The sequence below is a fragment of the Mycobacterium sp. Root135 genome, from assembly GCF_001426545.1.
Classification (GTDB): domain Bacteria; phylum Actinomycetota; class Actinomycetes; order Mycobacteriales; family Mycobacteriaceae; genus Mycobacterium.
Map to the genome: position 1 here is coordinate 115,029 of NZ_LMEZ01000009.1, position 54,876 is coordinate 169,904.

Below are 54,876 nucleotides of genomic sequence, written 5' to 3' on the forward strand. Positions count from 1 at the left end.
GTGGCGGCCTTCGGTCAACGTACCCGAGCGCGACGAGGTTATCGGCGCCCCGAACGGGGAACCGCCTCACGGTGAGCCACCCACCGCAGGACGCATTCGCCACAGACGTCAACCACTGGTCGGACATCCCCGGCTGGTTCCACTGGCGCGAAGGTCAACAGGAAGCCGTCGAGGTGTTCGAAGAGGGCAGCATCTTCGTCGAGGTCGGCTCCTATCTCGGCCGCAGCCTGTGTTCGCTCGCCGACGTGGTGCGCACCTCGGAGCGCGACTTCACGGTCGTCGGCGTCGACACCTGCCGCGGCAGCGGGGAGGAGGGCCTCGCCAGCGAGAACGCCCACGGCCCGGCGGTCGAATACGGTGGTGGGACGTTCGCAGGTCTGTTGCATCGCAACGTGATCGCCTGCGGGTTCGCCGACGACGTCCACGTCTTCATCAGCTCGTCGCCCAAGGCCGCCGACTTCTTCGTCGACGGTTCGCTGGCCTGGGTGCACCTCGACGCCCGACACGACTACGACAGCGTCGCCGCCGACATCGACGCGTGGTTGCCGAAGGTGAAGGCCGGCGGCTGGCTGTCGGGTGACGACTACGACGACCTGCTATGGCCGGGCGTCGTCGCCGCGGTGCGCGACCGGCTTCCCGGTGCGCAGGGCTGGTTGACGGCGCAGTGGCGGTGGCTCAAGCCCTGACGCACGACGACGCCCTCGGGTGAGCCGACGGCGTTCTCCATCCGTTCTCCACGTTCTCTTCAAGTAGCACGGCTCTTGGCCGGACATGCTGGGTTCATGCGATTCGGTCACCAGGAAGCGTTGCACGACAACGACTTGCGGTCGACGGATCGCACCCCGCCGGATGGCCGACTCTGTGAGTCGGCTGGGCGGGGCCTCGTTGCAACGTCGAAGGAGAACGCAGCATGAAACTGGCGAAGATCACCGCACGAGTAGCGATCGCAGGCGCACTGAGCGCGGGTGCCCTCGGACTGGGGGCAGGTGCTGGAACCGCACTGGCCGACAGCGGCGGATTTCATCAGGACCGGTGCTTCGGGCACTTCTGCCAGGGCCGAGGTGGCGACGGCCGCCACGACGGGCGGGGTGGGTTCAGGTTCGACGACCGGCGTTGGGATCAGCGCGGATTCGACGACGGACGTCGCGATCACCGTCCCTTCAGTTACCGCGGCTCACGCGTGGAACCGTTCTTCGATCGCGGGCGTGGCATCTGGGGATTCTGGCTCTTTGGCGACTTCATTCCACTGTGACGGAAGTTGCTGCGCCACAAGATGATCAGCACTCACCCCCCGCTAGCCACACCCCGAAAGGTCCTGTCATGAGCGTTCACACCTCCGCCGACGTGCATCCCGCCGCGACGTCCGAAGAATTGGTGGCACGGGCGGTCGCCTTGCAGCCGCTACTGCGCAAGCACGCCGGATACGGCGACCTGCATCGTCGCCAGCCCGACGAGGTCATCGCGGCGTTGACCGAGGCGGGACTCTTCGGTCTGCTGGTGCCCAGACGGTTCGGTGGCCAGCAGGCGAATCTGCGAACCCTGCTGACCGTGACCGAAACGCTCGCCGAGGTCGACGGCTCGGCTGCCTGGGTCGTCAGCCTCGGTGCGGTGGCGGGGTGGCTGGTCGGGCTCGCCTCCGAACAAGCTCGACAGGACGTCTTCGGCGAGGACCCCGACGCACGGATCGCCGGCAGCATCACTCCGACACCTGCCCAGCGCGTCGACGGTGGATTGCTCGTCACCGGACGCTGGCCCTACGTATCCGGCTCGCCGCATGCCACGTGGGCGGCGGTCGGCGCGTTGGTCCCCGACGACGCCGGCACACCAGAGGTGCTGCTGTGCCTGATCCCCATGTCGCAGCTCACCGTGGAGGACACCTGGCACACCGTCGGCATGCGGGGCACGGGTTCACATCACATAGCCGCCGAGGACGTGTTCGTCCCCGCCCACCGCACGATCCGACTGTCCGACATCGCCGACGGCGGGGCCACCGACGGCGCCGACGAGGTGGACGACCGGCCGCACACGGGATCGGTTCTCTCCCTGTCGATCCTGTCCCCACTGCTGGGCTTGGCCAGGGCCGCACTGGCCCTCGCCACCGAGAAGGCCGACGCCAAGCCGCTGCACCACACCGTCTACCACCGGCAAGCCGACTCGGTGGGCGTGCAGATTCAGCTCGCCCGCGCCACCCTCGCATTGCAGACCGCCCGCCTGCACGCGGAGCACGTCGTCGACGAGCTCGACGCCGCGGCGGCGCGGGGACTTCGGCCCGATTACGCTGCGCGGGCTCACATCCGGGCCCAGTGCGGCTACGCCATGACCCACGCGCTGGAGGCGGTCAACGTCGCCGCCGACCTGTACGGCGCAGGGGGATTCGCCGGGTCCAGCCCGATGCAGAAGGTGTGGCGCGATGCGAACGTCATCGCCCGCCACGCTGGACAGAACGCCACCGTGGGTTACGAGGTCCTCGGCAAGGCGCTACTGGGGCTTCCCGAGCGAATCAGCCCCACGGTCTGAGTCTTGCGCGATGGGCGGCACCCCTCCGGTGACTGCCGGAGGGGTGCCCTTCTTCAGCCGCCGTCTGAGGCTGGCGCTCTTGACCATTCGCAGAAACAGGTTGGTCGAGGTGAACATCGGAATCACCCCGAGGAACGTCCGCTCCGACGGGGTGGCACCGTGCAGGTGCTCGAGGCTCCCGAAGACGTAGAAGCACCCGATGCTGAAGATGGTCGCCGGGATGCAGAGCGCCAGGAACGAGCCACGGTCCGACGTCGTCTGCCTGGCCAGGGCCACCTCCTCGTCGGTCATCGGCTCGCGCTTGCGGAGCTTCGTCAACGCCGTTTGCGTCGCGCCGATGTGCTCGCTCAACGGCATCGTCGGTCGACGCACCAGACGTGCGACGCCCACCGACGCGAGGGCAGCGAACACCACGACGGCCACGAAGGCGATCGTCGCCAGCAGGGCCCACGGAACCGAAGTCATTGCCGCACTCCGAAATCCGATGCCTGCCGCAGCGGGCGTCTGCGTACCAGCGTCGGCCACCAGAACCACGGCCCGAAGAGTCTCAGCAGACACGGCACGATGAACGAACGCACGATCAACGTGTCCAGCAGCAGACCGATGCACACCGTCGTGCCCACCTGGCCGATGGTCCGCAGGTCACTGGTCAGCATCGCAAGCATGGTGAACGCGAAGACCAGGCCGGCAGACGTCACCACCCCGCCCGTGCTTCCCAGCGCCCTGATCAACCCGGTGTCCAGCCCGGCCCCCAACTCCTCCTTGACGCGGGCGATCAACAGCAGGTTGTAGTCCGACCCGACGGCCACCAGGATGATGAACGTGATCGGCAGCACCAGCCAGTGCAGGTGCAGGCCGATCAGGTGCTGCCAGACCAGCACGGACAGCCCGAACGCGCCGGCGAACGAGAACGCGACCGTACCGGGAATCACCAACGCGGCCATCAGACTTCGCGTGATGAACAGCATGATGAGGAAGATCAGGATGAACGCGGCGATCGCCACGATGAGCAGATCCGACGCGGCGTAGGTCTTGATGTCCAAGTTGTTCGACCCCGCACCGCCGATGTAGATCTTGGCGCCGGCCAACGAGGTTTCCTTGAGAGCGATCTGGATGGCCTCGGGGAACTTCTCCACGTGTTCGACCCCTTCGGGGCCCATGGCGTTCCCTTCGTGAGTGACGATGAAGCGGGCGGCCTTGCCGTCCGGCGACATCATCAACTGCATGCCGGCCTTGACGTCGTCGTTGTCGAAGGCCTCTCTGGGCATGTAGAAGAACGAATCGCTTCGGGAGGCGTCGAAGTCGTTGCCCACGTTGATCAGATCGTCGAACGTCTGACCGGTCTGGGTGGACTGCAGGTGCGCCGGGCCGTAGGACTGCACGATGACGGACTGCAGCATCTGCGTCTGGTCGCGCTGAATCTTCAACTGGGCCACCAGTTGCGGCATCAGGGCGTCGACGGCCTGAAAGTCGGTGACGGCGTTGCCGATCTGTTCGCGGAGACTGTCGATGCCGTCCAAGCCGTCGAACAGCGACCGGAAGGCGTAACACAGCGGGATGTCGAAACAGTGTGGCTCGTAGTAGAAGTAGCTCTTGAGCGGCCGGAACGTGTCGTCGAGATTGGAGATGTCGGCGTTGATCTCTTCGGTGACGGCCTGCAGGTTCTCGAAGGTGAGCACCGTGGCGTGCAGGTCGTCGGCCAGCTTCTGGTTGAGGTCGATGGTCTTGCTCAACGTCGCGACGGTGTCCGCCTGGATTCTGGCCTGCTCGTCGGTGTCGGCGTTGGACCGTTGGTTGAAGGGCAGCTGTTGCCCGCTGGCCCCGCCCTGGGTGGTGAACAGGTAGGGCAGGGTGGCGCGGTCGAGCGGCCGGCCGAGCGGTCGGGTGATGCTCTGCACCATGGCGACGCCGGGAACGCGGATGAGTGCGCCCGCCACCCGGTCCAGTGAGATGAAGTCGGCTGAGTTGCGCATGTCGTGGTCGGACTCGACCATCAGCATTTCGCTGAACAGCTTGCTCTGGGGAAAGTGCCGGTCCGAGGCCGCGAAGCCCTGATTGGCGGCCGCGTCGGTCGGTTGGTACGCGCGGTCGTCGTAGCTGACGCGGTAGGTCGGAACGAACAGCGCCCCGATCATGACCACGGCGCAACTGGCCGCCAGGATGGGCACCGGCCACCGCACCACACTGGCCGCGATCCGCCGGTAGAAGTGCCCGCGTACCAACCGCTTTGGGTCGAAGAGCCCGAACAGGCTGCCGACGGTCAGGATCGCCGGGCCGAGCGTCAGCGCCGCGGAGATGGTGACCAGCATGGCGATGGCGACGGCCGGGCCCATGGTGTGGAAGTAGTCGAGGCGGGCGAAGCTCAGGCAGAATCCGGCGCCGGCGATGGTCAGCCCCGAACCGACGATGATGGGTGTCACGCTGCGGTAGGCGGTGAAGTACGCCTCCTCCCTGGTCTCGCCGAGTTGGCGGGCTTCCTGGTAGCGGCCCATCAGGAAGATCCCGTAGTCGGTCCCGGCGCCCAGCGTCAGGGCCACCACGATGTTCACCGCGAACGACGACAGCGGGATGACGCCGAAATGGCCGAGGGTGGAGACGATCCCCTTGGCGATGAGCATCTCGAACAGCACGGTGGCCAGCGGCATCAGCACCGTGCTGGGGGAGCGGTAGACCAACAGCAGCATCGCGATGATCAGGAAGATCGTGACGATGGTGATGTTGTTGAGGCTGGAGTTGGCGATGGCCAGTGTGTCGGAGGCCAGCGGTGCCGCGCCGCTGACGTAAGCCTTGAGACCCGGCGGCGGGGTGTCGTTGGCGACGATCGCGCGGACCGCGTCGACGGACTGGTTGGCCTCGATCTGGCCGATGTCGCCGGCAAGCCGCAGCAGCACGAACGTGGACTTGCCGTCGACGCTCTGCGCGCCTGCGGCTGAGAACGGCTTCCCCCACAGATCCATGACGTACTGCACGTGCTTGGGGTCGTTCTTCAGTCGCAGCATCAGGTCGTCGTAGTACCGATGGTCGGCATCGTTGAGCGGGTGGTCCGCTTCGAGCACCACCATCGTCAGGCTGGTGGACGTCGACTCCTGGAACTTTTCGCCGATGTGCAGCATCGCCGCCTGCGACGGTGCGTAGGTCGGGATCATCGGGCCTGCGAGTTCGGTCGCGACGTCTTCAACCTTCGGGATGAAGGTGTTCGTCGTGACGGCGATCAGACCCCAAAACACGATGATCGGAATGGCAAGGAGCCGAACGGTTCTCGCGACGAACGGACGTTTCGCCCGGTGCGCGCTCACGCGGACTTCACCCGGCAGGTGACGTCGGCGTCCTCACGGTTGGCGAATTGTTCGTCGCGGACGACGCCGTTGACCAACATTCGGCAGTGCACGTCGCCGCCGTGGACCTGGGCCGAGATGCTGCCCGAGACGACGGTGAGCGTGGTGGTCTCGGTGTGCGACCAGGGCAGAGTGTCGAGGTTGACCGTGTGGGGATGGCCGTCGACGTCGAGGTAGGAGAGCATGCCGCTGCCGCCGAGTGAGCCGTCCAGTTCGTAGGTGAGCTGTTTGGGGACGAACTCCGGCGGGGCCTGCGGGCCGTTGACGGTGATCACCGGTCCGGGCGCCGAGGCCTGGTGCACCTTCCACATGCTCACCCCGCCGACGGTGACCGCGATGACGGCGACCAGCGGTAGCCAGGCTCTCTCCAGGAAGGTCCTGGCCCTTGATCGTTGGCTCATTCGTTCACCCCTCGGCCCATTGGCACCGACGATTTATATCCTATGAACGATCAATTGATCAATCCTGACGGCAGGCCCCACAGCATTCGTACAGAAACCAACGTGACTGGTGGGGCACATCGTAGCTACCGGAATAATCCCGCGGCTGGTTTCGTTGCAACCCGCTCATTGCATCATTCGGGTGATATAAATCGATCATGAAGAATGCCGGTGAGGTCGACGTGATCTCCGAGATGGTCGAGATGGGGGCGGACACGATGTGGCGATACCTGGCCGACCGCGACGAGTTGAGTGCCAGCGCCACCCTGGCGCTGAATCGGCTGAATCGTGAAGGACCGATGCGGTTGACGACACTCGCCGAGGCCGAGGGCGCCAGTCAGTCGGCGATGACGCAGTTGGTCCAGCGCCTGGAGCGCCAGGGCTTGGTGGAGAGGCGCGCCGACCCCGCGGATGGTCGGGCGTCGTTGGTGGTGATCGGCGAGGCGGGCAGGCGGATGTGGGACGGCCGGGCCGACGTCCGCCGCCAGCGGATCGCCGACATGTTGGACGACGTCGGTCCCGACGATCGGGTGGCGCTGTGGTTGGCCGCTCAGGTGGTCGTGCGGGTTCTCGGTCAGATGCGGCAGGCCGCCGGCTTGCACATGCACGCCGACGGCGACGTCACGGGCTGACCCACCGCCCCTCGTTGCGCTCGCGGCGAGCGATTTCGGCGTCGCGGTCCCTCGTCCAGGAGTCCTCGAACCGTTCGTCGGAGCGGACCCGGGGAACGCGATTCATCATGCCGCTCAACCACTTCGGCGCCTCCCGTGGCTCCCATTGCGGCAGTGCGATGCTCAGTGCGGCCAGGGTCTTGAGGGCGACGAAGATGCCGAACAACGCGTCGGCGGCATCGGTCAGGGCGATCCCGATCAGCCCGAAGACGAGCGTGAGGTGGACGACGACCACCCGGCTCAGTCCTCGGTGGGCGAGCTGTTCGAGCCGCCAGAACGACCACCGCCGCAGGCTGAGCACATCCATCGCGAAGTCTGCGGTCAGAAACCCGAGGACGACGAGGCCGCCGAAACCCGCTGTGCGCCAGTCGACGTGGGCGAGTTCGCGATTGTCCTCCCTGCCGAGCAGGAACAGGATGGCGCAGAGGAACACGGCGTGGACGCCGCAGAAGCCGAAACTGGTCACCGCGAAGCCCGCGAGGAAGGACGACCGCTGCGCGCCGCGCCGAGTCGTCCCGCCCGCCTGATACCTGAAGTGCCCCTGACGGGGTGTCCAGCGACGGTGCAGGAGGATCCGGGCGCAGACGAACACAGACGCGGCCACCGTCTCGAACCAGTAGACGACGAGCGTCGTACCGCCCGCCCAGCCGCCGACGAACCACCCGACGACCGGGACGGCGATGACCGCCAGGAGGATCAGCGGCGACACGAAGCGAGTCACGGTGGAGCTATCGGGCTTTCGCGTCGTGCAGGCGTCCGAGCACTCCGGCGGTGGTGGTGAAGTCCATGCACGCGTCGGTGACCGACTGGCCGTAGACGAGGTGCCCGCTGACGGGCTGGGCGCCGGCCACCAGGAAGCTCTCCAGCATCAACCCGCTGATGCCCTGCTCCCCGTCGGCGATCCGGGCGGCGATCTCGTCGGCGACGAGGGCTTGGCGCACGTGGTCCTTGCCCGAATTGGCGTGCGAGCAGTCGATCATGACGTTGCCGGGCAGCCCAGCGGCGACCACGCCCTCGATCGCCGCGGCGACGGAGCGGGCGTCGTAGTTGGGGCCCGAGGATCCGCCGCGCAAGATCAGGTGGCAGTCGGGATTGCCCGCGGTCTCGACGATGGCGCCGCGGCCGAGATCGTCGATTCCGAAGAAGACGTGCTGTGCCGCAGCGGCTCTCACACCGTCGACGGCCGGCTGAACGCTACCGTCGGTGCCGTTCTTGAACCCGACGGGCATCGACAGCCCGGAGGCCAACTGGCGGTGAATCTGGGACTCGGTGGTCCTGGCCCCTATCGCGCCCCACGCCACGGTGTCGGCGATGTACTGCGGGCTCGTCGGCTCCAGGAATTCACAGCCCACGGCGAGTCCTATCGCACCGATGTCGAGCAGCAGTCCGCGGGCCGTGCGCAACCCTCGCTCGACGTCGTAGGTGCCGTCCATGCCGGGGTCGTTGATCAGGCCCTTCCAACCGACGGTGGTGCGGGGCTTCTCGAAGTAGACCCGCATGACGATCTTCAGCCGATCGGCGTAGGCGTCGGCCAGGGGCGCCAGGCGGTGCGCGTAGTCCAGCGCGGCCACCGGGTCGTGGACCGAGCAGGGACCGACGACGACGAGCAGTCGGTCGTCACGGCCGGCGAGGATTTCGGTGATCTCGTCGCGGTGGCGTTGAACCGCCGCGGCGCCGTCGCGGTCGAGGGGGAGTTCGGCCAGGATCTGCGCGGGTGGCGGCACGGGACGGAAGGACACGATCCGCCGGTCGGAGGTGGTCTGCGCGTCTGCGACGTCTGCGGCGGGGCTGGTGATGGTCACGATGTTCGGGCTTCCTGTGAGTGGTTCTCAGGGCTCACCCGTGGAGGATTCGGAGCCCTGAAATGACGAAAGCAGCGACCATGTGGTCACTGCTGGGGCTCCGGGTGGCGTATCGCGCGTCGAGTCTAAAGCGCCTTATCGCAGGCTCCACCCGGAGCCGAGATAAAGCGCCAATAGCTGCGCGTGCCGATGTTCACGGCAGGAACCATACCGCGTCAATCACCTGGCCGTCGACCGGCCTGCCTGCCTCGACTCTGCGGTCACTGCGAAGAAGTGCGAGAAGCGGTCGCAGCACGCGCAGAGTCGGGACGGCAAAGTGGCGGCTAGGCCGTCAGATCGTCGTCGTCCCACTCGTCGGCGTTCCTCAGCGACGTGAGCTCGGGGTTCACGGTGGTCTCGGTGCGCTGGCCGCCGCTACGGCGGGCGAAGTACACGTTAGAGGTGGCGATCGTGATGAGTTCCTCGACGACGTCGTGCGGCGGGTGTCCGACGAGGTCGTCCAGTGGCGTGACCACGGTGCCGATGCTTGCGGTGAGTCGGTAGGGGGCGGTGCGCACGGTGTGCTGCAGTCGGTCGGTGAGCACCGAGGCGTCGGTGCTGAGGAACGTGTCGGCGACGAGGTACTCGGACTCGCCGACGTGCGCGAGGATCGCGTCGCGCCGCAGCGTCTCGCGCAGTCGCTGCCCGATCGCCACCCTGGCCTGATTCCCCCCTGCGTCCCCACCCATCGCGGTCAGCAGTGAGAAGCTGTCGAGGCTGACGACCACGATGGCCAGGAAGCGGTCGTCGTCCCTGTCGCGGGCGACGATGGTCGCGATGCGGTCCGAGAAGGCGTCACGTGTCAGCAGCCCGGTCAACGGTTCGAGCTCGCCGTAGTGAACGTCGTTGTCCACCAACCGGACAACGCTCCGACAGCAGAACACTACGAAGGCGTTGACGAGAGCGAACAAGGCCACCACCGCCACGGTGACCTCGGGCGTCACGCCGGCGAAGCGCACCGACTGCACCACGAGTGTCGCGACTCCGGCGATCCAGGTGTAGGCCAACAGCCACCCTGCATGGAAGACGGCGGCGAACGCAGACACGGCGATGAACGCGGTGGCCCCCATCATGCCGATGGCGGGATCGCGCTCGATGAGACAGGCGACGCCGACCAGGACGCTGACGGCCAGAGTGGACAGCTGGGACAGCCTGCGCGTCGGCCAACTCGACCTCAACCAGATCGTGGACAAGGCGACGCAGCACGCGAACACCGCGACGGCGATCGAACGGTCGCGTGCACCCGTCGGGCCGTGATCCCCGAGCATCAGCAGCAGTGGCAGGGCGCCGCAGCCGAAGATGTTGAGGGCGGTCAGCCGGCAGGTGGCGCGCTGATGGCCCCTCGCCGCCAGCATCGAGGTGATCCAGTAGTAGCGATCCTCGGAGTGAAGCCGACGCAGCACCGCGGACAGCACGGTCAGCCTCGCGCGGACGGGCCGAGGCGCAGACCGCGATCGGCACACTCACGGGAACGGCCAGTTAGCACGCGGGAAACAGTAATCGAACTTCAAGATCAGTGGTTAGTCTTCGGCGCCTGGCATAGCGTGGAGGGGTGACGGACACTTCGACCGAACGTGGCTTCGCCGCCCCCTTCCTGGACCCTTCCGCCTTCGAGCCGGACATCGCCGATCCCGCCGAACTCCGGGACCACCGCAAGCGCCGTCTTGCCCTGGCGTACCGCGTGATTGGTGCGATGGGGTGGGGGTCACTGGGCGACGGGCACATCTCGGCGCGTGATCCCGAGCGGCCGGATTGCTTCTGGCTGGCCCGGTACGGCGTCCCGTTCCGCGTCATGACCACCGACGACCTCGTATTGGTCCGCCCCGACGGCACGATCGAGGGCGGCGGGCACATCAACGTGGCCGCGTTCCACATTCACGCCCCCGTGCACGAGGCGCGTCCGGAAGTCGTCTCGGCGGCGCACTTCCACACGCCGTACGGCACGCCGTTCTCGGCGACGGTCACCAAGCTGGCGCCGATCTCCCAGGAGGCGTGCGCGTTCTTCGGCGACCACGAGATGTTCGACGACGAGGAAGTCAGCATCGCGTCGCTCGACGGCGGCAAGCGCATCGCGGCCGCTCTCGACGAGGCGCGCGGAGTGATCCTGCGCAACCACGGGCTGCTGACGGTCGGGGCCACGGTCGACTCGGCGGTGGGCTTCTTCATGTTGATGGAGCGCTGCGCCGAGGTTCAGGTGAAGGCTCGCGATGCCGTCCCGATCAGCGCCGACATGGCCGAGCGCGTCCACGACGAGTTCGACGAGGTCGCCGGCTGGCAAGCGTTCCAGTGGGCGCAGCGGACGTACCTGCCCGCCGGCTGACCTACGGTACGAGCGTCACCTCTCCGGTGGGCCTCGCGACCAGGCCGGCGTCGGTGGCGGAGTTGAGGGCGCGCTGCCAGTTCAGCTCCACGAGGACCATGACGCCGAGTCCGACGGCGACGGCGAGCAAGGAAGCGATCATGGCTCCAGCGTGCTGGCGCAAGGTAATGAGCGCCGAAGCGCCGCCTGTGAACTCCCTTTGAAACAGACGATTCGGGCGCGGAAACGTTCGCTCAGCGACAGTTTCCGCGCCCAAATCGCGGGGAGCGCGGGGAGTCAGTCCTCCTTGCGAACCAACCGCATCAGCGCCTCGCGGTCCGGCGCCAACAACTCGTCGATGCGCGGCTGGTTGACGTCGGCGACGACGATCTCGCCGACGTCCTCGTGAACGCCTGCGAAGATGCCGTGCGACTTCATCTTCTCGGTTTGGTAGACGTTGTCCTCCGTCGGCGTCACGTAGTAGACCGCGTCGGCCTTGAACCGGTTGATCAGCCAGAGGTGCACCAGGGTCATGAGCCGCTTCTGGCGCAGGTGCTCGGCGAAGGTGTTCTGGTCGCGGACCGTCAGGATGCTGCGTCCGTTGCGATCCTTGATGGGGTCGACGAGCACGTTGGCCAGCTTCTCGTCGCCGTCGCCGTAGATGCCCAACTCGAGCACCTCGCCACCTGCGCGTAGCGGGCGGAACTGCACGCGCAGCGTCTCGTCGAGCTGGTAGTGCTCGCCCCACAGCGCCAGCCAGTCCTCCAGCAGCTTCTTCGGCACCTCGGTCTGCACCAGGTGCTGATGCTGCGTGGAGCCCTTGCCCATCGACTTGGTGGTCGCGGTGCGCCCCGACGACGCGGCCAGCGCGGCGTCGCTTCGCGGGCCGCCGACCAGGGTCTGCGGTGTGCGGTACGGCGACTCGACCAGGCGCATCTTGCGTTGCAGGCGCGCCAGCGCCAGCATGCCGTCCTGCCGCAGCGCGGTGGCGAACTCCTCGGCGGCGACGCCGTCGATCTGGTGGCCGCCGTAGGTCATGAAGTTGAAGACGAAGCCCATCTTCCCGATCTCCTCCGGGAAGGCGCGCATCTCGTCGTCGGTCATGCCGGTGGTGTCCCAGTTGAACGAGGGGGACAGGTTGTAGGCCATCATCTTGTCGGGGTAGACGGCGCGGATCGCCCTGGCGAACTCCCTGGCGTCGGCCAGGTCGGCGGTCTTGGTCTCCATCCACAGGATGTCGGCGAACGGCGCGGCGGCCAGCGACTTCGCGATCGCGTACGGGATGCCGCCGCGCACCTGGTAGTAGCCCTCGGGGGTCTTGGCCCGTTCGCAGTCCCACGGCACGTCGACGCCCAGTTCCCTGGCCTTCTCGCGCGCCGCGTAGAGCGACGCGGTCTTGGCGAACTCGCGCCACTGCGCGGGGGTCAGCGCCACCGGCTCGCCCTCGCGCTCGCGGAAGGCCACCATCTCGGCCACTGCCTCGCCGTAGGTCTCGAGGCCCGCGTCGGCTTGCCACGCGTCGACGAACTGCGACTCGACGGTGTCGAAGAGGTCGTCGACCGAGGTCTCCTTGCCGTCCTTCCAGCTCGCCGCCGCCTCGGTGACGAGTTTGGCGACGCCGTGGCGTTCCAGCCAGGCGTCGGCGGCCGCGTACTCCCCGTCGGGTAGTGCGTAGAGCAGATGACCGCGCAGGTCGGTGACGCCCTGGGCGTGGAAGCTGCGCATGAGGGCCAGGAAGCAGGCCTTGTACGGCGGGACCTTGAGGTTGGTCGCGCCGAGCAGGAACGGTTGGTCGCGCTCGTCGGCGCGGCTGTCGATGAGGTTCGCCGCCTCGGCGTCGGTCCGCGCCACGATGATGCCGGGCACCCGCATGATGTCGAGTTGGAAGCGTGCGGTGTTGAGGCGCTTGATCTGCTCGTCGGACGGCACCAGGACCTTGCCGCCCTGATGGCCGCACTTCTTGGTCCCCGGTCGCTGGTCTTCGATGTGGTAGCCGGGAACGCCGGACTCGACGAAGCGACGAATCAGATTGCGCACGTGCGGGTCTCCGCCGTGGCCGGTGTCGGCGTCGGCGATGATGAACGGCCGGTAGTCGACCGCCGGCGTGGCGGCCCGCTGTTGGGGGGTCATCTTGAGGCGCAGGTACTGCTGGTTGCGGTCCGCGGTGAGCAGCGCTCGCACCAGGCCGGCGGCTTCGTCGGGCACCTGGCTCAGGGGATAGCTGGCGAGGTCGGGCCCGGGGTCCTCGCTGATGGAGCCCTTCGCCGACGTCGCCCAACCGCCGAGGTAGATGCCCTCGATGCCCATCCGCTTGATCGTCACGGCCTGCCCAGGCGAGTAGGGGCCGAAGGTGGTGATGCTCTTCTGCTGGGCGCCGAGTTCGCGGAGGCGGGCGTAGAACGCGCCGGCCGCCTCGCGGGCCACCGGATAGTCCGTCGGGATGGTGCCGCGCTGCTCGGCGACCTGCCGTGCGGTGTACAGACGGACGATCCCCTCGAAGCGTGGACTGTCGAAGTACCGCTGCGTCGCGGCGAGGTCGTCGTCGAAGGATGTGCTGGCCTGGACGTCCGGTTCGGTCATCGTCATGCGTTCAAGCTCCTCGTCGAGCATGTTTCCTGGTGATGGTGCGAGTGTATGGCGGTTGCCACGCGGGAAGTTTCGATTCACCCATCTCAGCGATTTCGGGTGGACCTCACAGGCTCACCGACGGTCAGCCTGTCTAACTGTCAGTGTGACAACGACATTGGAATTGCCCGTCCCGGCGAGTGACGAATGGCCAGGAGCGGTGCCGCCGCGGGAACGCCGGGACCGTGTCGGCTTCGCCCTTCTGCTGGTGTTCACCGCCGTCACCTACCTGTGGAACATCACCGTCAACGGGATGGGCAACCAGTTCTACGCCGCCGCCGCGCAAGCCGGTTCGAAGAACTGGGAGGCGTTGCTGTTCGGGTCTCTGGACAGCCAGAACTTCATCACCGTCGACAAGCCGCCGGTGTCGCAGTGGGTGATGGGCCTGGCCGGGCAGATCTTCGGCTTCAGCAGCGCCAGCATGTTGATCCCCGAGGCGCTGATGGCCGTTGCCACGGTGGCCCTGCTGTACGCGACGGTCCGGCGCGTCGGCGGGCCGAACGCGGCACTGCTCGCCGGGTTCGCCTTCGCCCTGACTCCCGTCGCGGCGCTGATGTTCCGGTTCAACAACCCCGATGCGGTGATGGTGTTGCTGATGACGGCCGCGGTCTACTGCGCGGTGCGGGCGCTCGAGCGCGCAAGTGCGACGTGGATCGCGTTGGCCGGTGTCGCCCTCGGATTCGCGTTCCTCGCCAAGATGCTCGAAGGCATCATGGTGATGCCTGCGATCGGCCTGATGTACCTGGTCGCCGCGCCGACGACCTTCGGCAGGCGGGTGCTGCACCTCCTTGGCTCGCTCGTGGCCTTCTTGGTCTCGGCGGGGTGGTTCGTCATCCTCACCCTGCTGTGGCCCGCGTCGTCACGGCCCTATATCGCCGGGTCCACCGACGACAACTTCATGAACCTGGTCCTTGGCTACAACGGCTTCGCACGGGTTCTCGGCAAGGGCAACAACGGCTTTCACCTCAACCCGGTGGTGGGCGCCGCGGCGGACACCCCGTTCGAGGTCAACAACGGCCATCACGGCGGCTTTGGCGGGATGGGCGCCAACTCCCCGGGGCTGACCCGGCTGTTCACCGGGGAGTTCGGCTTCGAGATCGGCTGGCTGCTGCCCGCGGCGCTGGTGGCGCTGGTGCTGGTACTCGTCTCGCGGGGCCGCGCCCCGCGCACCGACCTCACCCGGGCCGGCGCCGTCGTGTTCGGGGTCTGGATGCTGGTCGACGGGCTGGTGCTCAGCTACATGAAGAGCATGGTCCACCCGTACTACTGCCTGTCCTTCGTGCCCGCGGTCTGCGGCATGGTGGCGCTCGGCGTCGGTGAGGCGTGGGGCCGACGTGCCTCCTGGCTCGGCCGCGGCGGACTGGTCGCGATGATCCTGGGCACCGGGGTTTGGAGTTGGTGGCTTCTCGGGCGCAACGCCGAGTGGCTCCCCGCGCTGCGGTGGACGATCCTCTCGGTGAGCGCGATCGGGGCCGTCGGGCTCGTCGTCTCGCTAAGGCCTCGGATGGGACGACACGTCGCCGTGGCCGCGCTGGCCGTCGGGTTGGTCGGCGCCGTGCTGGGGACCGGCGCCTATACGCTCGCCACCCTCGGCCAGCCGCACACCGGGGGCATGCCCATGGTCGGACCCGCCGGAGGGCAACGTCACGGGGGGTGGGATCAGGACGACGACGACGCGCAACTGGACGCCATGCTGCGCGCGACCCACACCGACTTCTCGGCGGCCGTCGACCGCTCCTCCGCCGCGGCGAGCCTCGAACTGGCCACAGACACCGCGGTGATGGCGATCGGCGGCTTCGGCGGCAGCGACCCGACGCCGACGCTGGGTCAGTTCGAGCAGGACGTCGCCAATCACCGGATCGGCTACTACGTCGCCCACCCGGCCGACCACCGGCCCGGTGGTTTCGGCGGTCGGTCGGCGCACGCCGACATCGCCACGTGGGTGGCCGCCAACTTCGCCCCGACGACCGTCGGGACCGTCACGGTGTACGACCTCTCCGTCCCCAACGGCTGAGGCAGGCCGGTTTGCGGTAGCCGGGCGGGGCCGCCTCAGTAGGATGCCTCGCATGCCACTCGCCGACGGGTCGACGTTCGCCGGTTACGTCATCGTGCGACTGCTCGGTGCCGGCGCCATGGGCGAGGTCTACCTGGCACAACACCCCCGGTTGCCGCGTCAGGATGCGTTGAAGGTGATGGCGCAGGCCGTCTCCAGCGACGACGAGTACCGCGAACGGTTCAACCGCGAGGCCCAGAACGTCGCCGCCCTGTGGCACCAGAACGTCGTCGCCGTCCACGATCGCGGCGAGGACGAGGGCCGGCTGTGGATCGCGATGGACTACGTGGAGGGCACCGACGCCGGGCAGCTGCTGAGGGAGAAGGACTACCGCAGCGGGTTGCCGCCTGCCGACGTGGTGCGCATCGTCGGCGCGGTCGCCGACGCGCTGGACTACGCGCACCAACGCCAACTGCTGCACCGTGACGTCAAGCCCGCGAACATCCTCCTTGCCAACATGGACTCCGACCGCTGGCGGGCACTGCTGGCGGACTTCGGCATTGCGCGCCGCGTGGACGACGCGAGCGGCCTGACCGAGACGAACATGGCGGTCGGCACGGTGGCCTACGCCGCGCCGGAGCAGTTGATGGGCCAGACGCTCGACGGTCGCGCCGACCAATATTCACTCGCCGCAACGGCATTCGAGTTGCTGACGGGTTCGCACATGTACCAGGACCGCAATCCCGCGGTCGTCATCAGCAGACACGTGAGCGCGCCGCCGCCGGCGATCGCCGAACGCAAGCCCGAGCTCTCCGAGCTGGGGCCGGTGCTGTCCAAGGCGCTGGCGAAGTCGCCAGCCGACCGCTACGACAGCTGCACCGAGTTCGCCGATGCGTTGGCTCGGCACCTCGCCGGATGCGGTGACGCGTCCGGCGTCGAGGACACGGTGCTGGCCAGCCGGCTCGGCTCGTCGGGTTCCCCCGCGAAGAGCGCGCGTGGCCGGACGTGGTGGCTTGGCGTCGCCGCGGTGGTGGCCGTCGCAGTGCTGCTGATCGGGGGTGTCGTCGCAGGCATCTTCATCGCGCGCGACCAGAGCTCGAAGGTCGCGCAGCCGACTGCGTCCTCGCCAGCGATGCCGGTGGTCCTCGTCGGCGCGGACTGCCAAGTGCTCGGTGCCGCAGGCATTTCCGACACCGGCCAGAAGGCCTACTGCGCCAAGCTGCCGCCGGCGAACACCATCATGTGGTCATTGGTCTCGGGCGTCGTGCCGTCCCCGACCGTCACCCCGGGACCCAATGACGAGGTCTATCCCGACGGCATCGAGGAGCAGGTGCGCGTCTGCGTCCAACAGACCGGCCAGTCGCGCGTCGAGTGCCGCGACGACATCCGGCGCGGCAACCTGTACGGGCCGGCCTGAGCGGTATCAGGCCAGGGGTCCGATTACGCCTTCGGCGGCGCGGACCAGGGCGCCGGATCGGGCCAGCCCGACGGCGGCGGCGATCTCCGGTGCGAGGAAGCGATCAGGACCGGGTCCTTCGACGCGCTCCCGCAATGCGGCGATCACCGCGCCCGTGGCCGGTGACGGCGTCAACGGTCGGCGCATGTCCAGACCCCTTGCAGCGGTGAGCACTTCGATCGCGAGCACGGTGGTGAGGCCGTCGACGGCGCGGCGCAACTTGCGGGCGGCCGACCAGCCCATGGAGACGTGGTCTTCCTGCATGGCCGACGACGGGATCGAGTCGGCGCTGGCGGGGTTGGCCAGTCGCTTGAGTTCGGAGACGATCCCGGCCTGGGTGTACTGCGCGATCATGTGGCCGCTGTCGACGCCCGGATCGTGGGCGAGGAACGGGTTGAGGCCGTGGCTGCGGTTGACGTCGAGGAAGCGGTCGGTGCGTCGCTCGCTGATGCTGGCGACGTCGGCCACCACGATCGCAAGGAAGTCGAGCACGTAGGCCACTGGCGCACCGTGGAAGTTGCCGTTGGACTCCACCCGACCGTCGAGCGTGACGACGGGATTGTCGATGACGCTGGCGAGTTCGCGTTCGGCGACCGTGCGGGCGTGCGCGGCGGTGTCGCGGGCCGCGCCGGCCACCTGGGGTGCGCAGCGCAGCGAATAGGCGTCCTGGACCCGCGTGCAGTCGGGGGTCTGGTGGCTGGCGACGACCCCGGAGCCCTCCAGCAGGCGGGTCATGTTGGCCGCGGCCGCCCCCTGTCCCGGGTGGGGCCGCAGCTGCTGAAGGTCGGCGGCGAATACGCGGTCGGTGCCTAGCTGACCCTCGACGCTCATGGCGGCCGCGACGTCGGCCAGCCGCAGCAGGTGCTCGAGGTCGGCCAGCGCCAAGACCAGTTGACCGAGCATTCCGTCGGTGCCGTTGATGAGGGCGAGGCCCTCCTTCTCCGCCAGCGTGACGGGGGATAGGCCATGCTCGGCCAGAGCGTGTGCCGACGGCTTGATCTCGCCGGATCGGGTGCGCACGTAACCCTCGCCCATCACCGAAAGTGCCACGTGCGCAAGGGGTGCCAGGTCACCGGAACAGCCGAGACTGCCGTACTCGTGCACCACCGGCGTCAGCCCGGCCGAGATCAGGTCCGCATAGGCCTGGGCGGTCTCGCGGCGGACTCCGGTGCGTCCCGAGGCCAGCGTCGACAGCCGCAGCAGCATCATGGCGCGGATGACCTCGCGCTCGACCTCGGGGCCCGATCCCGCGGCGTGCGAGCGAATCAGACTGCGCTGCAGCTGGGTACGGCTCTCCTTGGGAATGTGTCGCGTCGCCAACGCGCCGAAGCCGGTCGAGACGCCGTACACCGGGGTCGGGTCGTTGGCCAGCGCCTCGATCGTCTCGCGGCTGGCGTCGACGGCGGCGGCCGACTCCGCTGAGAGCACCACCTGGGCGTCCTCGCGGGCGACTGCCACCACGTCGTCGAAGCTGACCGGTCCTATCCCGACGGTCACGGTCATGGGTGGCGACTCTCCTTCTGCGGGGGACACGGGGTCTGGCTAGCCCACCGTAGTCTCACCCGCTGAGGGGTCGGACACGATCGGTAAGCGACGCTCGCGATCAGGACGTGACGTCGGCCGGGCTCGCCTGACAGTGCTCGCACAAGCCCCAGAAGGTGACTTCGGCTTCGCGCACCAGGAATCCGTCGTTGCCGCTGGGGGTGAGGCATGGGGCCTGGCCGACCACGCAGTCGACGTCCTGCACCGCGCCGCACGAGTCGCAGACCAGGTGGTGATGGTTGTCGCCGATCCGCCGCTCGTACAGCGCGGCCGAGCCCGCCGGTTCGAACCGGCGGATCAAGCCAGCTCGCGTCAGGTCGTTGAGCACCATGTAGACCGCCTGCGGGGACGTACCGGGCAGGTCGCCGGAGATGAGCGCGAACACCTTCTCCGCGGTGGCATGGGGGGAGGCTTCCAGGGCGCGGAGCACGGCCATGCGGCCCGAGGTGGCCCGCAGTGACGACCCGCGCAGTTCCTGTTTGTACCGGGTGTTCGCGTCTATGGCATCCACGAGGTCAGCTTAGCATGACCTAACCAATGTGATGACTGAGTCGTTGTATTGACTCATTAAAAACAAGGCGTAGTCTTGTGACAGCTCGACCACCTAGGAGGAACGATGACCATCACCAACCACGACGTTCTCGCCGGCGAATTCGTCGCCTCGCCGACACTGGCCGCCGATCTGCAGACCGTGCTCGTCGGACTCCTGGAGTTGCAGAACCAGGCCAAGCAGGCGCACTGGACGCTCGTCGGCCCCAACTTCCGGTCCACCCATCTGGAACTCGACGAGCTCGTCGACGCCGCCCGCGAGTACGCCGATTCGGTCGCCGAGAGGATGCGCGCCCTCGAGTCCGTTCCCGACGGACGCACGGGCACCGTCGCCACGACCACCTCGCTGGAGGCCTTTCCCGCCGGTGAGGTCGGCGTCGAACGGGCGGTCGCCGTCATCGCCGACCGAATCCTAGGAGTGGTCAACGTCATTCGTGCACTCCACGACGAGGTCGACGCTCAGGACCCGACGAGTGCGGACATCCTGCACACCATCCTCGAGGGGCTGGAGAAGCAGCGGTGGATGTTCACCGCCCAACTGCGCCACGTCTCCTAGTCAGGTGACGGTCGCCGCCTGGACCAGCGACCAGTAGGCGCGTTCGCGTTCGGTGTCGTCGTTCGAGGTGATGGCGCCGAACGCGGCGGCGTCGCGCGCGAACCGCTCCGCGGCGTCGGGCAGGGCGTCGGGGCCCTGCAGCCGGAACTGGCTCGGGGCGAGCGGGCCGAACAGCAGTGCGCGGCGCAGCTCCGGCCAGTCGTCCACGCGTGGCTCGACCCCAGCAGCCCTCGCAAAACCCAACGCAGCCACGTTCATTCGGCTCTTCTGAGACAGGCCGCGCCTCGACTGGTAGAGCTGAACCGCGCGACGCTGATCGGCGTCCGTCGCCGCCGGGATCACGCCACCCCAGGTGTATGCGATCCACCTGGCCTGCAACTCCAACGGCACGAAGTATCCGCCCGATTGGTCCCACATTCCCAGGAACGCCAACCCGGGAAGATCGGGATGGAAGGTGTGCCGGTCGGCGTCGAGGTGTACCGCGTCGAGGCCGACGAGCTTCTGAATCTCCTCGCTCAAATACGGCAGGCTGAGGTCGAACCCGGTACCGAACACGATCCCGTCGAAGTCTTCGGCGTGCCCGTCGGCGAAGGTGACCGTGGTACCCGCGACGGACGTCATCCAGGGCCGCACCGTGATTCGACTCTCGGCGACCAGTGGCAGGTACTGCTGACTGAGCGTCACCCCGGCGGTGAAGAGCGACGGGTCGGGGGCGGGAGCACCGTACTGCTCGGGGCTGCCACCCGCTTCGACGACGATCTCCCTGAGCTGGCGGTCGACCTCGGAGGCGGGCAGTGTCTCGCTGGCGAGCACGCCGTACCGGGTGAAGATCCGATGGTCCGACGGTACGCCTGCCGCGTACTTCGGCAGGACGTATCGCTGACGCCGCTGGGTGACGACCACCTTGTCCGCGCCCTGTTGGGCGAGCTCGGCGGCCACCTCGAGTGCGCTGACCGCGCAACCGGCGATCAGGATGCGCTTGCCGCGCAAGGGTTTCGACCCTCGGTATCGATACGTGGTCGAGGTGCCCGCGACGCCGGTGAAGGTGTCGAGCCCCGGCACGGCCGGGACCGCGGTGGCGTGGAACCGCCCGCTGGCCACCACTACGCGGTCGAATCGACTCTCGTCCCCGCCGTGGCGCAACATCCAGCCGTCGCCGTCCCGACCGAGGTGGTCGACCGCGGTGTCGAACCGGATCCGCGGTAACAGGCCGAACACCTGCGCATACCGCTGCAGGTAGTCGAGGATCTCGGTGCCGGACGGGAAGACGTCGCGGCTGTGCGGCTCCAGATCGCTGAATGCGGTCAGGATGCGGCTGGTGTTGGTGTGCATGCCGGGCCACACCCCGCTCGCACCCGCCAAGCCGGCCCATTGGCCGCCGAGTTCGGCGCTCCGTTCGAAGATCGTCGGCTCGAATCCCTGCGACGCGAGCCACCGCGCCGCGACGAGGCCGCCGGGGCCCGCTCCAATTACGGCCACGTCTCCGGTCATCGGTACACCATCGCACTTTCGCAGGTCGGTCACGAGCTTCGGGGCGTAAGAAGGAACGATGCGCGTCATCACCGTCGAAGAGCACTTCCACCACCCGCAGTCGGTGGCGCGGGTCCTCGAGTTGTCGGGGGCGGGTCCGATCACCCCAGACGCCGGGTTCGGCGAGTTCCTCGGCACGTTCATGCCCGACCGCGAGTCCGCCGAACGCCTCGCAGGCAAACGCCTGGCCCACATGGACGGCGCCGGCATCGACGTCCAGGTGGTCTCCCACGGCGCGAACAGCCCGGGCAACCTGGCGCATCCCGATGCCGTCGAGCTGTGCCGCACGGTGAACGACGCCCTGGCTCAGCAGATCTCGGAGCACCCGACCCGATTTCGCGGTTTCGCGACGCTGCCGCTCTACGATCCCGCCACGGCGGCCGACGAGCTGCGGCGGTGCGTCGAGGAGCTGGGCTTCGTTGGGGCACTCACCCACGGCAGCATTGAGGGAGCGTTCCTCGACGACCCGAGGTTCGAGCCGGTCCTCGCGACGGCCGAGGCCGTCAACCGGCCGATCTACGTTCACCCCGGCATGCCGGAGAAGGCGGTCTCGACGCCGTACTACGCAGGCGCCTGGCCCGCTGCGGTGCACTTCCTGTTCGCCGGCCCGGCGTTTGGCTGGCACGCCGAGGCGGGCATCCACGTCATCCGGCTCATTCTCTCCGGCGCGCTGGACAGGCACCCCAATCTCAAGCTGTTGAGCGGACATTGGGGTGAGTTGGTCGCGGGCTGGCTCGACCGCCTCGACGAGGTGGTCGGGTGGGCCGACCACCTGGACCGCGCACCCAGCGCCTACTACCGCGAGCAGGTGTGGGCGACGCCGTCGGGGATGTTCAGCCAGAACCAGCTGAACTTCATCGTCGCCGAGATCGGTGCCGACCGGATCATCCACTCCGAGGACTATCCGTACGTGGTGCGGGACAACGTCTCCGCGTTCCTGGAGGAGGCCGATCTCACTGACGAGCAGCGCGGCGCGATCGCCCACGGCAACGCGGAGGCGCTGCTGGGGATATCAGGGGAGTAGCAGGAAGACGTCGTCGAGCACCCGCGGCCTCCCGGCCCGCTCGGCCGTTCGGCGGGACACCTCGTTGAGCCGGTCGACGGTGCCGACCAACATCCGGTCGCCGTGATTGGCAGGACGGCTCGCCCAGGCGCGTTGAGCCGACGCGGCATAGCCGTGGCCGGCGTAGTCGGCGTCGACCACCTCTTCGTTGATCTCGTCGGCGTCGATCCAGCCGACCCGGCCGGGTGCCGCGGCGAAGACTCCGATGGCCTCGATCGCACTGTCGCACAGCATGATCGCCTGCAGCTGCCCGGCCGAATGCCACTCGCGCACGTCGTCCGGATCGGCCGGTGAGACGTTGCGCGCCAGGTCGGGATCGTCGACGGCCAACCGCTCGTAGCGGCGGCGGAGCATTGCGATCGCGTCGTCGACGTCCTCGAACGGCGCCAGCGACACTCGTCCGTCCGGTGCGGGCATGTCGCGGTATCGGGCGAGGTGAACACCGCAGTCCAGCAGCACCCGCGGGCCGCACAGGGTGCCGGGCCGCGCCCGCAGTCGCGCGAATCGTGCCGCGAACGGCGACCATTCACGGTGGACGCAGTCCCGAAGGGCGTCGAGGTCGTCGAAGTCGTGCCCGACCACCTCGACGAAGGGCCTGCCGACGTCGCGCCCGTAGAAGCGAATCCCGCCGAGAAGGGCGCCGCGTGACGTCTCGACGACGCGGTGCGCGTAGTCGTCCGGCTCGACGCCAGGCAAGCTCACGTGATCGGTGAACACGCTGACATAGGCGGGATCGTCGACCTTCGCGAACTCGCCATCCAGCCAGTCGGCCACCAGAAGCGCGCCGCGCCGACCGAACAGGGTGAGCGCAAGCTCGCGCTGCTCTCGTAGCGAGCCGTCGAGAAGCCGCTGGTAGACCCGGGATTGCTGCATCGGGGACGAGAGTGCCACGGACCGCGGCGGGTGGCCATCGAATTTTTCACCAGCGCGGATCGCGCGCGATGGGGCAGTTGGGCTTTATCGTGTCGCTGTGCCGGAGATGGATCGTCGAAACCTTCTTTTCATGTCGGGGCTGGGCCTGTTGGCCGCAGCGATCCCGCTACCCACCGCGGGCGCCGCACCGCCGGCACCCGGCCCGGTACCAGGACCGCCGGAGACGGCCACCCCCGCGTTCCTGTTCCACGACGAGTTCGACGGACCGGCCGGTTCGGCACCCGACCCGTCGAAGTGGACGGTCGCCACCGCCCGCGAGACCATCAAGAATCCGGTGTTCTGGGACCGCCCCGAGAACATGGGGCAGTACCGCAACGACCGCCGCAACGTCTTCCTGGACGGCAACTCCAACCTCGTCATTCGCGCGACGAAGGAGAACGGAAAGTACTTCAGCGGCAAGCTCACCGGGACGTGGCGCGGCGGCATCGGCCTGACGTGGGAGGCCCGGGTGAAGTTCGACTGCCTGACGCTGGGCTGCTGGCCCGCGTGGTGGCTGCTCAACAACGATCCGGCCCGCGGCGGTGAGATCGACGTCGTCGAGTGGTACGGCAACGACAGCTGGCCGTCGGGGTCGACGGTTCACGCCCGGCTGGACGGGACGTCGTTCGCCACCCAGCCATTCGAGGTGGACAGCGCGTGGCACGTCTGGCGCTGCACCTGGACCGACGCCGGGATGTACTTCTGGCGCGACTACGCCCCGGGTATGGAGCCGTATTTCACCGTTCCGGCGAACTCGCTCGACGATTGGCCGTTCAACGACCCGGGCTACCAGCTGTCCCCGATGCTCAACCTGGCGGTGGCCGGCTCAGGAGGCGGAGATCCCGCCGGCGGCACGTATCCGGCGGACATGCTCGTCGACTGGGTCCGCGTCTGGTGACGTGCCGGCAGCGCGTCTCACAAGCACTGCCTCGTGAGCACCGTCACGCCGGCTAGTTCGGCTCGTGGTGGAATAAAAACCCGCTTCCATTCGTCCGTTACTACGAAGGACTAATGAACGTTTGGAAGAAGGAGCAACCCCATGAGTTCCAGTAGCACAAGGACGTTCGCGGCGATCGCCGGTGGCGCCATGGTCACCCTCGGCATCGTCGGCGCGACCATCGCCCAAGCCGCGCCGGGCGCCGTAGCCGACTCCGAGATGTCCACGGGGACCACCAGCACGGTCACCACCGCGCCGGGAACGCCACCGATCCCGATGGCCCAGCCCGGCATCAAGGGACCGGCACCCCTGCCCGTCGAAGAGCAGGGTCTGCCCGGCTGAGTCTCAGCACTCGAGGTAGGTCGACGGCCCTGGCAGTGGTACGCCGGGGCCGTCGTCATGTCGGGCACCGTCGTAAATTTCGGGCTAAGCGCCGGGCGGCGAGGCCTTCGAATCAGCTGGTGACGACGGTGCCTTACCGGGATGGCCAGTCGAACGCCTTCTTGCGGAACCTTTGGTAGGCATTGCCGCGAGCAATGCCGAGCGCCGCGCCGATCTGGCCCCATCCGGCGCCCAGCGCACGGGCCGCGTCCACTGCGCTCTGCAGCTCGCTCTGGATCCGTTCGAGACTGCCCAGGGCCCCGGACTGCTTGGCTGCGGCGAGTTCCCGGCCGGCGGCGGCGACGTCTTCCAGCGCTGCAGCCACCACGGCAGGATCTGGATCGATGGTCGTGTCGGCAGGGGTCATGTGATCATCTCCCTTCGCTTGGCAAACCGTATCGCGTCGAACACGGCACTGTCGAGTGACGACATTGTGACATACCTGCAGGTGATAGCCGTGTTGCTCAGATGAGCAGTCGACCTCGTGGTGTATCTGGCAATCGGCGGGAGTGTCATCCAACGAGGTCGTGGGGCGCGGTGAGACGGCCAATCCCATCCCCGTGTCAGACCCCGGGACGAGGGACGGGAGAATCGACTCGACACTCGAAGAGAGGCTCCCATGCTGCGCGACTTTCCCGACGTGGTCGTCACCGGATTCGCGACGACCAACGCCCTCGCGGTGGACGCCGAAGCGACCTGGGCCGCCCTGTTGGACGGCGGCAGCGGAATTCGCCGGCTGTCCGGTGCCTTCGTCGAGGACCTGGATCTCCCGGTGAAGATCGGCGGTCAACTCCTCGAAGACTTCGACACCGAACTCAGCAGGGTGGAGCTGCGCCGGCTGTCGTACCAGCAGAAGATGGCTCTGGTCCTCGGGCGGCGCGCGTGGGCCCACAGCGGCTCGCCCGACATGGATCCGACCAGGCTCTCGGTGTCGGTCGGCACCGGCTTTGGCAACGCCGAGGAAGTCATCCTCGCCTACATCGCCATGCGCAAGCGAGGCATGAAGGCGGTGTCTCCGCTGGCCGTTCAGATGTTCATGCCCAACGGAGCCGCCGCGGCGGTTGGACTCGACCGTGCGGCGCGCGCGGGCGTATCGGCGCCGATGATGGCCGACGCGTCGGGAGCGGGTGCCATCGCGCAGGCCTGGCAACAAATCGTCTTCGGTGACGCCGACGTCGTGATCTGTGGCGCCGTGGAGTCGCCGATCGAGGGAGTGCCCATTGCGGCCTACTCCCAGTTCGACGGCATGATGGCCGCCGGCGACGACCCCGCGGGCGCGTGCCGACCGTTCGACGAGGACCGTCGCGGCATGGTTCTCGGCGAAGGCGGCGCCCTGCTGGTCATCGAGACCGAGGAGCACGCGAAGGCCAGGGGCGCGAACATCCATGCTCGGCTACTCGGAGCGGCGACCACCTCCGACGGATACGACGCAGTGCGTTCCGATCCCAGTGCGGAACAAGAAGCCCAGGCCCTGATGCGAGCCATCCAACTGGCGGGCCTCACCGCCGACGACGTGGACTTCGTCAACGCTCACGCCGCGGGCACCGTCGACGGCGACCTCGTCGAGGCCACCGCGTTGGAGAAGGTGTTCGGCGCCGGTCGTCCCGCCGTGTACGCGCCAAAGGCCGCCTTGGGCAACACCTTTGGTTCTGCCGGAGCCATCGAGGCGGTGTTGACGGTGCAGGCCCTACGCGACGGCGTGGTGCCGCCGACCCTGAACCTCACTCGGCTCGACGAGCGAATCGACCTGGACGTCGTCACCGGCGAACCCCGTCGGTCCGACTACCGCTACGCCGTGAGCAACACGTTCGCCTTCGGCGGCCACAACGTGGTGCTGGCCTTCGGCAAGTACTAGTCGGCTCAGGCGCCGACGGCCTGCTCGAGCTCGGCCAGCGAGTTCTCCAGGTGCATCAGCAGCCGCTGCAGGTGCGGCACGCTGCGTCGGCAGCCGACCAAGCCGAAGTCGAGGTTGTCGCCGTTGTTGGTCATGGTGATGTTGAGCGCCTGACCGTCGAGCGCGATGGAGAACGGATAGTTGCCGTCGAGGCGGGCGCCGTTCCAGTACAACGGTTCCGACGCACCGGGGACGTTGGAGATGACGATGTTGAACGGCGGCGGCGCCGACGAGACGAAGCCGGGGAGCAGCCCCATCGCCAGGCCCGACATCAGCACGGCCGAGAGGGCCAGGGCCTGTGTCCGCGGCAGCTCGGCGAACACCTTCTTGTTGTCGGTCATCGACGTGCTGATCGCGTCGAGCCGCTTGGCCGGGTCGACGACGTCGGTGGCCAGGTTGCACAGGATGGTGCCCACCATGTTGCCGCCGGCGTCCTGTTCGTCCTTGGTGCGCAGGCTCACCGGCACCATCGCGACCAGCGGAGCGTCGGGAAGGGCCGCGCGTTCGACGAGATATGCCCGCAGGGCTCCCGCGCACATCGCCAGCACGACGTCGTTGACGGTGACGCCTGCGGCGGACTTGACGGCCTTGATCCGCGCCATCGGCCACGACTGTGCGGCGACGCGCCGTGCTCCACCGATCGGGACGTTGAACATCGTCTTCGGAGCGCGGAACGGCAACGTAAGTTGCTGTTCCAGTAGCGCGGCCCTGGCGATCGACAGGGTCGAAGGAGCCAGCGACGCGATCGAGCCGACGGTCCCGGTGAGGGACTGCAGGGCAGACCGGCCTTCGGTGGCGCGCTCGGTCCGCTGCTTGGGGCCGAGCGTCCAGGGCACCCGCATCTCGGTGTCCGTTGGATCGGTCGTCATCGACCGGATGGTCAACCGCTGGGCGCTGACGCCGTCGAGCAGTGAGTGGTGGATCTTGGTGTAGACCGCGAAGCGGCCGTCTCCCAGGCCCTCGATCAGGCTCGCCTCCCATAGCGGTCGGTGCCGGTCGAGGAGGGTGCCGTGCAACCGCGACACCAACTCCAGGAGATCGCGGACGCGGCCCGGTCGGGGCAACCCCGAGCGGCGCAGGTGGTAGTCGATGTCGACGTCGTCGTCGATTGCCCAGGCCAAGTTGGAGATGCCGCCGAGCACCCGGCCCGGGTGCTTCCGGAACGTCTGCTGAAAGTCGTCGTTCTTGACGATGGTCTCGTACATGTCCCGGATGAAGTCCGGTCCGGCGCCCTCGGGTGGTTCGAACAGCTGCAGACCGGCGACGTGCATGGGGTGTTCGCGCGATTCACCGAGCAGGAACATCGAATCGGTCGGCGACATCAGCTTCATGGGTGTGACGGTACCCACAGTCCCTGGTATTCACGCCCTCGAGTCACGTGTTCAGCCCTGGGGTAGTCGAACCACCTGGACGAAGAACTCGTCGATCTGGCGGACCGCGTTCATGAACTGGTCCAAATCCACCGGCTTGGTGACGTAGGCGTTGGCGTGCAGCTTGTAACTACGCAGGATGTCCTCTTCTGCCGAAGACGTGGTGAGCACGACGACCGGGATGTGGTTCAGATTCGGATCGGACTTGATCTTCTCCAGCAGCTGGCGGCCGTCGTACTTCGGCAGGTTCAGGTCGAGCAGGATCAGGTCGGGCGTCGGGGCGTTTTCGAAGGCGCCGCGCCGATACAGGAAGTCCAGGCCCTCCTCGCCGTCGTGTGCCACGTGCAGATTGTTCTTGATCTTGTTGTGCTCAAAGGCTTCCCGGGTGATGAGTTCGTCACCGGGGTCGTCCTCCACCAGCAGGACGTCGATCGGTTTCGCGGCTGATGTCATGGGGTCGTTCCTTCCAGGGATGATGCAGGGACGAGCGTCGGGGTGGGTACGGGCAGGGTGAAGCGGAACCGGGTGCCGTCGGTGTACGCGGTGTCGATCCAGATGGCGCCGCCGTGGTGTTCGACGATCTTCTTGCACAGGGCCAGGCCGATGCCCGTTCCACCGTAGGAGTCGCGGCCGTGTAGGCGCTGAAAGATGATGAACACCTTGTCGACGAACTCCGGGGCGATGCCAATCCCGTTGTCCGACAACGTAAACGAGTAAAGGTCGGCATCGTCTGCTCGCTGCCATTCGATCGTCATGCGCGGCGCGACGCCGTCCTTGCTGAACTTCATCGCGTTGCCGATCAGGTTCTGCCACAGCATGGCAAGGAGCGTCGGGTCGCCGACGACGTGGGGAAGCGGCTCGGCGGGGCGGACGATGTCAGCCTCGGATTCCTCTATCGCGACGGAGAGGTTGGCGAGTCCGTCGTCCAGGGCGGCGTCGAGGTCGACGTCGGTCTGGGCGGCGTTGAGCCGGCCGACGCGCGAGAAGGTCAGCAGGTCGTTGATCAGCACCTGCATGCGCTTGGCGCCGTCGACTGCGAAGTCGATGTACTCGACGCCGCGGTCGTCGAGTTTGTCGCGATACCGCTTCTCGAGCAGCTGGCAGAACGAGGTGACCTTGCGGAGCGGTTCCTGGAGATCGTGGGAGGCGACGTAGGCGAACTGTTCGAGTTCGGCGTTCGACCGGCGCAACTCGACGGTCTGCTCGTCCAGTTGGGCTTCTGCCGAACGGGAGGCGTCGAGCTCGTCGACGATCCGCTGCCGCATGTTCTCGACGTCGACGGCGATGGCGCGGATGTCCTTGGGCCCCTGGGGGACGATCTGCTTGGCGAAGTCGCCCTCGGTGATGCGCCGGCATGACGCCGCGAGTGACGCCAGCGGTCGGGTGACCGCCGTCTGCATCACGATGGCCAGCGCGGCCGCGGTCACCAGCAGCGCCACCACGATCGCGCCGAGAAAGGCGTTGCGCCACCAGCGAATCCGATCCAGGTCTTCGATTCCCGCCGACCTCGCCGCGCTGAGGTGCTCGTTCTGGGTGTCGAAAAGCGCTCGGATGCGGTCGAACTCGGTCTTTCCGCGGTCGGCGACGCCCGAGTCGACCACGGTGCGGGTACCGGGCTGGATGGTGGCGATCAGCGGTTCGGCGAACGAGGACCGCCAGGCAGCGGCCGCCTGATCGATCGCGTCGACGTCGGCGAGCAGCTCCTTGCGGCCTCCCGCCCGTTGGCGGAGCTCTTCGGCGGCCGCCGCCTGGGCCTGCTGCCCGGCGTAGTACGGGTCGAGGAATTGGCGGTCGGCCGAGATGGCGTATCCCCGGGTGGCGGTCTCCTGGTCGCGCAGCGCCGCCTGCATTTGGTATGCCGCCGAGCGCGACGGCTGGATCTCGTCGACCATCTGGTGGGCCACTGCGTCGTACCTGCTGAGCAGCAGGCCTCCGGCGATTCCGGCGCCGAGGACGAGCAGGCCCATGATGGTCAGCACCAGGGTCTGCCAGCCCTGCACGGTGAGTGGCGACGACCGTCTCGGCATCGTGGCGGGGTCAGTTTCGGCCGTGGTCGTCATCAGTCCGTCCGCTCCACCCGTACGACGGCGATGTCGTCGGACAGGCCGCCGTGCAGCCCGGCGATCTTTTCAGCGCCCCCGATGAGTGCCTCCACGAACGCCGTGCCGGTCAGTGCCGCCTGCGATCTGGCCACTTCGAGCAGGCCGTCCTCGCCGAGTCGTTCGTTCCCGACGCCGGAGTGCCCTTCGAACAGCCCGTCGGTGAGCAGCAGCAGGCCGTGGCCGGCAGGCAACTCCATCTCGACGACCGGCCAGTCCGTCGCACCGATGCCGAGGGCGGGTCCGGCGGCCGGCTCCAACCATTCCACCGTGTCGGGTCCGTGCAGCAGCATGCCGGGATGTCCCGCCCGGACCGCGGTGAAGCTGCGGTCGTGCGGGGACAGCGCAAGGCTCAGCACCGTCGCAAAGATCCGCGGTCCCGGGCTCTCCGCACGCAGGATCCGCTCCAGCTGACGCATGCGTTCGTTGCCGCGAAGGCCGGCAAAGGTCAACGCCCGCCAGCCAATTCGCAAGGCGACCCCGAGGGCGGCCTCGTCGGGGCCGTGCCCCGCCACGTCGCCGACCATCACGTGGACGGTCCGGTCGGGGGTTTGGACGAAGTCGTAGAAGTCACCGCCGAGCAGCGCGTTCGCGCGGCTGGGGCGGTACTTGGCCACGATGTCGACGCCAGGGTTGTCGAGGAGCAGCGGCGACGGCAGCAGGCCGCGCTCGAGGCGGGAGTTCTCCTGCGCCCGAAGCTGGCTGGACCGCAGATCCGCCGAGGTGATCTCGGCGCGCTTGCGTTCGATCGCGTAGAGCAGGGCGCGCCGCAGCATCTCGGCTTCGACGCGCCCCTTGACGAGGTAGTCCTGCGCGCCGGATGCGAGCGCCGACACGCCGAAGTGCTCGTCGTTGAGCCCGGTGAGCACCACGATCGGGATGGTGGGGTCGCACTTGGTGACGCGGTCGAGCGCGGCAATGCCGTTCGCGTCGGGAAGGTTCAGATCGAGCAGAATGCAGTCCGGCCGCAGCTTGGCCAGTTCCACCTCGGCGACGGCCATCGTCGGTGCCCAGGCCAACCGGATGTCGATGTCGGCGTCCAAGACGAGTTCCTCGACCAGCAGTGCGTCTCCACGGTCGTCCTCAACCAGCAGGACCGACAGGGGGCGGGTCTGGGCGCCTACGCCGGCCCCAGCCGTTGGGTCAGAGTCGGGTGCAGCCCCCACCGGAACCACATCCTTCGAACGTCGCATCACGGGGCTGCCGCTGCTTGACAGTCATCCGACAGTACCGTCGTGCCAGTTCTGAGGTCCTACGGCTGGGTTCCCAGGGCGGCGAGCGCCTCGTCGGCAGTCTGATAGAGCGCCAGGAATTCGTCGAGCTTGGTCAGCTGGATGGGTCGCGCCGTCGCCGGACCGCTGGCCACCACGGCGAATTTGCCGGTCCCTCCCGCTCTTTCGTGGGTCTCCGCGAGAATTCGCAGGCCAACGGAGGCGAGAAAGGACACCGCGGTCAGGTCGATGATCAGGGCGCCGGGGCGCTCCTCGATCAGCTCGGCGAGGAGCTCCTCCAACGCGGGTGAGGTGGCAAGATCCACCACTCCGTCCACCTTCAACACGGTGGCCCCGTCCCGCCGCTCGACCGAGGTCGAGATCGCATCGGCTGTCGACAACGGCCATCCCTCCCTAGAGAACTTCGTCGATCTTAGTATCCGCACCCCGTTCCGCTGGACTTTAAACCAGTGGGCGGCGAGCGCGTCATGCTTAAGGTTAATGTCAAGATCGGCGACTCGCCGAGAGGGGTGCGGCGCGAGAAGATGGACCCGCCGGATCACCAGCCCACATCCCTAGGCAAGGGGTCTTCGTCATACCCACGGTGGCGATTGCAAATCGCGTTTTGGGGGAACACACGCGCGTGACGGACCGCGCGACGGGCAAGGCCCCGGGAGTCGTTGCCCATGATGTTCCCGACGACGGAGTCGCGAGCTGATGGCGGACGTCCCCTTTCACCAGCGCTATCCCGCGGCGCTTCGACGTCATCTGGACACCGGTGGCGAGGCCGGCCTCGCCGCGGCCAGCGAGATCGGCCGCCAAGCGTTGGACGACCGCGTCGGCATCGTCGAGATCGTCGAGTGTCACTTCGAACTCACCGAAGAACTGCCCGCGGCGTCCCGTCCGGCCGCCGTGAACTTCCTCAAGAAGACCCTCGCCGCCTTCGACGTCGCCTCCCGCGGGTTCGCCGACGGCGTCGAGCGATACGAGGAGCAACGGGCCAGGGCCGACGACCTCGAGGACCGCGACGCGTTTCGCACCGCGCTGGTGAACTCCCTGCAGGAGGGGTTCTTCGTCGTGGACCCCGACGGCACCATCGTCGGGGTCAACGAGGCCTTCGCCGACATCACCGGCTGCGGGGCAGAGGGGCTGCCCTATCGCTGGCCGTACCCCTGGCTGGCCGACCAGGACGAGGCGGCCAAGCGGCTCGCCCTTCTTGTGGAGCAGGGCAGCATTCAGGCCGAGACGCAGATCCGGCATCGTGACGGCCGCCTCACCTGGGCCGAGGTGAGCATCAACTCGGTCACCGCGGGGGGTGCCGACGGTGACGCCTACGTCGGCACCATCCGCGACGTCACGGCGGCCAAGGCGTCGGCCGCCCGCGAGAGCGCCGTCGTGCGATTGGCCACGGCCGTCGGGATCGCGACCAGCGTCGCCGAGGTGCTCGACATCGTGCTCGAGGAGTTGCGGGCCGCGATCGACCTCAGCCGGGTCGTCGCCGTGATGTGGACGAAGTCGGGCGACCCCGAGGTGCAGGTCGCCGGATCGCCGGAGCCGATCTCCTGGGGCGACCTCGATCCGTTCCTGCAGGCGAGGTTCACCGAGACGCGGGACTGGCCGCCGCTGTCGGTACAGGCGATTGGGACGGCAGGTCCGGCGGGCCCGTGGCTGGGCATCATGGCGGTGCTCTCGGGTGTCGGACCGTCCGCGCTGTGGCTGGAGAATGCGGAGCCCCGCGTCATCGGTGCCGACGACCGACTGCTCGTCACGACTCTGGTCGGTCATCTGAGCCTGGCCGTGCAGCACGTTCGCCAGTTCGAGATCGCCAGGGAGGCGTCGTCGACCCTGCAGAGGACGATGATGCCGACGACGAAACCGCCGGTCGGGTTCGCGGTCCGATACGAGCCCGCGGCGTCGCCGCTCGAGATCGGCGGCGACTGGTACGACGTGCTCGCGGTCGGCGACCGTCAGATCGGCATCGTCGTCGGTGACTGCGTTGGCAGCGGGTTGTCGGCGGCGGCGGTGATGGGTCAACTCAGAAGCTCGGCACGGGTCCTTCTCGTCAACGGCGCCAGTCCCGGGCGACTGCTCGACGAGCTGGATTCCGCGGCGGCCCTCATCGCGGGCGCGTACTGCACGACCGTCTTCGTCGGGATCGTCGACGTGGAGACCGGGCAGATGGCCTATAGCAGTGCGGGCCATATTCCGGCCCTGCTCGCCGTGCCGGGTGGGGCACCGGAGAGTCTGACTGGCGCCACCTCGGTGCCGCTGGCGGTTCAGAAGGCGGGTCCGCGGCCGGAGGCGACGACGTTCCTCTCGCCGGGATCCACCCTGATGCTCTACACCGACGGACTGGTGGAGCGCCGAGAAGAGCTGGTCGACAACGGCATTCGGCGGGCAGGTCAGGTGCTGGCCGAGACGATCGAATCGCCGGCGGACGTCGTCGCGGACGCGGTGCTGCAACGGATGGTTCCGAAGGACGGCTTCGACGACGACGTCGCGATCGTGGTGTATCGCAGGCCGCCGGCGCCGCTGCTGATCGACGTGCTGGCGACGCCCGACCAACTGAGCGGAATCAGGGCTCAGATCGCCGGTTGGCTGCGGGCCACCGGCATTCCCGACGACCTCGGCGGCGACATCGTGCTCGTCGTGAACGAGGCGTGCACCAACAGCATCGAACACGCCTACCGCGGGGCCACGCCGGGCCGCATGGTGGTGTGTGCCGAGGCCAAGGGCCGGGGGATCTCGATCCGCATCACCGACTTCGGCTCGTGGAAGCTGCCCGACGCCAACCCGCGGACCCGTGGCCGCGGGGTGCCGCTGATGCGTGCGGTCAGCGGCGACGTCTTCCTCGACGGCACCTCGACCGGCACCACGGTGACGATGAACTTCGAACTGTCCTAACGCTTCTCGGGGACGCTGAGCGCAAGCGTGGCGGCGTCGTCCTCCACCCCGGTGCTCAGATCTTCGATCAGGGTCCGCATGGCAGCCACGATTCCACCCGCGTCGTTGGGGGAGTGCGCCGCGGCGAAGCGCAGAAGTTCACCGTCGTCGTCGTACCGCGATCCGGCTCCGTTGCGCGCCTCGGTGAAGCCGTCGGAGTAGGCGAGAAGGGTGTCGCCGGGTGACAGCGCTATCCGCGTCGACGAGAACGTCGGCGTGGCGAACAGCCCAACGGCCTGACCTCCGTTGGTCGCCACGTACTCGGCGCTGCCGTCGCCGCGAAGGAGTAGCGGAGGTGGATGGCCACCGGTGGCCAACTCAACGTCGAAACCGACTGCGCCCCTGGTGATCACGCCGAACAGCACGGTGCAGAACCAGCCGCGGCCGGCGTGGGAGTCCTGTTTCAAGACGCTGTCGAGGGTGTGTAGCACCCCGACCGGATGGTCGTCGCCGACGGCGGCGGCACGCAGGGTGTACCGGGTCAACGACGTCAACGTGGCTGCGGCAACGCCCTTTCCGCACACGTCGCCCAGGAAGAAGCCGTACCTCTCCCTGGACAGCGGGAACAGGTCGTAGAAGTCGCCGCCGACCTCGCCGGCCGACGGGCTGTAGTAGTGGGCGGCCGCCTCGAGGCCGGGAGGCGGGGACAGCGACGGCGGCAGCAGCGAGCGTTGGAGCGTCTCGGCGAAACTCACGGCGCGACCACGTTCCTCCTCGGCGCGTCTGCGCTCGGCCAGGAGTTCGCGTTCGTAGGAGCGGCGGTCGGCGGCGTCGTCGGCGACGATGCGGACCAGTTGGGGGCGTCCTTCGTCGTCGGACTTGACGTTCGCGGTGAGCAGGACGGGAAGCCGCCGGCCGCCTGCGGCGACGAGGTCGACCGCGACGCCGCTGAGCACCCCCGATGCCAACAGCATTGGCGCGAAGTGGGTTTCGTAGTGGATGCGGCCACCGGCGGTGAGCAACCTGGTGAAGGGCGTGCCGATCAGCGCACCGTGGTCCCGTCCGAGCCACGACGCAAGCGTCTCGTTGACGGCCAGGATCTCCCCGTCGGGCGTGGTGATGACGTATCCGCATGGCGCGTTGTCGAACGCATCGCGTAGCGCGTCGGGGTCTGCCGTCACGCCGGTTCCGCGAACGCGGCGATGGCCGCCGCCGTCTCGTCGGGAGCACTGAGCTGCGGGCAGTGGCCGGTCGCGTCGATCGTGACGAGGTCGCTGCCGGCGATGTGCTCGTGGGTGTACGCGCCGACCGAGCGTGGCGCCAGCGTGTCGTGAAGACATTCGACGACCCGCGACGGAATTCCGACCCGCGGCAGGTCGGCGCGGTTGTCGGACAGGAACGTCGTCCGGGCGAACACCTGCGCCTTGGCGGGGTCGTTGCGGCAAAACGACTCGGTGAGCTCGTCTTCGAGCTCCGACCGGTCCGGGGTGCCCATCACCTTCGGCGCCATCGTGTGCGACCAGCCCAGGTAGTTGCTCTCCATCGACTCGAGCAGTTCGTCGATGTCCGCGCGGGAAAATCCGCCGGTGTACCCGTCGTGGTCGAGGTAGCAGGGCGACGGCGTCAGGAGAACCAGCTTGGCGAAGCGGCTGGGATCCTTCGCGACGGCGAGCACGCCCATCATCGCGGCAACGGAATGACCGACGAACACCACGTTGGTCAGGTCGAGTTCCTCGACGATGTCGAGGATGTCGTCGGCGTAACCGTGCAGCGAGGAATACCGCTCGGCGTCCCACGCGTGCGGATCGGACAGCCCGGAGCCGACGTGGTCGAACAGGACGAGACGGAATCGATCCGCGAGACGTGTCGTAACCAGGCGCCAGAGGTTCTGGTCGCATCCGAACCCGTGGGCCAACATCACCGTCGTCCCCGACTCGGGACCGGCAAACGTCACGTTGTTCCTGGCGAGCACGTTCACGCGGTCATCCTTGCACGCCGCGGTTCCGCGCCGCGATCGACGCTTGGCAACGTTTCCGGTGGGTAATACCGCCCCATGGCAAACGACGAATTCTCCAAGGGCGACCACGTCGAATGGAAGAGCCACGGCGGAACGGCCGAGGGCAAGGTCGAGAAGAAGATCACCTCCGACACCACGGCTGCCAAGCGCACCGTCCGAGCCTCCGAGGACGACCCGCAGTACCTGGTGCGCAGCGAGAAGAGCGGCGGTGAGGCGGTGCACCGCCCCGAGGCGCTCGAGAAGACGGCGGAGTAACGCCTCAGCGGCCGGTCGAGACTCCGGCCGCGAGACGACCGATCGGCGAATCGTCGAGTTGGTCGGTCAGATCACGGGGATTGCGGTAGACCGCCACCGCGCCTTCGTCCTGCAGCCTCAGCCGGTCGACGCCGCCACTCTCGACGCCGATGCACTCGACGCCCGCCCTGGCCGCCGCTTGGATGTCCCAGATCGAGTCTCCGACGAAGACGGCGCTGTCGGCTCCCACCTCGGCGCGTTGCAGCGCCACCTCGACGATGTCGGGTTTGGGCTTGGCGGTGTCCACGTCGCCCGACGAGGTGACGGCCGAGACGATCTCGTCCTGGTCGAGAATCTTGCGCAGCAGCGCCAACTCGTCCTCCGGTGCCGACGTGGCAAGCACCACCTGTAATCCGGTGGCGGCGACCAGGTCCAGCAACCGACGGGTCCCGGGAAGCGGCTTCAGCAGGTGCGCGGTCTCCCGATAGAAGCGGGAATGCAGGTCCTTGGCGCGAGCCTTGGTGTCATCGCCGTTCGAGTTCTCGGGCATCAACTCCTCGAGCAGCGAGGAGCCGTCCATCCCGATGCCGCGGTGAATGCGCCACGATTCCACGTCGACCCCGACGTCGGCGAACGCCCGTTGCCAGGCGTGCACGTGCAGATAGTTGGAGTCGACGAGGGTTCCGTCGATGTCGAACAAGACGGCAGGTGTGGGCATGCATCACGGGTTCCCAAGCCGACCCTTGCGAAACGAGGTGTTTCATTTGGCCTCGACTCGGGAAGCCGTGGCAGGGGGATGTCACGTCATGGGCCGCCGCGAGTGGCCGGGCGTCGACGACAATCAGACGACATTCAGACCGCAATCGTGACAATCGTGAAGGGATGACGACATCACGGAATGGGGTCGGGATCGCACCCGGCACGCAGACCCAATCCGATGACGTTCGCTTATGACTATTACTCACAACGCATTCGAGTTCGCCACGGCATGGGACGGCCTCTGGTCGTCGAACTTCGGCCGATGGATCGCCACCAACGGCTTGCACATCGTGCTCGTGATCGTCGCCACGGTCATCGCCACCAGGATCATCCGCCACGTCGCAGGGCGAATCAGCAGGCGCCTGGCCGCAAGTGACGACTCGGACGCCACCGTCCAGTCCGAAGCGGTCAAACACCGCCAAGCACTGGCCTCGGTGATCTCATCGGTGGCGATCGCCGTTCTCTACGTCGTGGTGTCCGTCGACGTGATCAACACCCTCGGACTTCCGATCGGGTCGCTGGTGGCCCCGGCCGCCGTGCTCGGTGCCGCCCTCGGTTTCGGTGCCCAACGGATCGTCCAGGACCTGCTCAGCGGGTTCTTCATCATCACCGAGAAGCAATACGGCTTCGGCGATCTCGTCCAGCTGACCATCGGGGCGAGCAACGAGGCCGTTGGCACCGTCGAAGACGTCACCCTGCGGGTCACCAAACTCCGGACCAACGACGGCGAAATGTTCACCGTGCCCAATGGCCAAATCGTCAAATCACTGAATCTGTCCAAGGACTGGGCCCGAGCGGTGGTGGACATCCCGGTCCCGGCATCGGCCGACTTGAATAGGGTCAACGAGGTGCTCAAGGGCGTGTCGGACAAGGCCATGGATGACGACCTCCTGCCAACTCTGCTGCTGGACAAGCCATCCCTGATGGGCGTGGAGAGCATCGGAGTCGACGAGGTCAAACTGCGCATGGTCGCGCGCACGCTACCCGGCAAGCAGTTCGACGCGGGCCGACGGCTGCGGCAAATGGTGGTCGCCGACCTGCGCCGCGAGGGAATCGACAGCCGGACACCGGCTACCGTCGACGCCGCGTGACTCGGAACGCCTCGCTCAGAACGTCGTGAACAGCACGATGGCTGCAGCGGCGATGACGACCCACGCGACGGCCGGTACGACGATCCCGTACCGGCGTCGCGCGGTCACGAACGAAAGTGCCACTGCCACTGCGGCTACCGCAGGGGTGCCGTATTCGATGAGGCCGAACACGGTTTCGTTCGGCCCGAACTCGGTGCAGCCCCCGTTACCACAGCCCGCGGTGCCCAGTACCTGCAGGTAGGAGTAGACGACAACGGCCAAGGCCGCAGGCGCGGTCAGGATTGCCAGTATCCAGTTGACCGTCGTGCGCGTGCCGTTGCGTACCTCGGTGTCCATTCGAGCGCCGTCAGTCCTGCGCTCTCGCTTCGGCGCCCGTCTCGCCGGCGTCGAAGGCGTCGTCCGAACTCTGCTCGCCGACGTAGTTGCCGCCGCCGTGGCGGTCTGCGCGTGACGCCGCAACGTGCGAGTCGTCGTCGACGTCGGGCTCACTATCCGACTCGTTCTCGGGATCGTGATCGTCTGAGCGGTGTCGTCCGGACATCGTCATACCTCCTCGGTGCCCCCCACGAGTACCCCGATCGGTGCCGTCCAACCAGCGAGACGTTTCACGGCACCGTCGGCTGGGCACATGCAGTGGGGCCACAGCGGTCCACGGCAAACTCTGCGGGAGGATTTTCACTTGATGCGCATGAAGGCGATGACGGGTTTGGTAGCGGCGAGCATGACGTTGGGCGTCCTGCTGAGCGGTTGCGGCGCAAAGGTCGAAGGCGGCGACACGTCCTGCAAGGACTACATGTCGGCCAACGACGCAGACCAGCAGACGGCCGTGTCCAAGATGCTCAAGGACGAAAAGGGCACTGACGCGGCGCAGCTCGAAATCACCGGCACGAAGCTCTCGGTGCAAACCTTCTGCCAGACCGCGGGCAAGGAAGACACCAAGATCAAGGAAGCCCCGCACCTGTAGGGACCGCGTTTCGGAAGAGACGGGTCGGGTAGTCGGTCAAGGTGGCGCGGCAGGCATGGCCTGCGGCGCCACCTTCGCCGATGAAAGGACTGTTCATGGGGGGCAACTGGCGAAGATCAGTGCAAGGCGAGTCTCGGTGACGTTCGACAGTGCGGTGGTCGTCATCCCCGCCCACGACGAAGCGGAGAAACTGCCACGCTGCCTCAAGGCCGTCGTCACAGCCGCGGCATGCGCGCCGGTACCGGTGCTGACCGTCGTCGTCCTCGATTCCTGTACCGACGAAAGTGCCTCGCTGGCTGGACACTTCGGCGACGGCGTGCACTTCGTCGAGGTCGAGGCGAAGAACGTGGGAGCCTCGCGTGCCGCGGGCTTCGCCTACGCGCGAACGGTATGTGGCGTCGCCTCGGGCGACGAGTCCCGGATCTGGTACGCGACCACCGATGCGGACAGCCAGGTCGACGCGGACTGGTTGGTCCGCCAAATGGACGCCGACACCGACATGGTGCTCGGCGTAGTGCGCGTGACGAATTGGCGGCATTTCTCCGCTTCATCGGTGCGTCGGTACCTGGCCGCCTACCGTGCGAAGTTGCGTCGCAGTGGCGGCGGACACGACCACGTGCATGGGGCCAACATGGGTTTCCGAGCCGACGCCTACTGGAAGACCGGAGGTTTCGCGACACTCGTCTCCGACGAGGACGTCAACCTGGTGCGACGGTTCGAGCAGTGCGGACACCGAATCCACCGCGACGTCGGCCTGTCCGTCGTGACGTCGGCGCGACGCGAGGGCCGAGCGCCGCGCGGTTTCGCGAGTCACCTCAAGTCGGTGTCGCAACGCGACGGTGCGGCATGACGGTAGCGCTGGTCCGGCGTTGGCTGGACGCCGGCGAACTCGACCTTCCCGCACCCGGTTCCGGCCGGACGGGCACGCGCTGGTGGAAGCTCGCCGCGTTGACCGAGAACGACGTCGTGGCAGGCAGATTGGCCGAGGCGCACGCCGATGCGCTCGCGATCTTGGCCGAGCTCGGCGGGCCGAGCCCCGAAGCCGGTCGACTGTGGGGAGTCTGGGCTGCCGAAGCGCCGCACGCCGTCGTCACGGCCCGCGACGACGGCGACGGCCAGGTGCGGCTCGACGGCACGAAGGCGTGGTGCTCGGGCGCGGGGATCTGCACCGACGCACTGATCACCGCGCGCTGCGGTGACAACGGGCGTGGCCTCTACGCCGTCGACCTCGATCAGGACGGGGTGGAACCCCTTCCCGACGAGTGGCACAACGTCGGCATGCACGAGTCGGACACGAGGTCGGTACGACTCGACGGAGCGGTGGGAGTGCCCGTCGGACGGCCAGGCGAATACCTGTCCCGACCGGGGTTCTGGCATGGCGCAATTGGAGTTGCGGCCTGCTGGCTCGGAGGCGCCCGCGGGGTGGCCGCTCCGCTGTATCGAGCGGTGGCCACCGAACACGACGGCAAGGCTCCCGACGAGCACGCGCGCGCACACCTCGGCGCGGTCGACGCGGCGCTCGCCGCGGCCGAGGCCATGCTCGTCTCGGCCGCGCGGTACGTCGACGCCGAACCTCGCGGCGACCGTGCCGAACTCGTCGCGCGGAGGGTGCGTGCCGTCGTGGAATCAGCGGTCGACGAGGCCATCGTCCGCACCGGCCGGGCGCTTGGACCTGGCCCCATGGTCTTGGACGCCGGGCATGCCAAGAGGGTCGCGGACCTCACCGTCTACGTCCGCCAGAGCCACGCCGAACGGGACCTCGCGGCGCTCGGGAAGCTGGCGGCCAAGTGACCTCCACGGAGTCGGGCAACGGGTTCCGTTTCGCGGCGCAGCCCATCGCCGGGGGCGGCACCCCCGCGGAGGACTGGCGTGAGTGGGTCGGCGCGCTCCCCACCCTCGATCTGTCCGACTGCCCGGCACTGGTCGTCGTGGCACCCCATCCCGACGACGAGACGCTCGGCTTCGGTGCGACAGCGTCCTTGCTTCGGTCACGCGGCGTCGAGGTCACCGTGGTGTCGGTCACCGACGGCGGCGGCTCGGTTCCCGGGTTGTCGCCCATGGAACGGCGGTGGTTGGAGCGTGACCGCCGAACTGAATTGCTCGCCGCAACAACGGTTCTCGGAATCGGGGAGCCGGTGGCCCTCGGGTTGCCCGACGGCGAGTTGGTCGACCATGAAGCCGAACTGACCACGATGCTCACCGACGTCTTGGCGGCGATGCCGTCCGGAACCTGGTGTGCGGCCACCTGGCGTGGCGACGGCCACCCCGATCACGAAGCCGTCGGCCGCAGTGCGGCCGCCGCGGTGGCCCGCACCGGCGCCGAACTCCTGGAATTCCCGGTGTGGATGTGGCATTGGGCGAAACCCGGCGACGAGGCGGTGCCGTGGCACCGCATGTCGACTGCGCCCTACGACAGGGCGGCCACGGCGCGGAAGCGGCGTGCCGCCGCGGCCTTCGAGTCACAGCTGGTGCCGTACGAGGCCGGAATGGACGTGGTGCTGCCACCGTTCGTGCTGCAACGGTTGTTCGCCGTAGGAGAGGCGGTCATTCGATGATGGACCGACTGCCCGACGGCTACTTCGACGACGTCTACGCCGCCTCGGCTGATCCGTGGCGAATGGCCGAGCGCTGGTACGAGCAGCGCAAGTACTCGATCACCATGGCGATGCTGCCCGACGAGCGGTACCGGCACGCGTTCGAACCCGGCTGTTCCATCGGCATGCTGACCGAGCGGCTCCTCGAGCGCTGCGACCACGTCACGTCATACGACGTGGCACAGGCGGCGCTCGACACCACCAGGAGTCGCATCGGGGAACGGCCCGATCTCACCCTGGTCCGGTCGTCGCTGGACGCACCGTGGCCGGGGGCCGACGTCGACCTGGTGGTGATCTCGGAGGTGGCCTACTACCTCTCCGGGCCGACGCTGCGCCGAGTACTTGATCGCGAATGCGCGCTGCTGGCGCCGGGCGCGACGATGGTCGCCGCGCACTGGCGGCACGCCGTCGACGACTATCCCCTCTCCGGGGATGAGGCGAATGCGCTGATCGGCGAGACCGCCGACCTGACGGCAATGGGACGCTACCGCGACGACGACGTGGTCATAGACGTGTTGCGCAAGGGGGCGACCCAATCGGTCGCCGTCAGCACCGGCGTCCCCGGTGCGGTGGGGCAGGACTAGCGGCTCGTCACCAGTCGGAGGTGGCTGCGCGGCGGCCGGGTGACGGTGGCCACGGCGGCCTCCATCGAGTTGGCGACGGGGAGTCCGCCGTCGGGGTCGCACACCCGCAGCACCCGGTCGACCTCCGTACCTGCCAGCACAACCCAGTTGACCGAGTGTCGCGAGCACATCACGTTGATGCGATGCAGGATCGAAAACCCTTGAATGCCAAAGAATTCGAGTCCTCTGAGATCGACGATCAGGCGGCTGACGCTCTCCAGTTCACCCTCGACGTGCTTGCCGAGTGACAGGGCGTTGGCGGCGTCGAGCTCGCCGTCGGCGGTCACGACCAGCACCGAAGAACGTGCGGAGGTCGTGGTCGTGAACCGGACGCGCTCGCGAGGCAGGGCGGGTTCGTCGGCGGGAAAGCCGGTAGCTAGGGACACGGGGAACCTCCACTGTTGTGCGCGCGTCTGAGACTGATGCCAAGGCGGAGGACCCTGCCGGGCGCCGGTGACGTGTGGGGCTGTCAATTCAACCTGAGGTTGAGAGTAGTACCGACTGACCAGTGGAAACAATGGTGCTTTCCTGAGAGCTTGCCGTGTTTATCGGCCCTTTCCGTGGGCAATTCTGCCTGTTTGGGACGGGTGGAGGTGGCCTGAAGATGGCGATGGACGTCGATCATCCCGAAGCGGATCAGGGCTGGGATCGCAATGCACGGTCGGAAACCCCGACCGAGCGCCTTGATCGCAACTGGTCGAACCTCCTGCAGGAACTTCGGGTCGTCCAGACCGGGGTACAACTGCTAACGGGTTTCCTGCTCACGCTGCCGTTTCAGCAGCGCTTCGACATCCTCGACCGCGCCATGCGGATGGTCTACCTGGCAACCGTGACCTGTGCCGTCGGCGCCTCGGTGCTGTTGATCGCCCCTGTCGGAATCCATCGCGTTCTCTTTCGTCGGCGACGCCTTCAATCCCTGGTGTCGGCGGCCCACCGCCTGGCCTATGCGGGCCTGTTGCTCCTGGGATTGGCGCTGGTGGGGATGACGACGATCATCTTCGTCGCCGTGTCCGGTCGGTCGGCCGGTGTCACCGCCGGCGTCGTCGCGTTGGCCGGGTTCACCGCGTTCTGGGTGGTCATCCCGCTGTGGATGCGTGTTTTGCCAGCGAACGTCGAGGGTAACCCGTCGGCAGCCAAGGGAAAGTGAGAGCCAGTTCATGGCCCCCAGACATCTCAAGCAGGACCGCCATCGGTCGTCGGCGAATACCGTCGTGGTCGTCGCCTCGCTGGCGGTGGCGTTCGTCGCGATCGTGGCAGCGCTGGCCGTGCACATGGTCGACCCTGCGCCCACCGCGGTACAGCAGGGCGCCAGGGTCACGGCCGCCGCCCCGCACCAGCCCGTCAGCCAAGAGGGCAGGTTGGTGGCCGTCACGCCCACGTCGGTCACCGCGGAGAGCATGGACGGTTTCGCCCGCACCTACGTCATCACCCCTGAAACCAACGCGATCACCGCGGCCGGAAGCGCCGTCGGCGGCGCGGCGACGTCGTTCGCCGTCGACGACGAGGTCACCATCGTCGGCGTGGTGCGCGACGGCAAGGCCGTCGCCACGGCCGTCGCACACAAGCAGGTCAGCAACTTGAACGGCCCGCCCATGGACGGCGTCTGAATCGGCTGACTCCCCGCCGAGAGTCACGTAACGTCGTCGGCGTGGCGGGATCACGAACCGTGAGCGCCGACGAATTGGCTGCTCTCACCTTCTTTGCGGGCTGTCCCGCCGACAGTCTTGGGTCGGTGGCCAGCCTCTTGCAACCGCTCGCCGCACCACCGGGTCAGGTGTTGATGCGTCAGGGCGAGCATGCCGACTCGTTTCTGTTGATCGGCTCGGGCCGAGCGCGAATCACACATCTCGGCGCCGACGGCGACGTCATCGAGGTCGACGTGACGCCTGGGCTGATCGTCGGCGAAATCGCGCTCCTGCGCGACGCCCCGAGGTCGGCGACGGTGACGGTCGCCGAGGAGCTGACCGGCTGGGTCGGCGGCCGGGAGGCGATCGCGGCCATCCTCGACCTGCCCCGCATGATGGCCAAACTGGTGCGCACGGCGCGTCAGCGCCTCGCCACCTACGTCACGCCCATCCCGGTGGTCCTGCGAGACGGCACCGAACTGCACCTGCGACCGGTGCTCCCCGGCGACAACGAACGCACACTGCACGGACCCGTCCAGTTCTCCAGCGACACCTTCTACCGGCGCTTTCAGTCCACCCGGACCCCCACCCCGGCACTGATGGCCTACCTGTTCGAGGTCGACTACGTGGACCACTTCGTCTGGGTGCTCACCGACGGCAAGGCGGGCGACGCGCCGATCGTCGCCGACGCCAGATACGTCCGTGACGAGACCCAGACCGCCGCCGAGGTCGCCTTCATCGTCGGCGACGACTATCAGGGCCGCGGCATTGGCAGCTTCCTGATGGAGGCGATCGTCGTCGCCGCGCGGAGCGAGGGCATAAGGCGGTTCACCGCACGGGTGTTGGCGGACAATCTTCCGATGCGATCGATCCTCAACCGCTACGGCGCACAATGGCACCGCGACGACATGGGTGTCGTCACCACCGAGTTCGACGTCCCGGTGATGCACGAACTGACGATGCCCTCCGAGCTGTACCGGGAGATCCGAGCGGCCGCGCGCCAGGTGATCCGGGCGGTGGGCTGATGACTCGGCCACCGCTGAACAAGGACACCCGGCTGTGCATCTCGCTGGCTGCCCGCCCCAGCAACATCGGCACCCGGTTCCACAACCACCTCTACGACGTCCTCGGTCTCGACTTCGTCTACAAGGCGTTCACGACGACCGACATCGCGGCTGCCATCGGGGGCGTGCGGGCATTGGGGATCCGCGGCTGCTCGGTCTCGATGCCCTTCAAGGAGGACGTCATCACGCTGGTCGACGACGTCGAACCGTCGGCTCAGGCGATTCACTCCGTCAACACCATCGTCAACGACGACGGACACCTGCGGGCGTCCAACACCGACTACCTCGCCGTGCAGCGGCTCATCGACGACCATGGGCTCGACGCCGGCGGCCGGGTGTTGATCCGCGGCAGCGGCGGCATGGCCAGCGCAGTCGGCGCGGCGTTCCGCGACCACGGCTTCGGCTCGGGCATCGTGATCGCCCGCAACGCCGAGAGCGGCCGGGCGCTGGCCGATCGACTCGGCTACGACTACGCATCTGAGGTCGGCACCCACGTCGCGGACGTCATCGTCAACGTCACGCCGATTGGGATGGCCGGGGCGCCCGAGTCCTCCGAGCGGGCGTTCGACGAGGCCACGATCATGCACGCCAAGACGGTGTTCGACGTGGTGGCGCTGCCGTCGGAGACCCCGCTGATCACGGCCGCTCGGGCCGCGGGGGTGCACGTGGTGACCGGCGCCGAGGTGATCGCCCTGCAGGCCGCCGAGCAGTTCGAGCGCTACACCGGGGTGCGGCCGACGGCGGAGCAGGTAGCTGAGGCGTCGGCGATCTCGCGGGCGTGACGCTTAGGGCGCGTTGACCACGGTGATCGGCCGGCGCACCCGCTCCATCACGTGCCCGTTGAAACCCTTGTACATCAGCCTTGCCTGGACGAACCAGTTGATCGAGGAGTGCACCGCGGCCGCGGTCGGCGGTGCGTCGTCGGGGAGCACGACTTCGAACGGCAGCTCCACCGGTGTGCCGGCCCGCAGTTGAATTCGCTTGTCGAGTTGGACGACTCGGCCGTCCAACTGGCCGCCAGGGCCGGGTGTGCGGGTCAACGGGTGGGACTCCCGCTCGCGCTGCCACGACACGGCGAGGTCGCCGTCGGGCAGGTCGACGGTAGGCGTCAGGGTCACGTGGCCGGTGATGGTCTCGCCGGCTCGCCACACCGGCTTCGACAGCGAGACGTCGACGACGGTTTCGGCGGCACCCGAGACGTGTTCGAGCGGTTCGAGATACGAGTCGACGTCCGCGGTGCCGATCCGCACGGTGAACTCACCCCGGGTCTCCACGTCTAGACCCTCCCGGTCGACGGTGAGTCGGCATTCCCAGCGTGCGATCGCCGGTGACGACGCGGGTGCCCACGACGGGATGCGGAACGACGACGACGCACCGGTGAATTCGCTTGCGGCGACGGGCAACTCCTCGACGATGACGCTCACCCAGTCGTCGGTGTCGCGGTCCCCGCCGTAGTTGGTGCCGACCTGGTCGGCCGTCCAGATCGTGTCGTTGCCTGCGGCCGCCGCGGAGTCGACGCGACCGGCCCAGTGGTACTGGTAGAAGTTGGTGTATCCCCAGTCCAGGCGGGCGGACCGAACCTTGCGGATCGGCTTGTCGGTGGTGACGGCCACCTCAACCGTCTTCCGTGGGGTGACGACGGTCGGGGTGACGACGACAGATGCGTCGCCTGAGCGATCGAAGAGTCCCACTACGTCCCAATCTCTATGTCTCGTACCACTTCTTGTTCGCGTACTTCGCGCGGTTCGCGGCGTACTCCACCGGGTTGTTCTTCTTCTGGTGCGCGCGCACCGGCCAGAACAGCAGCCACAGCAACGGGTAGACGGTCACGTAGAAGGCTAGTTGGAACAGTCCGCCCACCAGGACCGCGAACACCCACGCCGGGTAGATGAGGATCAGGCAGAACTGGATGAACTGCTTGAGGACCACCGGGTAGCCCTCGGCCATCGACCAGACGAGGCGCGGACTCATCATGTGGAGGAATTGCTGCCACTTCGACCTCTGCGCTTCCGCCTCGGCCTGGGCCTCGCTGACGTCGCGACCGCGTTCCTCGCGGGTCAGCCCGCGCTGCGGCGGCGCGGGTTCGCTGGGATCGGGATGGTGGGCTGAGGTCATGGTGCCTCTCCTCGGGTTCTTTGACTGAGGGTGTGCACCGGATCTTAGCTGTGTCGTCAGGGCGTGATCTTGGTTTGCTCGTCAATCTTTGAAGTGGCTGCCATCAGCGGGTTGATTTGCTCCTCGGTGCCGCTGGCGTTGAGTTGTAGGACGAAGATCCCGTTCTTGTCGGCGGCCGGGATGATCACCGTCTTCTGCGCGATGAGCTTCTTCGTGCCGTCCTGTAGGTAGGTCGCGCCGATCTGGTAGGCGTCGAACCCGCCCAGTTTGGCGTCGCCGCCGTCGCCGGCACTTTCGTATCCGGGAAGGTTCTGCAGCTCACCCGGCGCGAACTTGAAGATTTCGGCGGGGTCCACGTTGCCGGTCAGCCTCGACATCACCGCGACGATCGTCGGCGGATCGGCGGCCACCGACGGGTCGGCGAAGACGATCGCACCGTAGGCGCCCGGCGGGGTCTTGGGGCCTGCGTCGGCCCATCCCTCCGGAGTCGGCAGGTCGACCGTGGGCGTGCCGGGATCGCCACGCTTGACGGGAGTCTCGGTGATCCCGTTCTCCTTGATGTAGTCGGCGATCGTCGGCTTGGCGCCGGCCTGGGTGGACGTCGGTGCGGCACTGCTCGTGGCGGCGGTGCTGCTTGCCGAGCTACTCGACGAGGACGACGACGAGGAGGAGGTGGCCTCGGTCTTGGAGTCCGAACCGCACCCGGAGAGCGCGAGCCCCAAGGCGATCAGGACGGCTGCCGAACCTGCGGCTGTGCTGTGCGTTCTCATCTGATCCCCTGTTCGTCGACGAACTGAAGGTACACGGCAAACGGGGCGATTCATCAGAATCCGATGTTGCGACCCGTGAAACTCTGCGTCACGTTGCCAGCCAACGACTCGTCGTACGGGTCGACCGCCGTCACCGGTGCGCCCTCGGCGAGTTCGAGACCGTCGAGGTCCACCCAGATCAGGCTCGGACTGGTCGTCAGCTCGAAGAAGTATCGGCGGTTCGTCAGGTCGCAGACGGAGCGGTACTCCGTGTTGTAGACACCGAATTCGGCGTAGGGCGCACCGAACGGAACCGAGACGTTGCGCATGATCGCCATCACGCTGGCGACGGCCTGTCGCTCGTCGACCGGCTTGGGAAGCAAGGCCGAGTAGTAAGCGGCGCGCTGGAACCTGTCGACGGCGTTGACGTTGCCAGGAAGCGGCATGTCCCTGCTCGGATTGGAGAAGTCTTGCGCCGCAAGCAGACTCAACTGTTCGTCGTAGGTCGGGTCGTTGGTCATCAGGGTGAACTCGCGGCCGTGGTGGACGACGAGCTCACCGTCGGCGAATTCCAGGATGGCCGAATCTCCGCCGGCGTCCTCGACGGCGACGTGAATCGTCGCGTCGAATCCGTGCGCGCTGACCATCACCAGCTGAATGTCCTTCATCAGCGCGAGCGCCTCGGAGACCGTCGCCGCCTGGTCGAGCAGGTACTGAATCCACAGCCCCGTGTGCAGGCCGGGCAATTCGGGCTTTCGTGAGCCCAGTTCGGTCGTCTTGAGATATAGCCCGTGCGCCGCAAGGCCGCGCTCGTTGAGGCCGTCGATCGAGCCGATGCCGTAGACGGTGGTCACCAGGCTGGCGTGGGTGCTGGTCCAGTGCAGCGGATTCTCGGCGACGACTACCTGGCCGGCCATCAGCCCGCCGTCGCGCTCCTGGCCGCGGGGGAACGCGACGAGCAGGGGTTCGGTCGACTCGGGCCAGTCCATGGAGCGGCCGGCGAGGACGGCGATGTCGTTGTCGTTCCACAAGACTCGGGTGCACATGACGGATCCCTTCGGCGCGTCCACCCAGGATGTGGGGGAGCCGTCAGCGTAGCCGTGATACCAAGGTTTCATGCGCGTCTTCGCGTCATGGCTGACGGTCGCAGCGTGTGTTGCGGCGTGCTCGCCCGCGCAGGCGCCTGCGCCGACCGAGGCGACGAGTCCCCCCGCGGCGCGCGCGAGCTTTGACCCGATGCGGGTCGAGCGCGTCCGCTCCGATCTGCCAACGGGTTACGAGTTCACGCCGCTGCCTACCCGCGTTGCACCGATCGCGCTGTGGGGTCTCGGCCCGCAGTGGACGGCAGACCCGGCGACGTGCGCCGCACTCGGTGACCCCGCCGGCGACGGCCCCGTGCACGGCTGGTCCGCCTCAGGGCCCGGCGGCATCGTCTACGCAGTGGTGGCCGCCGCGGCGGTGGGCCTTGATCGGGCCACCGTCGACGCCTGCGGTTCGTGGAGCCTGTCGGCCGGTCACACCGCGGGGGTCGTCACCGTCGTCGACCCGCCGGTGATCGAAGGTGCGCAGACTCTGGGGTTGTCCACCGACGCCACCACGACCGTCGAGGGTGGCACCGAAACGCATTCGCATGCCGAGACATTCGTCGCCTACCTCGGGGATCACGTCGCCCATGTCACGGTGGTGACCGACCCCGGTTCGTCGGGTCCGTCGCTCGGACCGGGCTTCGCGTCGGATTTGCTCGTCAAGACGGTGGCGGCGCTTCAGGGCTGACGGTTGGCGGCCGGGTAGATTGGCGCCGATGTTCAGGACGCTGCTCGCCACCCTCGTGTGCTGCGCCGTCGCGACCGCGTCGGCCGGGTGCTCGGCCACGCCGGCCGCGGACGAGTCGAAGGCCGACATCGCCAAGGTGCTCGACGTGAAGTCGGACTTCGGACCCCAGTTCAAGGTCAGTACGGTCGCGCCGACGGGAATCGACCCGCGTCTGCTTGCGCAGCAACCGCTTCCACCGGGCACGGTCTTCGACCCGCCCGGGTGCGCGAAGGTGGCCGAGGGCACGAACCTTCCGCAGGGACTCAAGGGCAACATGGCCGCGACCACCGCCGAGGGCGACGGCAACCGGTTCATCGCGATCGCCCTTGAGACGTCCGAGGCGTTGACGACGCCCGACCCCGGCGACGCCTGCAAGAAGGTGGCCTTCGCCGGTGGCGGAGTTCGCGGGCTGGTCGAAGTCGTCGAGGCTCCCGCGATCGACGGCGTCCGCACCCTGGGCACCCACCGCGTCCTGCAGACGATGGTCAACGGAAAGCCCGCGACGGGCGAGATCTACAACTACCTCGCGGACTTCTCGACGTTCAGGGTGATCGTCACGGCCAATCCTCTGGTCGAACCGAAGAAGCCCGTCACGCCCGTGGACACGCAGCGTGCCCGCGACCTGCTGTCGGCTGCAGTGAAGGCCGTCCGCGGCGGTTAACGCACGTCCCGCGGGCGGAACTGGATGCTGATCCGCGGACCCGTTGGCTTGGTGGTCTTGGGCACGGCGTGTTCCCACGTGCGTTGGCAAGAGCCGCCCATCACGATCAGGTCGCCGTGGCTCTGCGGCAGCCGCAACGATCGGCCGCCGGAGCGGGGGCGCAACGCCAAGACCCGGGTCGCGCCGAGGCTGAGGATGGCCACCATGGTGTCCTCGGTGCTGCTGCGGCCGACGGTGTCGCCATGCCAGGCGACGCTGTCGTTGCCGTCGCGGTAGAGGCACAGCCCAGCCGAGGTGAACGGTTCGCCGAGCTCGCCTGCGTAGATGTCGTTGAGCCGGACGCGCAGTCGCGCGATTTCGGGATGCGGGGCGGGTTCGGAGGTCAGGTCGTGAAAGCTGACCAGTCGCGGCACGTCGAGCACCCGGTCGTACATTTGGCGCCGCTCGGACCGCCAGGGAATGTCGGTCACCAGGTCGTCGAAGAGGTCGTCGACGCGCTCGTGGCCGCCGGTGAGCCACCCGGCTCGGACGTCGACCCACGCGCCGTCCCCCAGCTCGCGCCGCTCGTCGTGACCGAACAGGGCATCCTGAATCGCGAGATCGATTCCAGTCACGCGTCGAGGTTATCGCACAGGCGTTCGAATTTATAGTCTCGCGGCGCCGGGTCCGCTGTTGGCGAGTACGTCACCGGGGTTGGACAGCAGGCAGGTCTTCAGGCTCATACAGCCGCAGCCGATGCAGCCGGTCAGGTTGTCGCGCAGGCGTTGCAGATGGAGGATGCGCTCGTCGAGATCGGCGCGCCAGCCGGCCGAGAGCCGACCCCAGTCTTTACTGGTCGGGACGCGGTCGGTGGGCAGTGTGGCGAGGGCCTCGCGAATGCGGGCCAGTGGGATGCCGAGGCGCTGCGACATCCGAATGAACGCAACCCTGCGCAGGGTCTCGCGGGCGTATCGGCGTTGGTTGCCCGACGTGCGTCTGCTGACGATGAGGCCTTCGCGCTCGTAGAAGTGCAGTGCCGAGACGGCCACACCGCTGCGGTGGCTCAACTCGCCGGGGGTCAGCTCCAGCACGTCCATGACCTAAACCATAGTTGGGGTGACGATTCGCGTTACGGTGCTACGCATGACAGCCACGACGCTGGGCGCGAATTCAGAGGTAGGACCGCTGAAGGTCGTCATCCTGCACCGGCCGGGACCCGAACTTCAGCGACTCACCCCGCGCAACAACGACCGGTTGCTCTTCGACGGCATGCCGTGGGTGGCGCGAGCGCAGGAGGAGCACGACACGTTCGCCGCGCTGCTGCGGTCACGTGGCGTCGAGGTGCTGCTGTTGGCGGACCTGCTGACGGAGGCGCTGGCCAGCGGTGCGGCGCGGATGCAGGGCATCTCCGCCGCCGTGGACAGTCGACGGTTGGGACTGCCGCTGGCGCAAGAGCTTTCGGCCTATCTGCGGACGCTCGACGTCGAACCGTTGGCACGAATCCTGATGGCGGGCATGACGTTCAACGAGCTGCCGTTCCTCGGCGGTGAGCTGTCGCTGGTGCAGCGCATGCACCACGACGCCGACTTCGTCATCGATCCGCTGCCGAACCTGCTGTTCACCCGCGACTCGTCGTTCTGGATCGGACCGCGGGTGGCCATCACGTCGCTGGCGCTGCCGGCGCGCATTCGGGAGACGTCGCTGACCGATCTGATCTATGCGCATCATCCGCGATTCCTCGGAGTGCGGCGGGCGTACGAGTCGCGGTCGGCCCCCGTCGAGGGTGGCGACGTGTTGCTGTTGGCGCCGGGTGTGGTCGCCGTCGGCGTGGGGGAGCGGACGACGCCGGCCGGTGCGGAAGCGTTGGCGCGCAGCCTGTTCGACGACGGACTGGCCCACACCGTGCTCGCTGTGCCGATCGCGCAGGAGCGGGCGCAGATGCACCTCGACACGGTGTGCACGATGGTCGACGTCGACGCGGTGGTGATGTACCCGAACATCGTGGATTCGTTGTCGGCGTTCACCATTCGGCAGAAGTCGGACGGCGTGTCGATCGCCAGCGCGGCCCCGTTCGTCGAGGCCGCGGCCGATGCGATGGGGATCGGCAAGTTGCGCGTCATCGACACCGGCCTGGACCCCGTGACGGCCGAGCGCGAGCAGTGGGACGACGGCAACAACACCTTGGCCTTGGCGCCGGGCGTGGTGGTGGCATATGAGCGCAACACCGAAACCAATGCCCGCCTTGCTGATTCGGGCATCGAGGTGCTGCCGATCTCGGCGTCGGAGCTCGGCACGGGCCGCGGGGGTCCGCGCTGCATGTCGTGCCCCGTCGCCCGCGACCCCCTGTAGGCCCGTGCCGCCGAGACAGTAACCACGGTCGTCGAATCGCTCTCTCAACGACCATGGCCGCTGTCTCGACGGGCCGCCCACGCCTGGCGAACCCGCCGGAGGACGTCCGATGGTCTGTCTTCGGAGATCACTTTCACGTGCAGCCAGCCGAGTTCGTCGAGGAGCCGCAGTCGTTTGACGTCCCAGGCGTAACGCGCGCGGTCGGTCCGGTGCTGATCGCCGTCGTATTCGACCGCGATCTTGACGTCCTCCCACCCCATGTCGAGGTAGGCGAACTCGCGTCCGAATTCGTCGGCGACCGGGATCTGTGTCCGCGGCCGCGGAAGGCCCGCATCGACGAGTAACAGCCGCAGCCACGTCTCCTTCGGGGACTGCGAGCCACCGTCCATCACGTCGAGGGCTCGCCTCAACCGTCGAACGTATCGGGCGCCCGGGTATCGGTCTATCAGCGGTGAAACATGTTCACGGGCAAGGCCAGTGGCTCGGGACAGCGCGTCGAGATGGGCGACGGCCGCGGCGGGCGGCAGATACCTGCCCAGGTCGTAGGCGGTTCGTGCCGGCGTGGCAACCAGCATGCCGTCCATCTCCCTCACCTCGTCGCCGGTGAAGTGGTCGTTGTGGGTGATGATTCCCTGCGGCGGTCGATTGTTGGGCGACATCAGTTCGACGGGGGCGTTCTGGTCGACCCACTTCGAACCATGCAGGGCCGATGCGGCTCGACCGGTGATGGGGGCGCGCCTGCCGGACCACAGCCACGCGCCGACGGTGTTGGCCTCGAGCGACGGCCCAGCGAGTCGAGGCGTGTAGACGTTCGGGTAGATGGTCCGGTACCTGGATCGCAGCTGCCCCCAGGTGAGTTCGTTGCGGGCGAGCGCTTCGCTGCCCAGAAAGACGGTCTCCATCAGCGAACAGTGGCGTCGGGATCCGACACATCGTGAGACAGCAGCCACAGTTGTCCACAGGCCGCCCCCGCGACAGCCAGTGCTGTCTCGGCGAGAAGTGGCCGGTCAGCGCCAGCTGGGCAGCCAGATCTGCATGTGCCACGTCGACTGTGAGATCGGCAGACCCGTCAGGATCGGGTACATCCACGCGAAGTTCGTGATCACGGCCGCCACGTAGAAGCACACGACGAGCAGGCCAAGCGTTCTCCGCTCGGCGTTCTGCCGCGGCGCATAGAGAACGTCGCCGAGAATCAGCGCGATCAGCATGACCATGAACGGCGCCATCGGCGCGGCGTAGAAGAAGTACATCTGCCGGTCGATGTCGGCGAACCACGGCAGGTAACCCGCGCAATAGCCGGTCAGCGCCACCGCATAACGCCAGTCACGCTTGACGAACGACTTCCACGCCGCCCACACCAGAATCGGCACCGCGATGAACCACATCGCAGGCGTACCGACGAGCATCACGGCCTTGACGCACGACTGCGCGCCGCACCCCGCCACGCCGTCCTGGTCGATCGCGTACAACACCGGCCGCAGCGACATCGGCCAGGTCCACGGCTTCGACTCCCACGGGTGATGATTGCCTGCCGCATTCGTCAACCCGGAGTGGAACGTGAAGGCGCCGTAGGTGAAGTGCCACAGCGACCGGATCGCATCCGGCATCAGCCCGCCCTCTGCGAACGACTGACCCTCCTCGTGGCGGTTGATACCCGTCTCGGATGCGAACCACGGCGCGTACGACGCGAGGTAGACCCCGAGCGGGATCAGGCCGAAGACGTACACCGCAGGGGCGAAGTCCCGCCGCAGCGTTCCCAGCCACGGGCGCGGCACGCGGTACTGCCGCCGCGCGCTCACGTCGAACGCCAACGTCATCACGCCGAAGAACAGGATGAAGTACAGGCCAGACCACTTCGTCGCGACCGCCAGGCCCAGCAACACGCCCGCCCCGAAGCGCCACCACCGAACGCCAAGGCGGGGCCCCCACGGGGTCTCCGCGATGCGGCCTTCGACGAGGGCGGCGTGCATCCGCGCCCGCATCTGGTCACGGTCGACGATCAGCGCGCCGAAGGCCGCCACCACGAACACCACCAGGAAGATGTCCAGCAGGGCCGTGCGGGCCGTCACGAAGCTGACGCCGTCGGCGATGATCAGCAGGCCCGCGATACCGCCGATCAGCGTCGACCGCGTGATC

59 protein-coding genes (1 of these 59 cut by a window edge) are annotated in these 54,876 nt (G+C 67.6%); 27 read left to right on the forward strand and 32 right to left on the reverse strand.

Going from position 1 to position 54,876, the window contains the following annotated elements; all coding sequences use genetic code 11:
- The first annotated feature begins 71 nt into the window (after positions 1–71).
- The 3 genes from ASD37_RS26205 to ASD37_RS26215 all read left to right on the forward strand — a co-directional run bounded on the left by ASD37_RS26205 (position 72) and on the right by ASD37_RS26215 (position 2,517).
- Complete coding sequence (locus ASD37_RS26205; RefSeq protein WP_056558662.1) at positions 72–686, forward strand: class I SAM-dependent methyltransferase; 615 nt, start codon at positions 72–74, stop codon at positions 684–686.
- Between the two features lie 224 nt (positions 687–910).
- Positions 911–1,252 (forward strand): hypothetical protein, encoded by a 342-nt coding sequence (locus ASD37_RS26210; RefSeq protein WP_056558665.1) that lies wholly within the window; start codon positions 911–913, stop codon positions 1,250–1,252.
- 68 nt (positions 1,253–1,320) lie between these two features.
- Positions 1,321–2,517: an acyl-CoA dehydrogenase family protein gene (locus tag ASD37_RS26215; RefSeq protein ID WP_056558668.1), complete on the forward strand. Its 1,197-nt coding sequence runs from the start codon at positions 1,321–1,323 to the stop codon at positions 2,515–2,517.
- Here the strand turns inward: ASD37_RS26215 and ASD37_RS26220 are convergent.
- Genes ASD37_RS26220 through ASD37_RS26230 form a run of 3 tightly spaced genes read right to left on the reverse strand, consistent with a single transcriptional unit; the run spans position 2,479 to position 6,253 of the window.
- Positions 2,479–2,982: a hypothetical protein gene (locus ASD37_RS26220; RefSeq protein ID WP_235568560.1), complete on the reverse strand. Its 504-nt coding sequence runs from the start codon at positions 2,980–2,982 to the stop codon at positions 2,479–2,481. The genes ASD37_RS26215 and ASD37_RS26220 overlap by 39 nt on opposite strands.
- Complete coding sequence (locus tag ASD37_RS26225; RefSeq protein WP_370073094.1) at positions 2,979–5,813, reverse strand: RND family transporter; 2,835 nt, start codon at positions 5,811–5,813, stop codon at positions 2,979–2,981. The genes ASD37_RS26220 and ASD37_RS26225 overlap by 4 nt, the downstream gene beginning before the upstream one ends.
- The gene (locus tag ASD37_RS26230) at positions 5,810–6,253 is read right to left on the reverse strand and encodes an MmpS family transport accessory protein (RefSeq protein ID WP_056558673.1); all 444 of its coding nucleotides are present in this window, start codon (positions 6,251–6,253) and stop codon (positions 5,810–5,812) included. Before ASD37_RS26230 ends, ASD37_RS26225 begins: the two co-directional genes overlap by 4 nt.
- Before the next feature lie 197 nt (positions 6,254–6,450).
- Here ASD37_RS26230 and ASD37_RS26235 point away from each other — a divergent pair, with 197 nt between their 5' ends.
- On the forward strand, positions 6,451–6,924 hold the full coding sequence (locus ASD37_RS26235; protein ID WP_056558676.1) for a MarR family winged helix-turn-helix transcriptional regulator: 474 nt from the start codon (positions 6,451–6,453) through the stop codon (positions 6,922–6,924).
- Here the strand turns inward: ASD37_RS26235 and ASD37_RS26240 are convergent.
- The 3 genes from ASD37_RS26240 to ASD37_RS26250 all read right to left on the reverse strand — a co-directional run bounded on the left by ASD37_RS26240 (position 6,914) and on the right by ASD37_RS26250 (position 10,219).
- Positions 6,914–7,684: a DUF6498-containing protein gene (locus ASD37_RS26240; RefSeq protein ID WP_056558679.1), complete on the reverse strand. Its 771-nt coding sequence runs from the start codon at positions 7,682–7,684 to the stop codon at positions 6,914–6,916. The two genes, ASD37_RS26235 and ASD37_RS26240, sit on opposite strands and share 11 nt — an antisense overlap.
- A gap of 7 nt (positions 7,685–7,691) precedes the next feature.
- A complete protein-coding gene (locus ASD37_RS26245; protein ID WP_056558683.1) occupies positions 7,692–8,765 on the reverse strand; it encodes a 3-deoxy-7-phosphoheptulonate synthase in 1,074 nt (357 codons plus the stop codon).
- Positions 8,766–9,088: 323 nt separating this feature from the next.
- Positions 9,089–10,219 carry a diguanylate cyclase domain-containing protein gene (locus ASD37_RS26250; RefSeq protein ID WP_056558687.1) on the reverse strand — a complete coding sequence of 377 codons (1,131 nt, stop codon included), beginning with the start codon at positions 10,217–10,219 and terminating at the stop codon, positions 9,089–9,091.
- A 137-nt stretch (positions 10,220–10,356) separates the two neighbouring features.
- Between ASD37_RS26250 and ASD37_RS26255 the strand changes: the two genes are divergently transcribed.
- Positions 10,357–11,124 (forward strand): class II aldolase/adducin family protein, encoded by a 768-nt coding sequence (locus ASD37_RS26255; protein WP_056558689.1) that lies wholly within the window; start codon positions 10,357–10,359, stop codon positions 11,122–11,124.
- A 1-nt stretch (position 11,125) separates the two neighbouring features.
- Here the strand turns inward: ASD37_RS26255 and ASD37_RS31700 are convergent, their stop codons facing one another.
- Positions 11,126–11,266, reverse strand: a complete 141-nt coding sequence (locus ASD37_RS31700) for a hypothetical protein (protein WP_156721118.1) — start codon at positions 11,264–11,266, stop codon at positions 11,126–11,128.
- 134 nt (positions 11,267–11,400) lie between these two features.
- Positions 11,401–13,689 (reverse strand): isocitrate lyase ICL2, encoded by a 2,289-nt coding sequence (gene aceA, locus ASD37_RS26260; RefSeq protein WP_056559930.1) that lies wholly within the window; start codon positions 13,687–13,689, stop codon positions 11,401–11,403.
- Positions 13,690–13,834: 145 nt separating this feature from the next.
- Here aceA and ASD37_RS26265 point away from each other — a divergent pair, with 145 nt between their 5' ends.
- Complete coding sequence (locus tag ASD37_RS26265; RefSeq protein WP_056558692.1) at positions 13,835–15,742, forward strand: glycosyltransferase family 39 protein; 1,908 nt, start codon at positions 13,835–13,837, stop codon at positions 15,740–15,742.
- Between the two features lie 52 nt (positions 15,743–15,794).
- Positions 15,795–17,138, forward strand: a complete 1,344-nt coding sequence (locus ASD37_RS26270; RefSeq protein WP_056558694.1) for a serine/threonine-protein kinase — start codon at positions 15,795–15,797, stop codon at positions 17,136–17,138.
- 6 nt (positions 17,139–17,144) lie between these two features.
- Here the strand turns inward: ASD37_RS26270 and hutH are convergent, their stop codons facing one another.
- Both hutH and ASD37_RS26280 read right to left on the reverse strand, forming a co-directional pair.
- Positions 17,145–18,680: a histidine ammonia-lyase gene (gene hutH, locus ASD37_RS26275; RefSeq protein ID WP_056558698.1), complete on the reverse strand. Its 1,536-nt coding sequence runs from the start codon at positions 18,678–18,680 to the stop codon at positions 17,145–17,147.
- A gap of 100 nt (positions 18,681–18,780) precedes the next feature.
- Entirely contained in the window at positions 18,781–19,221 is a 441-nt protein-coding gene (locus ASD37_RS26280; RefSeq protein ID WP_056559933.1) for a Fur family transcriptional regulator, read from the reverse strand.
- Positions 19,222–19,335: 114 nt separating this feature from the next.
- Here ASD37_RS26280 and ASD37_RS26285 point away from each other — a divergent pair, with 114 nt between their 5' ends.
- Complete coding sequence (locus ASD37_RS26285; RefSeq protein WP_056558701.1) at positions 19,336–19,824, forward strand: Dps family protein; 489 nt, start codon at positions 19,336–19,338, stop codon at positions 19,822–19,824.
- Here the strand turns inward: ASD37_RS26285 and ASD37_RS26290 are convergent, their stop codons facing one another.
- Positions 19,825–21,315: an NAD(P)/FAD-dependent oxidoreductase gene (locus ASD37_RS26290; RefSeq protein WP_056559935.1), complete on the reverse strand. Its 1,491-nt coding sequence runs from the start codon at positions 21,313–21,315 to the stop codon at positions 19,825–19,827.
- A 58-nt stretch (positions 21,316–21,373) separates the two neighbouring features.
- On the opposite strand from ASD37_RS26290, the gene ASD37_RS26295 reads away from it, so the two are divergent.
- Entirely contained in the window at positions 21,374–22,378 is a 1,005-nt protein-coding gene (locus ASD37_RS26295) for an amidohydrolase family protein (RefSeq protein WP_056558704.1), read from the forward strand.
- Here ASD37_RS26295 and ASD37_RS26300 read toward each other — a convergent pair.
- Positions 22,367–23,290, reverse strand: a complete 924-nt coding sequence (locus ASD37_RS26300) for a hypothetical protein (protein WP_156721119.1) — start codon at positions 23,288–23,290, stop codon at positions 22,367–22,369. The genes ASD37_RS26295 and ASD37_RS26300 overlap by 12 nt on opposite strands.
- A gap of 106 nt (positions 23,291–23,396) precedes the next feature.
- On the opposite strand from ASD37_RS26300, the gene ASD37_RS26305 reads away from it, so the two are divergent.
- A complete protein-coding gene (locus ASD37_RS26305) occupies positions 23,397–24,227 on the forward strand; it encodes a family 16 glycosylhydrolase (protein ID WP_056558710.1) in 831 nt (276 codons plus the stop codon).
- 141 nt (positions 24,228–24,368) lie between these two features.
- On the forward strand, positions 24,369–24,608 hold the full coding sequence (locus ASD37_RS26310; RefSeq protein ID WP_056558713.1) for a hypothetical protein: 240 nt from the start codon (positions 24,369–24,371) through the stop codon (positions 24,606–24,608).
- Positions 24,609–24,741: 133 nt separating this feature from the next.
- Here ASD37_RS26310 and ASD37_RS26315 read toward each other — a convergent pair whose 3' ends face one another.
- The gene (locus ASD37_RS26315; protein ID WP_056558715.1) at positions 24,742–25,014 is read right to left on the reverse strand and encodes a hypothetical protein; all 273 of its coding nucleotides are present in this window, start codon (positions 25,012–25,014) and stop codon (positions 24,742–24,744) included.
- 252 nt (positions 25,015–25,266) lie between these two features.
- Here ASD37_RS26315 and ASD37_RS26320 point away from each other — a divergent pair, with 252 nt between their 5' ends.
- A complete protein-coding gene (locus ASD37_RS26320; RefSeq protein ID WP_056558719.1) occupies positions 25,267–26,502 on the forward strand; it encodes a KasA/KasB family beta-ketoacyl-ACP synthase in 1,236 nt (411 codons plus the stop codon).
- A gap of 5 nt (positions 26,503–26,507) precedes the next feature.
- Here the strand turns inward: ASD37_RS26320 and ASD37_RS26325 are convergent, their stop codons facing one another.
- The 5 genes from ASD37_RS26325 to ASD37_RS26345 are packed head-to-tail and all read right to left on the reverse strand — an operon-like array spanning position 26,508 to position 31,622.
- Positions 26,508–27,872 (reverse strand): wax ester/triacylglycerol synthase family O-acyltransferase, encoded by a 1,365-nt coding sequence (locus ASD37_RS26325; protein WP_056558723.1) that lies wholly within the window; start codon positions 27,870–27,872, stop codon positions 26,508–26,510.
- Positions 27,873–27,923: 51 nt separating this feature from the next.
- Positions 27,924–28,364, reverse strand: coding sequence for a response regulator (locus ASD37_RS26330; RefSeq protein WP_056558726.1), 441 nt, complete (start codon positions 28,362–28,364; stop codon positions 27,924–27,926).
- Positions 28,361–29,971, reverse strand: coding sequence for a CHASE3 domain-containing protein (locus ASD37_RS26335; RefSeq protein ID WP_056558729.1), 1,611 nt, complete (start codon positions 29,969–29,971; stop codon positions 28,361–28,363). Before ASD37_RS26335 ends, ASD37_RS26330 begins: the two co-directional genes overlap by 4 nt.
- The gene (locus ASD37_RS26340; protein WP_082570441.1) at positions 29,971–31,203 is read right to left on the reverse strand and encodes a SpoIIE family protein phosphatase; all 1,233 of its coding nucleotides are present in this window, start codon (positions 31,201–31,203) and stop codon (positions 29,971–29,973) included. Before ASD37_RS26340 ends, ASD37_RS26335 begins: the two co-directional genes overlap by 1 nt.
- A gap of 59 nt (positions 31,204–31,262) precedes the next feature.
- Complete coding sequence (locus ASD37_RS26345) at positions 31,263–31,622, reverse strand: STAS domain-containing protein (protein ID WP_056558732.1); 360 nt, start codon at positions 31,620–31,622, stop codon at positions 31,263–31,265.
- 313 nt (positions 31,623–31,935) lie between these two features.
- On the opposite strand from ASD37_RS26345, the gene ASD37_RS26350 reads away from it, so the two are divergent.
- Positions 31,936–34,125, forward strand: a complete 2,190-nt coding sequence (locus tag ASD37_RS26350) for a SpoIIE family protein phosphatase (RefSeq protein ID WP_370073097.1) — start codon at positions 31,936–31,938, stop codon at positions 34,123–34,125.
- Here the strand turns inward: ASD37_RS26350 and ASD37_RS26355 are convergent.
- Entirely contained in the window at positions 34,122–35,285 is a 1,164-nt protein-coding gene (locus tag ASD37_RS26355) for a PP2C family protein-serine/threonine phosphatase (protein ID WP_056558739.1), read from the reverse strand. The genes ASD37_RS26350 and ASD37_RS26355 overlap by 4 nt on opposite strands.
- Positions 35,282–36,082, reverse strand: coding sequence for an alpha/beta fold hydrolase (locus tag ASD37_RS26360; protein WP_056558742.1), 801 nt, complete (start codon positions 36,080–36,082; stop codon positions 35,282–35,284). Before ASD37_RS26360 ends, ASD37_RS26355 begins: the two co-directional genes overlap by 4 nt.
- Positions 36,083–36,157: 75 nt before the next feature.
- On the opposite strand from ASD37_RS26360, the gene ASD37_RS26365 reads away from it, so the two are divergent.
- A complete protein-coding gene (locus ASD37_RS26365) occupies positions 36,158–36,376 on the forward strand; it encodes a DUF2945 domain-containing protein (protein ID WP_056558745.1) in 219 nt (72 codons plus the stop codon).
- Positions 36,377–36,380: 4 nt separating this feature from the next.
- Here ASD37_RS26365 and ASD37_RS26370 read toward each other — a convergent pair whose 3' ends face one another.
- Positions 36,381–37,073, reverse strand: coding sequence for an HAD family hydrolase (locus ASD37_RS26370; RefSeq protein WP_056558749.1), 693 nt, complete (start codon positions 37,071–37,073; stop codon positions 36,381–36,383).
- Between the two features lie 232 nt (positions 37,074–37,305).
- Between ASD37_RS26370 and ASD37_RS26375 the strand changes: the two genes are divergently transcribed.
- The gene (locus ASD37_RS26375; protein ID WP_056558752.1) at positions 37,306–38,205 is read left to right on the forward strand and encodes a mechanosensitive ion channel family protein; all 900 of its coding nucleotides are present in this window, start codon (positions 37,306–37,308) and stop codon (positions 38,203–38,205) included.
- Positions 38,206–38,220: 15 nt separating this feature from the next.
- On the opposite strand, the gene ASD37_RS26380 is transcribed toward ASD37_RS26375, so the two are convergent.
- Positions 38,221–38,541: a hypothetical protein gene (locus ASD37_RS26380; RefSeq protein ID WP_056558755.1), complete on the reverse strand. Its 321-nt coding sequence runs from the start codon at positions 38,539–38,541 to the stop codon at positions 38,221–38,223.
- 10 nt (positions 38,542–38,551) lie between these two features.
- Positions 38,552–38,746, reverse strand: a complete 195-nt coding sequence (locus tag ASD37_RS26385) for a hypothetical protein (RefSeq protein WP_056559939.1) — start codon at positions 38,744–38,746, stop codon at positions 38,552–38,554.
- 141 nt (positions 38,747–38,887) lie between these two features.
- Here ASD37_RS26385 and ASD37_RS26390 point away from each other — a divergent pair, with 141 nt between their 5' ends.
- The 5 genes from ASD37_RS26390 to ASD37_RS26410 all read left to right on the forward strand — a co-directional run bounded on the left by ASD37_RS26390 (position 38,888) and on the right by ASD37_RS26410 (position 42,347).
- On the forward strand, positions 38,888–39,169 hold the full coding sequence (locus ASD37_RS26390) for a hypothetical protein (protein WP_370073098.1): 282 nt from the start codon (positions 38,888–38,890) through the stop codon (positions 39,167–39,169).
- Positions 39,170–39,305: 136 nt separating this feature from the next.
- Complete coding sequence (locus tag ASD37_RS26395; RefSeq protein WP_056558762.1) at positions 39,306–40,019, forward strand: glycosyltransferase family 2 protein; 714 nt, start codon at positions 39,306–39,308, stop codon at positions 40,017–40,019.
- Positions 40,016–40,960 carry an acyl-CoA dehydrogenase gene (locus ASD37_RS26400; RefSeq protein ID WP_056558766.1) on the forward strand — a complete coding sequence of 315 codons (945 nt, stop codon included), beginning with the start codon at positions 40,016–40,018 and terminating at the stop codon, positions 40,958–40,960. Before ASD37_RS26395 ends, ASD37_RS26400 begins: the two co-directional genes overlap by 4 nt.
- The gene (locus tag ASD37_RS26405; protein WP_056558769.1) at positions 40,957–41,724 is read left to right on the forward strand and encodes a PIG-L deacetylase family protein; all 768 of its coding nucleotides are present in this window, start codon (positions 40,957–40,959) and stop codon (positions 41,722–41,724) included. The genes ASD37_RS26400 and ASD37_RS26405 overlap by 4 nt, the downstream gene beginning before the upstream one ends.
- On the forward strand, positions 41,721–42,347 hold the full coding sequence (locus ASD37_RS26410; RefSeq protein ID WP_056558772.1) for an SAM-dependent methyltransferase: 627 nt from the start codon (positions 41,721–41,723) through the stop codon (positions 42,345–42,347). Before ASD37_RS26405 ends, ASD37_RS26410 begins: the two co-directional genes overlap by 4 nt.
- On the opposite strand, the gene ASD37_RS31705 is transcribed toward ASD37_RS26410, so the two are convergent.
- Positions 42,344–42,772: an STAS domain-containing protein gene (locus ASD37_RS31705; RefSeq protein WP_162253319.1), complete on the reverse strand. Its 429-nt coding sequence runs from the start codon at positions 42,770–42,772 to the stop codon at positions 42,344–42,346. The genes ASD37_RS26410 and ASD37_RS31705 overlap by 4 nt on opposite strands.
- A 224-nt stretch (positions 42,773–42,996) precedes the next feature.
- Between ASD37_RS31705 and ASD37_RS26420 the strand changes: the two genes are divergently transcribed.
- From ASD37_RS26420 to ASD37_RS26435, 4 genes are read left to right on the forward strand one after another with little or no spacing between them, the layout of a single operon-like run.
- Positions 42,997–43,533, forward strand: a complete 537-nt coding sequence (locus ASD37_RS26420; protein ID WP_056558777.1) for a DUF6328 family protein — start codon at positions 42,997–42,999, stop codon at positions 43,531–43,533.
- A 10-nt stretch (positions 43,534–43,543) separates the two neighbouring features.
- Entirely contained in the window at positions 43,544–43,993 is a 450-nt protein-coding gene (locus tag ASD37_RS26425; protein ID WP_156721121.1) for a hypothetical protein, read from the forward strand.
- A gap of 41 nt (positions 43,994–44,034) precedes the next feature.
- Positions 44,035–45,036 (forward strand): GNAT family N-acetyltransferase, encoded by a 1,002-nt coding sequence (locus ASD37_RS26430; protein ID WP_056558783.1) that lies wholly within the window; start codon positions 44,035–44,037, stop codon positions 45,034–45,036.
- The gene (locus ASD37_RS26435) at positions 45,036–45,857 is read left to right on the forward strand and encodes a shikimate 5-dehydrogenase (RefSeq protein ID WP_056558786.1); all 822 of its coding nucleotides are present in this window, start codon (positions 45,036–45,038) and stop codon (positions 45,855–45,857) included. Before ASD37_RS26430 ends, ASD37_RS26435 begins: the two co-directional genes overlap by 1 nt.
- 3 nt (positions 45,858–45,860) lie before the next feature.
- On the opposite strand, the gene ASD37_RS26440 is transcribed toward ASD37_RS26435, so the two are convergent.
- The 4 genes from ASD37_RS26440 to ASD37_RS26455 are packed head-to-tail and all read right to left on the reverse strand — an operon-like array spanning position 45,861 to position 48,985.
- The gene (locus ASD37_RS26440) at positions 45,861–46,766 is read right to left on the reverse strand and encodes a hypothetical protein (RefSeq protein WP_056558789.1); all 906 of its coding nucleotides are present in this window, start codon (positions 46,764–46,766) and stop codon (positions 45,861–45,863) included.
- A 13-nt stretch (positions 46,767–46,779) separates the two neighbouring features.
- Positions 46,780–47,190, reverse strand: a complete 411-nt coding sequence (locus tag ASD37_RS26445; protein WP_056558792.1) for a hypothetical protein — start codon at positions 47,188–47,190, stop codon at positions 46,780–46,782.
- Positions 47,191–47,246: 56 nt separating this feature from the next.
- Positions 47,247–47,960, reverse strand: coding sequence for an LpqN/LpqT family lipoprotein (locus tag ASD37_RS26450; protein ID WP_056558795.1), 714 nt, complete (start codon positions 47,958–47,960; stop codon positions 47,247–47,249).
- A 53-nt stretch (positions 47,961–48,013) separates the two neighbouring features.
- Positions 48,014–48,985 (reverse strand): linear amide C-N hydrolase, encoded by a 972-nt coding sequence (locus tag ASD37_RS26455; protein ID WP_056559941.1) that lies wholly within the window; start codon positions 48,983–48,985, stop codon positions 48,014–48,016.
- 70 nt (positions 48,986–49,055) lie between these two features.
- Here ASD37_RS26455 and ASD37_RS26460 point away from each other — a divergent pair, with 70 nt between their 5' ends.
- Both ASD37_RS26460 and ASD37_RS26465 read left to right on the forward strand, forming a co-directional pair.
- On the forward strand, positions 49,056–49,712 hold the full coding sequence (locus tag ASD37_RS26460) for a DUF5642 family protein (RefSeq protein WP_056558799.1): 657 nt from the start codon (positions 49,056–49,058) through the stop codon (positions 49,710–49,712).
- 28 nt (positions 49,713–49,740) lie between these two features.
- Positions 49,741–50,412: a DUF5642 family protein gene (locus ASD37_RS26465; protein WP_156721122.1), complete on the forward strand. Its 672-nt coding sequence runs from the start codon at positions 49,741–49,743 to the stop codon at positions 50,410–50,412.
- Here ASD37_RS26465 and ASD37_RS26470 read toward each other — a convergent pair.
- A complete protein-coding gene (locus ASD37_RS26470; protein ID WP_056559943.1) occupies positions 50,409–51,017 on the reverse strand; it encodes an alpha-ketoglutarate-dependent dioxygenase AlkB in 609 nt (202 codons plus the stop codon). The genes ASD37_RS26465 and ASD37_RS26470 overlap by 4 nt on opposite strands.
- A 39-nt stretch (positions 51,018–51,056) precedes the next feature.
- A complete protein-coding gene (soxR, locus tag ASD37_RS26475) occupies positions 51,057–51,488 on the reverse strand; it encodes a redox-sensitive transcriptional activator SoxR (protein ID WP_056558806.1) in 432 nt (143 codons plus the stop codon).
- A gap of 46 nt (positions 51,489–51,534) precedes the next feature.
- Between soxR and arcA the strand changes: the two genes are divergently transcribed.
- Complete coding sequence (gene arcA, locus ASD37_RS26480; RefSeq protein WP_056558809.1) at positions 51,535–52,740, forward strand: arginine deiminase; 1,206 nt, start codon at positions 51,535–51,537, stop codon at positions 52,738–52,740.
- Positions 52,741–52,784: 44 nt separating this feature from the next.
- On the opposite strand, the gene ASD37_RS26485 is transcribed toward arcA, so the two are convergent.
- Both ASD37_RS26485 and ASD37_RS26490 read right to left on the reverse strand, forming a co-directional pair.
- Positions 52,785–53,642, reverse strand: coding sequence for a hypothetical protein (locus ASD37_RS26485; RefSeq protein WP_056558812.1), 858 nt, complete (start codon positions 53,640–53,642; stop codon positions 52,785–52,787).
- Between the two features lie 105 nt (positions 53,643–53,747).
- A protein-coding gene (locus ASD37_RS26490; protein WP_200960018.1) for a dolichyl-phosphate-mannose--protein mannosyltransferase crosses the window boundary here: on the reverse strand, positions 53,748–54,876 show its 3' portion. It continues 392 nt past the right edge of the window; 1,129 of the gene's 1,521 nt are visible here — the last part of the coding sequence; its start codon lies off the right edge, out of view; the stop codon is at positions 53,748–53,750.

What these genes read in the sequence shown, in the direction of transcription:
- ASD37_RS26400 (WP_056558766.1), top strand. Translation starts at nt 40,016, where the DNA reads ATGACGGTAGCGCTGGTCCGGCGTTGGCTGGACGCCGGCGAACTCGAC.
- ASD37_RS26305 (WP_056558710.1), top strand. Translation starts at nt 23,397, where the DNA reads ATGGATCGTCGAAACCTTCTTTTCATGTCGGGGCTGGGCCTGTTGGCC.
- ASD37_RS26365 (WP_056558745.1), top strand. Translation starts at nt 36,158, where the DNA reads ATGGCAAACGACGAATTCTCCAAGGGCGACCACGTCGAATGGAAGAGC.
- ASD37_RS26370 (WP_056558749.1), bottom strand. Translation starts at nt 37,073, where the DNA reads ATGCCCACACCTGCCGTCTTGTTCGACATCGACGGAACCCTCGTCGAC.
- soxR (WP_056558806.1), bottom strand. Translation starts at nt 51,488, where the DNA reads ATGGACGTGCTGGAGCTGACCCCCGGCGAGTTGAGCCACCGCAGCGGT.
- ASD37_RS26310 (WP_056558713.1), top strand. Translation starts at nt 24,369, where the DNA reads ATGAGTTCCAGTAGCACAAGGACGTTCGCGGCGATCGCCGGTGGCGCC.
- ASD37_RS31700 (WP_156721118.1), bottom strand. Translation starts at nt 11,266, where the DNA reads ATGATCGCTTCCTTGCTCGCCGTCGCCGTCGGACTCGGCGTCATGGTC.
- ASD37_RS26425 (WP_156721121.1), top strand. Translation starts at nt 43,544, where the DNA reads ATGGCCCCCAGACATCTCAAGCAGGACCGCCATCGGTCGTCGGCGAAT.
- ASD37_RS26230 (WP_056558673.1), bottom strand. Translation starts at nt 6,253, where the DNA reads ATGAGCCAACGATCAAGGGCCAGGACCTTCCTGGAGAGAGCCTGGCTA.
- ASD37_RS26445 (WP_056558792.1), bottom strand. Translation starts at nt 47,190, where the DNA reads ATGACCTCAGCCCACCATCCCGATCCCAGCGAACCCGCGCCGCCGCAG.
- ASD37_RS26450 (WP_056558795.1), bottom strand. Translation starts at nt 47,960, where the DNA reads ATGAGAACGCACAGCACAGCCGCAGGTTCGGCAGCCGTCCTGATCGCC.
- ASD37_RS26455 (WP_056559941.1), bottom strand. Translation starts at nt 48,985, where the DNA reads ATGTGCACCCGAGTCTTGTGGAACGACAACGACATCGCCGTCCTCGCC.
- ASD37_RS26410 (WP_056558772.1), top strand. Translation starts at nt 41,721, where the DNA reads ATGATGGACCGACTGCCCGACGGCTACTTCGACGACGTCTACGCCGCC.
- ASD37_RS26295 (WP_056558704.1), top strand. Translation starts at nt 21,374, where the DNA reads ATGCGCGTCATCACCGTCGAAGAGCACTTCCACCACCCGCAGTCGGTG.
- ASD37_RS26315 (WP_056558715.1), bottom strand. Translation starts at nt 25,014, where the DNA reads ATGACCCCTGCCGACACGACCATCGATCCAGATCCTGCCGTGGTGGCT.
- ASD37_RS26290 (WP_056559935.1), bottom strand. Translation starts at nt 21,315, where the DNA reads ATGACCGGAGACGTGGCCGTAATTGGAGCGGGCCCCGGCGGCCTCGTC.
- ASD37_RS26300 (WP_156721119.1), bottom strand. Translation starts at nt 23,290, where the DNA reads ATGCAGCAATCCCGGGTCTACCAGCGGCTTCTCGACGGCTCGCTACGA.
- ASD37_RS26380 (WP_056558755.1), bottom strand. Translation starts at nt 38,541, where the DNA reads ATGGACACCGAGGTACGCAACGGCACGCGCACGACGGTCAACTGGATA.
- ASD37_RS26465 (WP_156721122.1), top strand. Translation starts at nt 49,741, where the DNA reads ATGTTCAGGACGCTGCTCGCCACCCTCGTGTGCTGCGCCGTCGCGACC.
- ASD37_RS26435 (WP_056558786.1), top strand. Translation starts at nt 45,036, where the DNA reads ATGACTCGGCCACCGCTGAACAAGGACACCCGGCTGTGCATCTCGCTG.
- ASD37_RS26390 (WP_370073098.1), top strand. Translation starts at nt 38,888, where the DNA reads ATGCGCATGAAGGCGATGACGGGTTTGGTAGCGGCGAGCATGACGTTG.
- ASD37_RS26485 (WP_056558812.1), bottom strand. Translation starts at nt 53,642, where the DNA reads ATGGAGACCGTCTTTCTGGGCAGCGAAGCGCTCGCCCGCAACGAACTC.
- aceA (WP_056559930.1), bottom strand. Translation starts at nt 13,689, where the DNA reads ATGACGATGACCGAACCGGACGTCCAGGCCAGCACATCCTTCGACGAC.
- hutH (WP_056558698.1), bottom strand. Translation starts at nt 18,680, where the DNA reads ATGACCGTGACCGTCGGGATAGGACCGGTCAGCTTCGACGACGTGGTG.
- ASD37_RS26375 (WP_056558752.1), top strand. Translation starts at nt 37,306, where the DNA reads ATGACTATTACTCACAACGCATTCGAGTTCGCCACGGCATGGGACGGC.
- ASD37_RS26340 (WP_082570441.1), bottom strand. Translation starts at nt 31,203, where the DNA reads ATGCGACGTTCGAAGGATGTGGTTCCGGTGGGGGCTGCACCCGACTCT.
- ASD37_RS26460 (WP_056558799.1), top strand. Translation starts at nt 49,056, where the DNA reads ATGCGCGTCTTCGCGTCATGGCTGACGGTCGCAGCGTGTGTTGCGGCG.
- ASD37_RS26285 (WP_056558701.1), top strand. Translation starts at nt 19,336, where the DNA reads ATGACCATCACCAACCACGACGTTCTCGCCGGCGAATTCGTCGCCTCG.
- ASD37_RS26325 (WP_056558723.1), bottom strand. Translation starts at nt 27,872, where the DNA reads ATGAAGCTGATGTCGCCGACCGATTCGATGTTCCTGCTCGGTGAATCG.
- arcA (WP_056558809.1), top strand. Translation starts at nt 51,535, where the DNA reads ATGACAGCCACGACGCTGGGCGCGAATTCAGAGGTAGGACCGCTGAAG.
- ASD37_RS26420 (WP_056558777.1), top strand. Translation starts at nt 42,997, where the DNA reads ATGGACGTCGATCATCCCGAAGCGGATCAGGGCTGGGATCGCAATGCA.
- ASD37_RS26220 (WP_235568560.1), bottom strand. Translation starts at nt 2,982, where the DNA reads ATGACTTCGGTTCCGTGGGCCCTGCTGGCGACGATCGCCTTCGTGGCC.
- ASD37_RS26335 (WP_056558729.1), bottom strand. Translation starts at nt 29,971, where the DNA reads ATGACGACCACGGCCGAAACTGACCCCGCCACGATGCCGAGACGGTCG.
- ASD37_RS26320 (WP_056558719.1), top strand. Translation starts at nt 25,267, where the DNA reads ATGCTGCGCGACTTTCCCGACGTGGTCGTCACCGGATTCGCGACGACC.
- ASD37_RS26385 (WP_056559939.1), bottom strand. Translation starts at nt 38,746, where the DNA reads ATGTCCGGACGACACCGCTCAGACGATCACGATCCCGAGAACGAGTCG.
- ASD37_RS26235 (WP_056558676.1), top strand. Translation starts at nt 6,451, where the DNA reads ATGAAGAATGCCGGTGAGGTCGACGTGATCTCCGAGATGGTCGAGATG.
- ASD37_RS26270 (WP_056558694.1), top strand. Translation starts at nt 15,795, where the DNA reads ATGCCACTCGCCGACGGGTCGACGTTCGCCGGTTACGTCATCGTGCGA.
- ASD37_RS26215 (WP_056558668.1), top strand. Translation starts at nt 1,321, where the DNA reads ATGAGCGTTCACACCTCCGCCGACGTGCATCCCGCCGCGACGTCCGAA.
- ASD37_RS26210 (WP_056558665.1), top strand. Translation starts at nt 911, where the DNA reads ATGAAACTGGCGAAGATCACCGCACGAGTAGCGATCGCAGGCGCACTG.
- ASD37_RS26330 (WP_056558726.1), bottom strand. Translation starts at nt 28,364, where the DNA reads ATGACATCAGCCGCGAAACCGATCGACGTCCTGCTGGTGGAGGACGAC.